Annotated in this window: 60 protein-coding genes (2 of these 60 only partly in view); 25 read left to right on the forward strand and 35 right to left on the reverse strand. The window is 72.6% G+C overall.

Going from position 1 to position 53,673, the window contains the following annotated elements; genetic code table 11:
- On the forward strand, nt 1-884 hold the 3' end of the coding sequence (locus ACIBM5_RS07745) for a SpoIIE family protein phosphatase (RefSeq protein WP_391584225.1). It extends 919 nt beyond the left edge of the window; only the last 884 of its 1,803 coding nucleotides appear in the window; the start codon falls outside the window, past its left edge; the stop codon is at nt 882-884.
- A gap of 316 nt (nt 885-1,200) precedes the next feature.
- Here ACIBM5_RS07745 and ACIBM5_RS07750 read toward each other — a convergent pair whose 3' ends face one another.
- Nucleotides 1,201-2,013: a hypothetical protein gene (locus ACIBM5_RS07750; protein ID WP_396005932.1), complete on the reverse strand. Its 813-nt coding sequence runs from the start codon at nt 2,011-2,013 to the stop codon at nt 1,201-1,203.
- 171 nt (nt 2,014-2,184) lie between these two features.
- Here ACIBM5_RS07750 and ACIBM5_RS07755 point away from each other — a divergent pair, with 171 nt between their 5' ends.
- Nucleotides 2,185-2,376, forward strand: coding sequence for a hypothetical protein (locus ACIBM5_RS07755; protein WP_396005933.1), 192 nt, complete (start codon nt 2,185-2,187; stop codon nt 2,374-2,376).
- A 307-nt stretch (nt 2,377-2,683) separates the two neighbouring features.
- Here ACIBM5_RS07755 and ACIBM5_RS07760 read toward each other — a convergent pair whose 3' ends face one another.
- From ACIBM5_RS07760 to ACIBM5_RS07775, 4 genes are all read right to left on the reverse strand, one after another.
- Nucleotides 2,684-2,881, reverse strand: coding sequence for a hypothetical protein (locus ACIBM5_RS07760; RefSeq protein ID WP_391584222.1), 198 nt, complete (start codon nt 2,879-2,881; stop codon nt 2,684-2,686).
- A 106-nt stretch (nt 2,882-2,987) separates the two neighbouring features.
- On the reverse strand, nt 2,988-3,857 hold the full coding sequence (locus tag ACIBM5_RS07765; protein WP_396005934.1) for an NAD(P)H-binding protein: 870 nt from the start codon (nt 3,855-3,857) through the stop codon (nt 2,988-2,990).
- 189 nt (nt 3,858-4,046) lie between these two features.
- Complete coding sequence (locus tag ACIBM5_RS07770) at nt 4,047-4,316, reverse strand: hypothetical protein (RefSeq protein WP_396005935.1); 270 nt, start codon at nt 4,314-4,316, stop codon at nt 4,047-4,049.
- Nucleotides 4,317-4,490: 174 nt separating this feature from the next.
- Nucleotides 4,491-4,751 (reverse strand): DUF3099 domain-containing protein, encoded by a 261-nt coding sequence (locus ACIBM5_RS07775; RefSeq protein ID WP_391584219.1) that lies wholly within the window; start codon nt 4,749-4,751, stop codon nt 4,491-4,493.
- A gap of 179 nt (nt 4,752-4,930) precedes the next feature.
- Between ACIBM5_RS07775 and ACIBM5_RS07780 the strand changes: the two genes are divergently transcribed.
- Nucleotides 4,931-5,305, forward strand: a complete 375-nt coding sequence (locus tag ACIBM5_RS07780; protein WP_391584218.1) for a hypothetical protein — start codon at nt 4,931-4,933, stop codon at nt 5,303-5,305.
- Between the two features lie 229 nt (nt 5,306-5,534).
- Here the strand turns inward: ACIBM5_RS07780 and ACIBM5_RS07785 are convergent, their stop codons facing one another.
- Nucleotides 5,535-6,380 carry a bifunctional 5,10-methylenetetrahydrofolate dehydrogenase/5,10-methenyltetrahydrofolate cyclohydrolase gene (locus tag ACIBM5_RS07785; protein ID WP_396005936.1) on the reverse strand — a complete coding sequence of 282 codons (846 nt, stop codon included), beginning with the start codon at nt 6,378-6,380 and terminating at the stop codon, nt 5,535-5,537.
- Complete coding sequence (locus ACIBM5_RS07790; protein WP_396005937.1) at nt 6,377-6,997, reverse strand: cyclodeaminase/cyclohydrolase family protein; 621 nt, start codon at nt 6,995-6,997, stop codon at nt 6,377-6,379. The genes ACIBM5_RS07785 and ACIBM5_RS07790 overlap by 4 nt, the downstream gene beginning before the upstream one ends.
- A gap of 149 nt (nt 6,998-7,146) precedes the next feature.
- Here ACIBM5_RS07790 and ACIBM5_RS07795 point away from each other — a divergent pair, with 149 nt between their 5' ends.
- Nucleotides 7,147-7,989, forward strand: a complete 843-nt coding sequence (locus ACIBM5_RS07795) for an alpha/beta fold hydrolase (protein WP_396005938.1) — start codon at nt 7,147-7,149, stop codon at nt 7,987-7,989.
- Here the strand turns inward: ACIBM5_RS07795 and ACIBM5_RS07800 are convergent.
- Entirely contained in the window at nt 7,962-8,804 is an 843-nt protein-coding gene (locus ACIBM5_RS07800) for a PP2C family protein-serine/threonine phosphatase (RefSeq protein WP_396005939.1), read from the reverse strand. The two genes, ACIBM5_RS07795 and ACIBM5_RS07800, sit on opposite strands and share 28 nt — an antisense overlap.
- 48 nt (nt 8,805-8,852) lie before the next feature.
- Entirely contained in the window at nt 8,853-9,608 is a 756-nt protein-coding gene (locus ACIBM5_RS07805) for a metallophosphoesterase (protein WP_396005940.1), read from the reverse strand.
- Nucleotides 9,609-9,710: 102 nt separating this feature from the next.
- On the opposite strand from ACIBM5_RS07805, the gene ACIBM5_RS07810 reads away from it, so the two are divergent.
- Nucleotides 9,711-11,123, forward strand: a complete 1,413-nt coding sequence (locus tag ACIBM5_RS07810) for a PLP-dependent aminotransferase family protein (RefSeq protein WP_396005941.1) — start codon at nt 9,711-9,713, stop codon at nt 11,121-11,123.
- Nucleotides 11,124-11,140: 17 nt separating this feature from the next.
- Here ACIBM5_RS07810 and ACIBM5_RS07815 read toward each other — a convergent pair whose 3' ends face one another.
- The gene (locus ACIBM5_RS07815) at nt 11,141-11,743 is read right to left on the reverse strand and encodes a dihydrofolate reductase family protein (RefSeq protein WP_396005942.1); all 603 of its coding nucleotides are present in this window, start codon (nt 11,741-11,743) and stop codon (nt 11,141-11,143) included.
- 213 nt (nt 11,744-11,956) lie between these two features.
- On the opposite strand from ACIBM5_RS07815, the gene ACIBM5_RS07820 reads away from it, so the two are divergent.
- The 3 genes from ACIBM5_RS07820 (at nt 11,957) to ACIBM5_RS07830 (ending at nt 14,902) form a co-directional block, all read left to right on the forward strand.
- The gene (locus ACIBM5_RS07820) at nt 11,957-13,369 is read left to right on the forward strand and encodes an oxygenase MpaB family protein (protein WP_396005943.1); all 1,413 of its coding nucleotides are present in this window, start codon (nt 11,957-11,959) and stop codon (nt 13,367-13,369) included.
- Between the two features lie 14 nt (nt 13,370-13,383).
- Complete coding sequence (locus ACIBM5_RS07825; RefSeq protein WP_396005944.1) at nt 13,384-13,650, forward strand: hypothetical protein; 267 nt, start codon at nt 13,384-13,386, stop codon at nt 13,648-13,650.
- Between the two features lie 436 nt (nt 13,651-14,086).
- Nucleotides 14,087-14,902: a hypothetical protein gene (locus ACIBM5_RS07830; RefSeq protein ID WP_396005945.1), complete on the forward strand. Its 816-nt coding sequence runs from the start codon at nt 14,087-14,089 to the stop codon at nt 14,900-14,902.
- A gap of 258 nt (nt 14,903-15,160) precedes the next feature.
- Here ACIBM5_RS07830 and ACIBM5_RS07835 read toward each other — a convergent pair whose 3' ends face one another.
- From ACIBM5_RS07835 to ACIBM5_RS07850, 4 genes are all read right to left on the reverse strand, one after another.
- Nucleotides 15,161-16,024: a pentapeptide repeat-containing protein gene (locus tag ACIBM5_RS07835; RefSeq protein WP_396005946.1), complete on the reverse strand. Its 864-nt coding sequence runs from the start codon at nt 16,022-16,024 to the stop codon at nt 15,161-15,163.
- 179 nt (nt 16,025-16,203) lie between these two features.
- On the reverse strand, nt 16,204-16,695 hold the full coding sequence (locus tag ACIBM5_RS07840) for a copper chaperone PCu(A)C (RefSeq protein WP_396005947.1): 492 nt from the start codon (nt 16,693-16,695) through the stop codon (nt 16,204-16,206).
- Nucleotides 16,692-19,019, reverse strand: a complete 2,328-nt coding sequence (locus ACIBM5_RS07845; protein WP_396006369.1) for a heavy metal translocating P-type ATPase — start codon at nt 19,017-19,019, stop codon at nt 16,692-16,694. Before ACIBM5_RS07845 ends, ACIBM5_RS07840 begins: the two co-directional genes overlap by 4 nt.
- A gap of 44 nt (nt 19,020-19,063) precedes the next feature.
- Nucleotides 19,064-19,444, reverse strand: coding sequence for a hypothetical protein (locus ACIBM5_RS07850; RefSeq protein WP_396005948.1), 381 nt, complete (start codon nt 19,442-19,444; stop codon nt 19,064-19,066).
- Between the two features lie 483 nt (nt 19,445-19,927).
- Between ACIBM5_RS07850 and ACIBM5_RS07855 the strand changes: the two genes are divergently transcribed.
- Nucleotides 19,928-20,692 (forward strand): hypothetical protein, encoded by a 765-nt coding sequence (locus ACIBM5_RS07855; protein ID WP_396005949.1) that lies wholly within the window; start codon nt 19,928-19,930, stop codon nt 20,690-20,692.
- Between the two features lie 931 nt (nt 20,693-21,623).
- Nucleotides 21,624-22,220: a sigma-70 family RNA polymerase sigma factor gene (locus tag ACIBM5_RS07860; RefSeq protein WP_396005950.1), complete on the forward strand. Its 597-nt coding sequence runs from the start codon at nt 21,624-21,626 to the stop codon at nt 22,218-22,220.
- Nucleotides 22,221-22,314: 94 nt separating this feature from the next.
- On the opposite strand, the gene ACIBM5_RS07865 is transcribed toward ACIBM5_RS07860, so the two are convergent.
- Nucleotides 22,315-22,617 carry a hypothetical protein gene (locus tag ACIBM5_RS07865; RefSeq protein WP_391584202.1) on the reverse strand — a complete coding sequence of 101 codons (303 nt, stop codon included), beginning with the start codon at nt 22,615-22,617 and terminating at the stop codon, nt 22,315-22,317.
- Between the two features lie 658 nt (nt 22,618-23,275).
- Between ACIBM5_RS07865 and ACIBM5_RS07870 the strand changes: the two genes are divergently transcribed.
- On the forward strand, nt 23,276-25,012 hold the full coding sequence (locus ACIBM5_RS07870; protein WP_396005951.1) for a bifunctional 3'-5' exonuclease/DNA polymerase: 1,737 nt from the start codon (nt 23,276-23,278) through the stop codon (nt 25,010-25,012).
- 234 nt (nt 25,013-25,246) lie between these two features.
- On the opposite strand, the gene ACIBM5_RS07875 is transcribed toward ACIBM5_RS07870, so the two are convergent.
- Nucleotides 25,247-26,245 carry a GlxA family transcriptional regulator gene (locus ACIBM5_RS07875; RefSeq protein ID WP_396005952.1) on the reverse strand — a complete coding sequence of 333 codons (999 nt, stop codon included), beginning with the start codon at nt 26,243-26,245 and terminating at the stop codon, nt 25,247-25,249.
- A gap of 522 nt (nt 26,246-26,767) precedes the next feature.
- Between ACIBM5_RS07875 and ACIBM5_RS07880 the strand changes: the two genes are divergently transcribed.
- Entirely contained in the window at nt 26,768-27,712 is a 945-nt protein-coding gene (locus tag ACIBM5_RS07880; protein WP_396005953.1) for a GlxA family transcriptional regulator, read from the forward strand.
- Nucleotides 27,713-27,793: 81 nt separating this feature from the next.
- Here the strand turns inward: ACIBM5_RS07880 and ACIBM5_RS07885 are convergent, their stop codons facing one another.
- Nucleotides 27,794-28,228, reverse strand: a complete 435-nt coding sequence (locus tag ACIBM5_RS07885) for a PPOX class F420-dependent oxidoreductase (RefSeq protein ID WP_391584356.1) — start codon at nt 28,226-28,228, stop codon at nt 27,794-27,796.
- A gap of 368 nt (nt 28,229-28,596) precedes the next feature.
- On the opposite strand from ACIBM5_RS07885, the gene ACIBM5_RS07890 reads away from it, so the two are divergent.
- From ACIBM5_RS07890 to ACIBM5_RS07910, 5 genes are all read left to right on the forward strand, one after another.
- Nucleotides 28,597-28,932, forward strand: coding sequence for a helix-turn-helix domain-containing protein (locus ACIBM5_RS07890; protein WP_360321919.1), 336 nt, complete (start codon nt 28,597-28,599; stop codon nt 28,930-28,932).
- Between the two features lie 82 nt (nt 28,933-29,014).
- The gene (locus ACIBM5_RS07895) at nt 29,015-29,524 is read left to right on the forward strand and encodes a DUF664 domain-containing protein (protein ID WP_396005954.1); all 510 of its coding nucleotides are present in this window, start codon (nt 29,015-29,017) and stop codon (nt 29,522-29,524) included.
- Between the two features lie 100 nt (nt 29,525-29,624).
- The gene (locus ACIBM5_RS07900; protein ID WP_396005955.1) at nt 29,625-30,296 is read left to right on the forward strand and encodes a class I SAM-dependent DNA methyltransferase; all 672 of its coding nucleotides are present in this window, start codon (nt 29,625-29,627) and stop codon (nt 30,294-30,296) included.
- Between the two features lie 344 nt (nt 30,297-30,640).
- Nucleotides 30,641-32,686, forward strand: a complete 2,046-nt coding sequence (locus ACIBM5_RS07905; protein WP_396005956.1) for an FUSC family protein — start codon at nt 30,641-30,643, stop codon at nt 32,684-32,686.
- Between the two features lie 162 nt (nt 32,687-32,848).
- On the forward strand, nt 32,849-33,592 hold the full coding sequence (locus ACIBM5_RS07910) for a Clp protease N-terminal domain-containing protein (RefSeq protein ID WP_396005957.1): 744 nt from the start codon (nt 32,849-32,851) through the stop codon (nt 33,590-33,592).
- A gap of 70 nt (nt 33,593-33,662) precedes the next feature.
- On the opposite strand, the gene ACIBM5_RS07915 is transcribed toward ACIBM5_RS07910, so the two are convergent.
- A complete protein-coding gene (locus ACIBM5_RS07915) occupies nt 33,663-34,193 on the reverse strand; it encodes an MOSC domain-containing protein (protein WP_396006370.1) in 531 nt (176 codons plus the stop codon).
- Between the two features lie 501 nt (nt 34,194-34,694).
- Here ACIBM5_RS07915 and ACIBM5_RS07920 point away from each other — a divergent pair.
- From ACIBM5_RS07920 to ACIBM5_RS07930, 3 genes are all read left to right on the forward strand, one after another.
- A complete protein-coding gene (locus ACIBM5_RS07920; RefSeq protein ID WP_396005958.1) occupies nt 34,695-35,354 on the forward strand; it encodes a pentapeptide repeat-containing protein in 660 nt (219 codons plus the stop codon).
- Between the two features lie 173 nt (nt 35,355-35,527).
- On the forward strand, nt 35,528-36,310 hold the full coding sequence (locus ACIBM5_RS07925; RefSeq protein WP_396005959.1) for an AAA family ATPase: 783 nt from the start codon (nt 35,528-35,530) through the stop codon (nt 36,308-36,310).
- Nucleotides 36,311-36,618: 308 nt separating this feature from the next.
- A complete protein-coding gene (locus tag ACIBM5_RS07930; protein WP_396005960.1) occupies nt 36,619-37,992 on the forward strand; it encodes a glutamate decarboxylase in 1,374 nt (457 codons plus the stop codon).
- 70 nt (nt 37,993-38,062) lie between these two features.
- On the opposite strand, the gene ACIBM5_RS07935 is transcribed toward ACIBM5_RS07930, so the two are convergent.
- The 3 genes from ACIBM5_RS07935 to ACIBM5_RS07945 form a co-directional block, all read right to left on the reverse strand.
- Nucleotides 38,063-38,656 carry a TIGR03086 family metal-binding protein gene (locus ACIBM5_RS07935; RefSeq protein WP_391584192.1) on the reverse strand — a complete coding sequence of 198 codons (594 nt, stop codon included), beginning with the start codon at nt 38,654-38,656 and terminating at the stop codon, nt 38,063-38,065.
- Between the two features lie 176 nt (nt 38,657-38,832).
- A complete protein-coding gene (locus ACIBM5_RS07940; protein ID WP_396005961.1) occupies nt 38,833-39,048 on the reverse strand; it encodes a hypothetical protein in 216 nt (71 codons plus the stop codon).
- Nucleotides 39,049-39,182: 134 nt separating this feature from the next.
- Entirely contained in the window at nt 39,183-39,746 is a 564-nt protein-coding gene (locus tag ACIBM5_RS07945; protein ID WP_396005962.1) for a carboxymuconolactone decarboxylase family protein, read from the reverse strand.
- Nucleotides 39,747-39,854: 108 nt separating this feature from the next.
- Here ACIBM5_RS07945 and ACIBM5_RS07950 point away from each other — a divergent pair, with 108 nt between their 5' ends.
- Nucleotides 39,855-40,412, forward strand: coding sequence for a TetR/AcrR family transcriptional regulator (locus ACIBM5_RS07950; RefSeq protein WP_396005963.1), 558 nt, complete (start codon nt 39,855-39,857; stop codon nt 40,410-40,412).
- A gap of 87 nt (nt 40,413-40,499) precedes the next feature.
- Here the strand turns inward: ACIBM5_RS07950 and ACIBM5_RS07955 are convergent, their stop codons facing one another.
- Together ACIBM5_RS07955 and ACIBM5_RS07960 are read right to left on the reverse strand one after the other, a co-directional pair.
- On the reverse strand, nt 40,500-41,123 hold the full coding sequence (locus tag ACIBM5_RS07955) for a CatB-related O-acetyltransferase (RefSeq protein ID WP_396006371.1): 624 nt from the start codon (nt 41,121-41,123) through the stop codon (nt 40,500-40,502).
- Between the two features lie 257 nt (nt 41,124-41,380).
- The gene (locus tag ACIBM5_RS07960) at nt 41,381-42,085 is read right to left on the reverse strand and encodes an MSMEG_1061 family FMN-dependent PPOX-type flavoprotein (protein WP_396005964.1); all 705 of its coding nucleotides are present in this window, start codon (nt 42,083-42,085) and stop codon (nt 41,381-41,383) included.
- Between the two features lie 181 nt (nt 42,086-42,266).
- On the opposite strand from ACIBM5_RS07960, the gene ACIBM5_RS07965 reads away from it, so the two are divergent.
- On the forward strand, nt 42,267-43,019 hold the full coding sequence (locus ACIBM5_RS07965; protein WP_396005965.1) for a helical backbone metal receptor: 753 nt from the start codon (nt 42,267-42,269) through the stop codon (nt 43,017-43,019).
- 130 nt (nt 43,020-43,149) lie between these two features.
- On the opposite strand, the gene ACIBM5_RS07970 is transcribed toward ACIBM5_RS07965, so the two are convergent.
- The 10 genes from ACIBM5_RS07970 to ACIBM5_RS08015 all read right to left on the reverse strand — a co-directional run bounded on the left by ACIBM5_RS07970 (nt 43,150) and on the right by ACIBM5_RS08015 (nt 49,450).
- Nucleotides 43,150-43,335: a GNAT family N-acetyltransferase gene (locus ACIBM5_RS07970; protein WP_396005966.1), complete on the reverse strand. Its 186-nt coding sequence runs from the start codon at nt 43,333-43,335 to the stop codon at nt 43,150-43,152.
- 425 nt (nt 43,336-43,760) lie between these two features.
- On the reverse strand, nt 43,761-44,096 hold the full coding sequence (locus ACIBM5_RS07975) for a MazG-like family protein (RefSeq protein ID WP_396005967.1): 336 nt from the start codon (nt 44,094-44,096) through the stop codon (nt 43,761-43,763).
- Nucleotides 44,097-44,122: 26 nt separating this feature from the next.
- Nucleotides 44,123-44,944: an endonuclease/exonuclease/phosphatase family protein gene (locus ACIBM5_RS07980; RefSeq protein WP_396005968.1), complete on the reverse strand. Its 822-nt coding sequence runs from the start codon at nt 44,942-44,944 to the stop codon at nt 44,123-44,125.
- Entirely contained in the window at nt 44,941-45,555 is a 615-nt protein-coding gene (gene tmk, locus ACIBM5_RS07985) for a dTMP kinase (RefSeq protein WP_396006372.1), read from the reverse strand. Before tmk ends, ACIBM5_RS07980 begins: the two co-directional genes overlap by 4 nt.
- Nucleotides 45,555-46,667 (reverse strand): radical SAM protein, encoded by a 1,113-nt coding sequence (locus ACIBM5_RS07990; RefSeq protein WP_396005969.1) that lies wholly within the window; start codon nt 46,665-46,667, stop codon nt 45,555-45,557. The genes tmk and ACIBM5_RS07990 overlap by 1 nt, the downstream gene beginning before the upstream one ends.
- A gap of 85 nt (nt 46,668-46,752) precedes the next feature.
- The gene (locus ACIBM5_RS07995; protein ID WP_396005970.1) at nt 46,753-47,166 is read right to left on the reverse strand and encodes a hypothetical protein; all 414 of its coding nucleotides are present in this window, start codon (nt 47,164-47,166) and stop codon (nt 46,753-46,755) included.
- 290 nt (nt 47,167-47,456) lie between these two features.
- Nucleotides 47,457-47,843 (reverse strand): hypothetical protein, encoded by a 387-nt coding sequence (locus tag ACIBM5_RS08000; RefSeq protein WP_396005971.1) that lies wholly within the window; start codon nt 47,841-47,843, stop codon nt 47,457-47,459.
- Between the two features lie 169 nt (nt 47,844-48,012).
- Nucleotides 48,013-48,195, reverse strand: a complete 183-nt coding sequence (locus ACIBM5_RS08005) for a hypothetical protein (RefSeq protein ID WP_396005972.1) — start codon at nt 48,193-48,195, stop codon at nt 48,013-48,015.
- Between the two features lie 10 nt (nt 48,196-48,205).
- Complete coding sequence (locus ACIBM5_RS08010) at nt 48,206-48,646, reverse strand: ATP-binding protein (protein ID WP_396005973.1); 441 nt, start codon at nt 48,644-48,646, stop codon at nt 48,206-48,208.
- A 597-nt stretch (nt 48,647-49,243) separates the two neighbouring features.
- On the reverse strand, nt 49,244-49,450 hold the full coding sequence (locus tag ACIBM5_RS08015) for a hypothetical protein (RefSeq protein WP_396005974.1): 207 nt from the start codon (nt 49,448-49,450) through the stop codon (nt 49,244-49,246).
- Between the two features lie 222 nt (nt 49,451-49,672).
- Here ACIBM5_RS08015 and ACIBM5_RS08020 point away from each other — a divergent pair, with 222 nt between their 5' ends.
- Nucleotides 49,673-50,977, forward strand: coding sequence for a hypothetical protein (locus ACIBM5_RS08020; RefSeq protein WP_396005975.1), 1,305 nt, complete (start codon nt 49,673-49,675; stop codon nt 50,975-50,977).
- Nucleotides 50,977-51,549 (forward strand): GNAT family N-acetyltransferase, encoded by a 573-nt coding sequence (locus tag ACIBM5_RS08025; RefSeq protein ID WP_396005976.1) that lies wholly within the window; start codon nt 50,977-50,979, stop codon nt 51,547-51,549. Before ACIBM5_RS08020 ends, ACIBM5_RS08025 begins: the two co-directional genes overlap by 1 nt.
- A gap of 80 nt (nt 51,550-51,629) precedes the next feature.
- Here the strand turns inward: ACIBM5_RS08025 and ACIBM5_RS08030 are convergent, their stop codons facing one another.
- On the reverse strand, nt 51,630-52,082 hold the full coding sequence (locus ACIBM5_RS08030; protein ID WP_396005977.1) for a GNAT family N-acetyltransferase: 453 nt from the start codon (nt 52,080-52,082) through the stop codon (nt 51,630-51,632).
- A gap of 90 nt (nt 52,083-52,172) precedes the next feature.
- Nucleotides 52,173-52,826: a M15 family metallopeptidase gene (locus ACIBM5_RS08035; RefSeq protein ID WP_391584185.1), complete on the reverse strand. Its 654-nt coding sequence runs from the start codon at nt 52,824-52,826 to the stop codon at nt 52,173-52,175.
- A gap of 113 nt (nt 52,827-52,939) precedes the next feature.
- Between ACIBM5_RS08035 and ACIBM5_RS08040 the strand changes: the two genes are divergently transcribed.
- A protein-coding gene (locus ACIBM5_RS08040; protein ID WP_396005978.1) for an RNA polymerase subunit sigma-70 crosses the window boundary here: on the forward strand, nt 52,940-53,673 show its 5' portion. The gene runs 325 nt beyond the window's last position; only the first 734 of its 1,059 coding nucleotides appear in the window; its start codon is at nt 52,940-52,942; the stop codon falls past the right edge of the window.

The raw sequence follows: 53,673 nt of genomic DNA on the forward strand, positions 1-53,673 counted from the left end.
CCCGGGGCAGCGCGATCGGCATGGTCACCCTGGCCCGGCACGGCGTGGCGCAGGCGTTCTCCACCGAGGACGTGGTGCTGGCCCGGGACCTGGCCCGGCGCGGGGCGATCAGCGTGGACAACGCCCGCCGCTACGCGCACGAGCACGACATCGCACTCGCCCTCCAGCACGCGCTGCTGGCCGCCCCGGACGCGCCGCACCCGGACATCGAACTGGCCTCGCGCTACCGGCCCGCGGGCAGCAGCGTCGAGGTCGGCGGCGACTGGTACGACGCGGTCGCGCTCAGCGGCGGCCGCACGCTGCTCGCGGTCGGCGACGTGATGGGACACGGCGTGCAGGCCGCGGTGGAGATGAGCCAGTTCCGGGCGCTGCTGCGGGTGCAGGCGCGCTCCGACCTGGAGCCGCACGAGATCCTGGCCGCGGTGGATCGCACCAGTACCAAGGCGGGGATCGAACGGGTGGCCAGCTGCCTGCTGGTCCTGGTCGACCCGGCGGCGGGCACGGTCACCTTCGCCAGCGCCGGCCACCTCCCGCCGCTGCTGGTCGGCCCGGGCGACGCGGCCGAACTCGTCGACGTCCCCGTGGGACCGCCGTTGGGCACCGGGTTCGGCGGCTACACCTCGGTGCGCCGGCGCAGCGAACCCGAGCGGGTCCTGGTGATGTACACCGACGGCCTGATCGAGCGCCGGGGCGAGGACATCGGCGAATCGCTCCAGCGGCTGACCCGGGTGGGACTGAGCGCCGAGACCCCGCTGGTGCGTCTGGTGGACACGCTGATCGCGCGCATGGTCACCGACAAGCCGGAGGACGACATCGCGGTGCTGGCCGCACGCCAACGACCGGCGGGCGGGCCCGGGGCCGCGGGGGCGACTCCGGGTCGGTGATCCGCGCGGTCGTCCGGGCGCGGGGCGTCGAGGGCGGCCGGATCCGCCCCCGGACGGTCGATCGTTCGTCGGCGTGCCGGCGGGAGAGCGGAGATCCCGGACGGCGGGCCAGGCCGTGTCCGGCGGATCCTGGTGGGGCCGCGTCGCCCGGCACCGCACCTCGCCGCACCGGCGAAACAGCCGAATGGAACCACCATGCGGCTGCTTCTGCGGCACGCCGAGCCACGGCACGGGACGACGCGACCTCATCCACCAGGATCCGCCGGACCCGGCCCAGGTGTGCGTCCGCGCGGTGCCCGGCGCGTGCCGTACCCACTCACCCGGAGCCCGCCCGCTCGCGGCGCCAGGTGTGTCGGGCGCCGTCGACCTCGCGTCGCGCCCGGGGCTCGGGGTTCGGCGCCACGGGCATGGGTGCGGGCGCGGCCACCAGCCGGCCGGCGATGGTGTCCTCGAAGCGGCGACGGATCGGCTTCCAACGGGCATCGCGACGGGCCGCCCGCGCGGTGGCGCGACGCAGCCTGCGGGGCTTGTCGCGGTAGTACCGCCGGGCCCACGGCGAGCCGGGTCGGGCCAGCCGGATCCCCGCGACGATGTTGACGATCGGGATGAACACGCCGATCACGCCGGTGCCGACCTTGCCCTTGGCGAAGGTGATCGCGGCCATCACCACATCGAGCAGCAGCACGATCGACCAGGCCACCAGATCGTCGAGGGTGTGGCCGTCCGGCGTCGCGTCGAAGGGCACGAAGCCGCTCGCGGCCAGGCCGACCGCGGCGGTGGCCAACACGGTGGCCTCGATCGAGATCCGGCCCTGCTCGGTCCAGTACACGTCGGACAGGTGCACGATCATCCCGAACTCGTCCAGCACCAGCCCCGCGCCGATCCCGAGCAGCACGCCCGCGATCGACCGGGCGACCAGGTATTCGCCGCTGCCGACCGCGAGGAAGCCGCCGATCAGGGCGAGCACGATGCCGGGCACCACGTGATGGATGTGCACACCGCCGCTGCCGATGTTGTGGAAGGGACCGCGGCCGGCCCGGATCAGTCGGGTGATCGTCCGCGTCACCAGGAAGGTGAGCAGCAGCGACGCGAACGCCAGGCTCATCGGCAGCCGACCGTCGTGGATCATCGGGCCGCGCTGCCGGGCGGCCGGTTCCGGTGCTCCGCCATCGGCACCCCTCCTCCGGGTCGGTGCTCCTGTTCCCGGTGCCGCGGCGGACTACGAACGCCGAACAGGTGAACCGGGACGTCTCGGCGGGCGCCGCGGTGACCAAGTGCACGCGGTCTCGTTGGGCGGGACATGATCAAGCGCCTCGCCACCGCCGCCCTGGTCGGCACCGCCCTCGCCGTGTCCTGCGGCGCCTCCGCCGCCCATGCGCAGGAACCGACGCCGAACACCGGCCGGGTCGCCGGCGTCCCGAGCGCCGTCTACCCGGACGGCCTGAACAACCTGAACGCCGTCAACCCGCTCGCGGGCACGCTGCCGCTGTAGGGGCTGTCCTGCGCTCACGGGCCGTCCTCCACCCTCGCCGAGCACCGCGACGCCGGACGCCCGGCACGCCCCCTTCGGGCTCCTCGCTGCGCTCACCTCGCCGCCTCGGTGAAACACCCGAAGAGAACCATGCGCGCGTTTTTCGGCACGCCGACGCACGGCCCCGGGCGCCGCGGAGCCCGACGCGGGATGGAGAACGGTCCCGGGGGCGCGGCCCGCGCCGCACACCGGCGTGGTGTCCCGGTCCGGCCCCGAGCGGGGACACCACGCCTTCGGCGTACCGCAGCAGGACTCTCCCGGGTCCCGGCTACTCGTCGTCGAGCGCGCGGCGCAGTTCCTCGGCCTCCCGGTTGGCGGCGGCGAGATCCTCGGTCATCCGGCGGGTGCCCTCGGCCACCCCCGCGTCCCAGATGCGTTGCACCAGGGCATTCGCACGATCCTGCGGCAGGTCCGTCTCGCGCATCAGCAGCTCGGTCAGCTCGATGATCGGGTGTTTGGGATGCATGGCCCCAGCAGACCCGGCCCGGGAGCCGGCCGCACCCGGGCACGGCCGGTCGGGGGAGTCGCCGAGCCGGGCCCGGGCCCGGGCACCGGTGACACCGGGGCGGGTCCTACGCCTTGAGGTGCTCCCAGGACTGCGGATGGGTGGTCAGGTAGCCGGCCAGGTTCTGCGCGGGCCGGCCGGTCAGCATCGGGACCGCGGTGGAGACCTTGGCCATCTCGCCGGTGGCGATCGCCTCGTACGAGGTCACCCAGCCCGCCATCTCCCACGCCGGCGCGTTGTACCGCGCGCGGGAGGCGTAGGCCTGGTCCCGGGATTCCGCGACGTACTCGATCAGCCGCCCGGTGAAGCGGGTCAGCTCGGCCGCCGCCTCCGCGAGGGTGATCGCCTCGGGACCGGTGAGGTCGTAGGTGAGGTGGTCGTGCGCGTCGCCGCCGAGCAGTACGGCCGCCGCCGCGTCCGCGATGTCGTCGTGCGCCACCGCCGCGACCCGCCCCTGCCCGCCCGGGCCGCGAATGGTCCCGTCGGCGCCGACCATGGCGGGCAGTACGGCCAGGTACAGACTGTCGCGCAGGAACGTGTGCCGCAGCCCGGTGTCCCGGATGTGCTGCTCGGTGTGCCAGTGGTCGCGCGCGAACGTGAACGTCGCATCCGGCGCCGCGCTCTGGAACGACACGTAGACGATCCGCCGGACGCCGACCGCGACCGCGGCGTCCACGGCGCAGATGTGCTCACGGACCCGATCGGCGCTCTCGCGGGCCGAGACCAGGAACAGCGTGTCCGCCCCGTCCAGGGCCCGCCGCATCGCCGCCGCGTCGCCGTACGACGCGGGCGGGGCGTGCACCGCACCGTCGAACTCGGGCAGCCGGGACGGATCCCGACCCACCAGACGCTGCGCCGTGCCGGCCTCGGCGAGCCGGCGGGCGACCCGGCCGCCGATCTGCCCGCTCGCTCCGGTGACCGCGATGACTGGTCCCATGACGACGTCCTCTCCCGGCCCGAAGGCCCGACGGTCCGGCTCCGCGTTCGACGGCCGCACGGCACCCGCGGCTCGGGCACCGACCCTACTGCCCGGTTGTCCGGCTTTCCTCGAACCGGGCCGGTACGGCGCGCCCTTGCCCGGTCGGCCGATCCGGGACCGCGGCTCCGCGTCGGTGTCGCGGTCGGGTCAGCCCAGGTCGTCGAGCGGGCCGAGGACCAGGTCCAACACCGGCCGGGCCCGGTCGACCAAGTCGTTTGCCTGGTCGGGGTATTTCGCGGCGAGGATCACCGCGCAGATCACCACCGGCAGCAGGAGCACGCCGCCGACGCCCGAACGCCCGCTGCGTCGGCGCCGCTGATCGGCGGCGGACATCTGCTCCCGGAAGACCCGCCGGTCGACGTCGTTCCGGAACGCCCGAGCCTGCCGCGCCGCCTGCATACCCGAATCGATGGGCATCTCGGCCACCCTCCCCCTCGCCCGCGCGATCGCGAGTCGATACCTGGGACGGGCCGGGCAGTTGCCGCGGTTCGTCGTCCGCGCGGTTGTCACCGCGTCGGGACGATTCCGTGACCCGTGACCCGTGACCCGCGACTCGCAATCGACGACCGGACGGCATCGTGACCGCAGGGACTATTCGTCCCACCAGCGGTCGCCGCGCTCGCGACGGTTGGCCACGATCACCGCGAAGGGCGGGATCGCCATCGCGACGATGGTCATGCCCGCGGCGGCCGGGAACGACCAGCGGTAGACCACCGTGCCGGCGAGCAGGAACAGCAGCAGGCAGATGCCCATCATCACGAAGTAGCGCTTGCGTCGACGGCGCTGGGACGGAACCGGCCCGGACGGGGTGGCACCCCCTCCACCGGGGCCGCCCGGATCGTTGGTGCTCATCTGTTCACGGTACGTCTTCGGGCCGGCGAACGGGCCCGCGCGGAGGGCGCGGCCGGCCGGTCCCCGGGAGTTACCCCGAGATGACAATATTGGTATAGACCTTTCGGGTCGAACGGTGTTGACTGGCGCCCAGGCGGGACCGCGGGTCCGTGCCGATCGCCGGAAAGGAATCAGTCGCCATGACGACCGTCTCCCCTCCGTACGTCGGCGCGCCCGTCGCCTACCTGCGGTGTTATCCCCGTGACCCCTGGGAGATGGCCGCCCATCGCAACGCGTTGACCGCGTACGCGCAGGGCCTGGGGCTGAGCCGGCCGGTGGTGTGTCTGGACAACGGCGTCTCCTCGCGCGAGAAGCAGCCGGAGTTGGAGAACCTGCTGGCCAACGTGATTGCCGGCGTGGTGCGGACGGTGCTGATACCGGGTCCGTGGGTGTTCGCCCTCGATCCGGAACGGGCCCGGGCCACGGCCGAACGCCTGCGCGCCGCCGGCGCCGAGATCATCGACCTCCCGGGCCGCTGGCACGAACGAGACGGCCGCCGCATCGCCCGCTGGTGACCTTTCGACGCCCCGGGCCGACCCCGACCCGGGCCGACCCCGACCCGAACCGCAACGCACCCGGTGTCGATCCTCGAACCGGCGGCCTCGTGCCGCCTCGTGATGCCTCGTGCTGCCTCGTGCACAACGGGCGAGCCGAGCGTCGATCAGCCCGTCCGGCGTTCGACGACACCGGCCGCAGGCCGGGGTCATGGCCTCATGGCCCAGGCCCACGGCCCACGCCCACGACTCAGGGCGATGCCGCCGCGCGCACCGTGTGGCTCAGCAGCAGCGCCGTCGTCACCGGTCCCACGCCGCCCGGCACGGGGGTGAGCGCGCCGGCCACCGCTGCCACGGACGTCGCGTCCACGTCACCGACCAGGCCGCCGTCGGCGGTGGGGTTGGTGCCCACGTCGACCACGACCGCGCCGGGCGCGACGTGCGCGGCGGTGATCAGCCCGGGTCGGCCGACCGCGGCGACCAGCACGTCCGCCGTCGAGGTCAGGCCGGCCAGGTCCTTGGTCCGCGAGTGGCAGATGGTGACCGTGGCGTTGCGGTCCAGGAGCAGGTGCGCGGCGGGCTTGCCGACCACCGTCGAACGGCCGACCACCGCGACGTGCCGGCCGGCGAGTTCGATGCCGTGGTGATCCAGGATCGCCACCACCGCCTCGGCCGTGGCCGGAGCGAACGCGGGCAGTCCGGCGGCCAGTCGGCCGAGCGAGAGCGGGTTGGCGCCGTCCACGTCCTTGCCGAAGGCGATCGCGCCGGCCAGGTCCTCCAGGGACGCGCCGGCCGGCAGCGGGGTCTGCAGGATGATCCCGTGCACACCGTCGTCCGCGCCGAGCGCCTCCAACGTGCCGCGGATCGCCTGCACGGTCGCGTCCGCGCCCAGGTCGACCACGTCGCACGTGATGCCGACCTTCGCGGCGGCTCCGGCGATCGAACGCACGTACCACGCACTGGACTCGTCGGCCGTGGCCACCACGACCGCGAGGGTGACCGGGGATCCCGCCTCGGCGAGCAGCGCGGCCCGGGTGGCCGTCTCGGCGCGGATCGCGGCGGCGAGGTCCTTGCCGGAGAGCACGGTCGCGGTCATCGGACGATCTCCTTGCGCACGGCCGCGGTGATCTGATCGGCGCGCGTGGCGAGGCCGTCCACCCGCGTGGCCTGCGTGGTGAGTTCGGTGCGGGCCTGCTCGTCCCGGATCCCGCCGAGGTTGATCTCGATGTTCACCCGTGCGGTGGTCGCCGCCGCCCGCGCCGCCTCGGCCGCCGCCGCCACGTCGGTGATCACGTTGGGATTGCCGATCGGCAGCAGCTTTTCGGCCAGTTCGATGCACGCGGCGGCCACCACGAGCACCTCGGCCGGCGGCTTGGCCGCGCCGACCAGTGCGGCGGCGATCGTGGCCGAGCGCACGGCCTTGGCCTCCTCGGTGTCCCGGGGCAGCTTGTACGCCTCGGTCACCGCGGTGAACGCGGCCGCGTCCTCTTCGGCCAACCGCAGTGCCACCGCCCGCAGTTCGTTGGTGAGCGCGATCACCTCGGTGATCGAGGAGGCGTGCTCGGCGTACTTGTCGCCGGTGGTGTACCGGGCGACCATCCCCAGCAGCGCGGCCGCCTGTGCCGCGTGCAGCGCGGCGGCGGCCCCGCCCCCCGGCGCCGGTACCCGGTCGGCGAGGCGGTCCAGGTATTCGCTGATCTTCTCGTCGCGCATCGCGCTCGTCCTTCGCTCGGTGGGGGCTACCGCACGTTCGGAAATCCTCGCACGGAGCACCGCGAAGCCTGGAATCCGCCACCGGGAGGGAGTCGCGCGCCGGCCGAGAACCGGTCGTCCGGGTCGGGCAGGCCACTACAGTCGGCGGCATGACGCTTGCGCATGACGGGGACGGTGCCGGGCCGGTCGTGGTGTTGTTGCACTCGTCGGTCTGCGACCGGCGGATGTGGGATCCCCAATGGTCCGTGCTGGTCGACGCCGGGTACCGGGTCGTGCGGCCGGACCTGGCCGGCTTCGGACGCACGCCGCCCACCACCGACCCGCGGCGCGACGCGGACGACGTGCTCGACCTGCTCGACACGCTCGGGATCGCCCGCGCGACCCTGGTCGGCGCGTCCGACGGCGGCACCGTGGCGCTGGAACTCGCCGCCCGCCGACCCGATCGGGTCGACTCGCTCGTGTTGCTGTGCGCCGGCCGCCCGGGTCACACCCCGTCCCCGGCGCTGCGCGCGATCGAGGCCCGCGAGCGGGCACTCCTGGCGGCCGGCGACGTGGCCGGGGCGGTGGAGTTCGTGTTGGACACCCGGTTGGGGCCCTCGGCGGACGCGCTGACCCGCTATCAGGTGGGCGTGATGCAGCGCGACGTCTTCGACGGACGGCTCGCCGCCGACTCCCTGTCCGCCCCGAGCGTGCCCGACGTCGACGTCGACCCGTCCGCGATCACCGCGCCGTGCCTGGTCGTCTCCGGCGCGCACGACCTGGCGGACTTCCGCCGGATCGCCGCCGAGTTGTCCGAGTCGCTGCCGAACGCGCGGCACGTCGAACTGCCCTGGGCCGGGCACCTGCCCTCGGTCGAGCAACCGCGCGAGACGACCGCACTCCTGGTCGCCCACCTCGCGGAGCACCGGGTGCGTGGCGATGAACGGGCCGAGCCCGGTGCGAACGTGCGGGCGACGACGAGCGTTCAGGCCGGGGAGTTCTCCGCGGGGTGATCCGCGCGACGATCGACGCACAACACGATCGCGGTCGCGTTGTCCCGTCCGCCCGCCTCCAGGGTTGCCGCGAGCAGCCGGGGGACGATCGTGGTGGGCGCCTCGGGAGCGGCCAACAGGGCTCCGAGCGGGCGGTAGTCGACCTGTTCGGCGACGCCGTCGGTGCACAGCAGGTACACATCACCCGGCCGCAGGCTCACGTTCAGCACATCGGGCTCGGGACGACCGGGATGGCCGACGTAGCGGCTGAGTCGATAGCGCGCGGCGGCGGCCTGCGCCGAGTCGGCCGGGTACCAGCCGTACAACGCGCCCAGCCACGCCTCGGTGTGATCGACCGTCAGCAGGTCCAACTGCCCGGCCCGCAGCCGATATGCGCGCGAGTCGCCGATCTGGACCAGCCACGCGGCGGCCTCGTCGGAACCGGGCGGGACGTCGGGTTCGGCGAGCAGCGCGGTCAGCGTGCATCCGGTGAAGCCGGTCAGGCCCGCGGCCTCGGCCAGCACCAGGTCCTGGATGCCGGCCACGCTCGCGCGCAGCGCCGCCGGACCGGCCCCGGGTCCCTCGGTCGAGGCCCGGCGGATCGCGGTGGTGAACGCGCTCATCGTGATCCGCCCGGCCGCCGTGCTGCCGGGACCGTCGCCCATGCCGTCGGCGACCGCGGCCAGCCGCAGGTCCGACTCCAGGGCGAGCACGTCGAAGTTGGCCCGATACCTGTTGCCCACCACGGTGCCCGCCGCCGCGCGGACCCGCACCGGCCCCACCGCGAAGTCCGCCGCGACCGTGCTCCCCGTGTCCTGCCGGTGTCGTCCGAACATCGGCGCCCCCTTCGCTCCGTTGGCGTACCGCGGCACGCTATCGGGCGATCAGAGCACGGTGCGGAAGTGTGTGGTCAGTCGACCCCGGTCGTCGAGCACGTGGAACGCCAGCGCGGGCGGCAACTTCGCGTCGACGAACGGGGAGTCGTCGTCGGCCCGCTCCCACGGCAGGTTGATCGTGGACACCACGCCGGGTGCCACGATCAGCGGCTTGCCGGCGAACGTGGTGGCCGCCGGGGTGTGCGCGTGCCCGCACAGCAGACCCGCCACGTTGGGACGCCCGGCGACCACGTCGGCCAGCCGCTCGGCGCCGAACTGGCGGATCCGGTCGATCTCCGGGCTGCCCAACTCCACCGGCGGGTGGTGGAAGGCCACGAACACCGGTGTGGTGGACGGGGTTTCGTCCAGCACACCGGTCAACCAGGACAGCGTCTCGTCGGCCAGCAGGCCGTCCGCGCGGCCCGGAACGGACGAGTCGCACAGCGCGAACACCGCGCCGCCGGCCGTGCGGTGCACCCGGTTGATCGGCTCGTCCGTCGCGGGCTCGTCGAACAGTCCCACCCGGAACGGCCCGCGGACGTCGTGATTGCCGGGCAGGATCAGCACCGGATGCCGGGACTCCAGCAGGGCCCGCGCCTCGTCGTATTCGGCGGGCAGGCCGTTGTCCACGATGTCGCCGGTGACCAACACCGCGTCCAGGTCGTGGGGGAGCGCGTTCAGGTGGGCCATGGCCGCCCGGGTGCGCTCGGCCGCGTGCGGGCCGCCGTCGAGGTGGGTGTCACTGAGGTGCGCGAACACGATCATGCGGGAGTCCTTGCGGGAGGCGGATGCGGTGGTTCCGGTGTAGCGGGCCGCGATGAAGGCGACGCTACGCGGGCCACCGGACCATCGTTAAGATCCAGTGAAATGTTCGAGGACTGGTCCAGTTTCCCGGTCGACGCGATCGACCTGCACGTCGAGGTGGACACCGCGGAGGGTCGCCGCGTCGGCCTGGAGCGCGCGCTGCGGGCGGCGGTACGGGCCGGGCGGCTGGCGCCGGGTACGCCGCTGCCGTCCACGCGCGGGCTGGCCGCCGAGTTGGGCTTCGCCCGCGGGACGGTGACCGCCGCGTACGACCAACTGGTCGCCGAGGGGTACCTGATCGCGCGTCAGGGCGCCGCGACCCGCGTCGCGGACCTGCCCGAGCCGACCGCGCGGGACGCGGGGAAGGGTGCGTCCGCGCCAGCCGCGCCCCGATTCGATCTGCGACCCGGCATGCCGGACGTGTCCGCCTTCCCGACCTCGGCCTGGCTGCGGTCCACCCGCCGGGTGCTGACCACCGCGGCGCCGGCGGACGTGCACGGGGTGGGCGATCCGCAGGGTCGGCTGGAATTGCGCACCGCGCTGGCCGAACACCTCGGGCGTACCCGCGGGGTGCTGACCACGCCCGACCGCATCGTGATCACGTCCGGCTTCTACCAGTCGGCCGGCCTGCTCGCGAGCGTGCTGGCCGAGGCCGGGGTGCGCGCGGTGGGCATGGAGGACCCCGGGCACGACGTCTACCGCGACGTGATCCGCCGCGCCGGGCCGAGGGTGTTGCCGCTGCCGGTGGACGCCCAGGGTGCGCGGCTGCCCCGGCCGGTCGACCCGGCGATGGGCGCGGTCGTGCTCACCCCGGCGCACCAGTACCCGACCGGCGTGCCGCTGCGGCCCGCACGGCGGCACGAGATGTGCGCGTGGGCGCGGGCGAGCGGCGGGTTGATCGTGGAGGACGACTACGACGGCGAGTTCCGCTACGACCGGCAGCCGATCGGCGCGCTCCAGGGCATGGCCCCGGAGCACGTCGCCTACTGCGGATCGGTGTCCAAGACGCTCGGCCCGGGCCTGCGGCTGGCCTGGATGGCGCTGCCCGGGCATCTGGTCGAACCGGTGGTGCGGGCCAAGTTCCGAGCCGACTGGCACACCCAGGGGCTGGGCCAACTCGTCCTGGCCGACCTGATCGCCCGGCACGACTACGACCGGCACGTGCGCGCCGCGCGGCTGAGCTACCGCCGGCGGCGGGCCTACCTGGTGCGCCGGTTCGAGGCGGAACGGCGGGCGGGCGTACTGCGGTTGTGCGGCGTGCCGGCCGGGCTGCACGTGCTGATCACCTTCCCGGCGGGCGGGCCGGCCGAGGATCGGGTGCTGGCGCGCAGCGCGGAGCGCGGGATGGCCCTGCGCGGACTGCGCGAGTTGTGGCACGGGCCGGCCGCGGAACAGGGCGTGCTGGTGGGCTTCGCGGCGCCGCCGCCGCACGCGTGGGCGGCCACCGTCGAGGAGTTGGCGGCGGTGCTGCGCTGAGTCGCGGGCACACGCCCTCAGGTCGGGCGGACCACCCGGAAGTACAGGTGCGTGACCCGCCGGCCCTCGATCACCCGGGTCGCCGCCAACTCGACCGGGGTGTCGGCGAGATGGTCGAAGAAGCGGATGCCCGCGCCCAACAACACCGGTACCAGGTTGACCACGATCTCGTCGACCAGGCCCGCGTTCAGGCACTGGCGCACGATGTCCGCGCCGCCCACCCCCACCGACAGGTCGCCCGCCGCGGCCCGGGCCCCTGCGACCGCGTCCCGCACGCCGGTGGTGACGAATGTGAAGGGCGCATCCGGATGCGCGTCGACCCAGCCGTGGGGTATGTGGTGGGTCACCACGAACACCGGCACGCCGATCGGATGGCTGCCGCCCCACCCGTCGGTGCGGTCGAACAGCCGGCGTCCGGTCACGACCGCCCCCGTGTTGACGAACAGCTCGCGCAGGTGCCGGGCGCTGGCCTCCGAGGTGCGGAACGTCATCCCACCGCCCGGCGCGGGCGTCTCCACGTTCCCGTTCGAGTACCACCCGAACAAGTGCGCCACGTCGTCCGACGGGTCGGCGATGAACCCGTCCAGCGACATCGTCTTCTCGGCCCTCACGGTTGCCATCCGGCTGCCCTCCTCGGCGGTGGCCCGGCCGGCGCCGGCGGTACCGGCCGGAGCCTGCTCTTCCAGTCTCGGTGAGGTGGACCGGGACCGCGCCCGAAACACGTCGATGCGGCCCGCCCGCAGCCGGTGTCCGGCGGTTTTCCGGAACGGCCGCGGCGAATGGTGACCGATTGTATCGTCACGACTACCATCCGATCGGTGAAAGAGGCCCACATGTCGGACACTCCCCGAATGCCGGACGACCTCGAACGTTTCCCCGGCGCCGGGTCGCTCTCCTGGCGCTATCTGGGCCAATGGCGCCTGCTGACCACCATCGGTCGGGCGATCGTGCTGGAGACCGCGCATCCGGTGGTCGGCGCCGGTGTGGTGGAGTTCTCCACCTACCGGCGGCATCCGTGGCGCCGGGTCGAGCAGACCCTGCTCAGCCTCCAGCGACTGCTCTACCAGGACCGGGCGGACCGCGAGCGCGAGGCGGCCCGGCTGCGCCGGCTGCACGGACACATCAACGGCGTGGATCCGGACGGCCGGACGTACTCGGCGCTCGACCCCGAGGCGCAGGCGTGGGTGCACCTGACCGTGTTCGACGCGCTGGTGCTGATGTGCGAGCTCGGCGGTGATCCGCTCGACGACGAGCGGCAGGCCGAGCTGTACGCGGAATGGCTGCTGGTGGGGCTCCAGTTGGGGGTGCCGGCGAGTGAGATGCCGGGCACGGTGCCGGAGTTCCGGGTCTGGTTCGACGAGATCGTGCGCGAGAAGCTGGTGGCCGGACACGGCGTCGAGCAGCTCCTGGACGCGCTCGGTCGGCTGCCCGCGCCGGCGCAGTTGTCCTTCGTCCCGGAGGCGGTGTGGTCGGCCGGGTGCGCGGTGCTGGGTACCGCGATCCGCACCGCCGTGGCGACCACCCTGCCGCCCGACTATCGGGAGCGGCTCGGCGAGCGCGGCCGGGTCCCGTTCGGCGCCCGCACCGTGGTCTCGCTCGCGTGTCGGACCGCCGCGGTGGCGAGCGACCTGCTGCCGACGAAGTGGGTGTACATGCCGCTCGCGGCGACCTATATCGCGGCGAAGCGGGAGGCCGGGCGCGGGCTGCGCCGATTCGGTCCGCGCGATCGCTCGGGCGATCCGGCCACGCAACTCGCCGACCTGTTCGTGCGGATCCTGGACCAGACCGGCGACGGGGTGTTGTCCTGGCCCGATCTGGCCGCACTCGCCCGGGTGTTCAGCGATCGACTGGACCTGGCCGCGGTGGACGAGGAGGTCATGTACGCGGCCTTTCACGCGTGGTGGGACGAGTTGCGCGCGACGGTGGATGCGAATGGCGACGGCGTGGTCGACGCCGACGAGTACCGGGTGCTCGCCGAGGCCGCGCCGGGCGCCGCGATGGCCGCGCTGATGGTCCGGGTGGCCGCTGCGGTGGACCGGGACGGGGACGGCCGCATCGATCAGGCCGACTACGCGCGGCTGCTCGGTCCGGACAGTGTGGACACGCATCGGATCGGGTGGCTGCACGCGATGGACGCGGACGGCGACGGGGTGGTCACCGTAGAGGAGTTCGCCGAGGCGCTGCGGGAGAGCGTGCTGGGCCGGGCCCGTTCGGACACGCTCGAATACGTGCTCGGCCGGGCCTGAGCGTCCCGACCGAGGTGTGCCGGCGACCGGCGCGGCCCCGTGGCCGCGCCGCCCGCCGCGCGATCCAGCGCCCGGGCGGCCTCGGCTTCTTCGATTGCGACGCGGCGGACGCGGTGCGCATCGCCAACGACGTGATGACGTCCCGGATGCGCCGGTTCGAACACCTCGTGGAGCACGAACTGCCGCTGCTCTGCCAGGAATCGGCGCTCGACGACGAGGCCCGACACGAACTCGTCCGGTACGTCGAGACGTTGCGGAACCGGATGTCGGGAATCCGGTAGTGGCACGAACTGCCGGCGCTACGAGGAGGCGGATCTGCGCTGTTCCGGTGTCCCGGTGTTCGGTGTCGGGTATTTCGCGTCGGACGTGCGCCGCGCGTACGCCCGGCGGGCAAAGGTCACGCGGATGATTCATGCGATAACCGTGGGTGTCCCGCGCATGGAGGAAATCACCCCGTGGCTGATATCGTGAGCTACGAGGATAAGCCTGCGGCTTTGTTCGGGAAGCGCCTTTCTCATCCCCGCATTCCCGCCGGTCAGGCCGGTCGTCCTGTGGATCCGGGTCGAACGCCGGTGTTTTCCGGCCGCTTTTCGTGCCCGGCCTTCCGGTTGTGTCCGGTTCGTGTTCGAATTATGCACGGTGCCTTTCTGTTCGGTTCTCCGGTTCGACGTGCGGTTCGACTTGCGATTCGAGACATGTGACAGCAGGAGGCGGCTCATGAGCATTTCCGACGAGGAGCGAAGCGCGTTCACCGACTGCGATGCGCGCATCCTGTCGGCCGTGGGCGGCATCACCGATTCGGCATCCGAGGGCCACGCCTGGACCCGTTTCGCGGACGCGATGGGCCGGACGCTGTACACGTTCGACCGTGAGGGCCCGCCGGCCCCGGATCCGGGGCCGCCGGCCGACCGGTCGCCGGTCGCGGCCGCGATCGAACTGCGGGTACGGACCCGGGAGATCCACACCGCGGTGCTCGGGCTCGGGGAGGCGGTGCGACGCGCGTTCCTGGTGCTCGACGCGCTGCTCACGGGCGGCGCGTGGCAGCGGCGACCGGAGGCGCTGATCGCGCTGTCGCTGGCCGCCGGTCACGCACGCGGGCTGGACGACCGGCTCGTCCACCTGTCGAGTTCCATGTCCCCGCGGCCGACCGCGCTCGCCGCGGCGCTCGGGACGGCACTGTCGGACACCGGGCGCGCGCTGGACACGACCCAGGGTCTCCTGCGCGAGTTGTCCGAGCCCGACGGGTCGGCGCCACCCGCCGCGATCTCCGGCACGGCCGTGTTCGCGGCGGTCGCAGCGGCGGTCCGGCTCGCGACGTGCCTGGAGGACGACGTCCGGGCCGAGGCGGTCGACGCTTCGGGCGTGGACCTGTCCCGACTGGACCCGGTCGACCCGGCCCTGCTCGCCGGGGTGATCTGGTCCCGAACGACGGTGTGGCCGGCCTGTCTCGCGCCGGTCCTGCGGGGCCGGTCCAATCGGGTCGCGGCCGGGGTGTACCAGGTGCGGCGGGTGTACGACACGCGGGACGGGTGAGCCGCCCGAACCGACCGCGAACATCAGCGGTTCGGTCGGTGCTCACGAACTCCTCGGCAACGCCCGGCAGGGTCGGCGTCATGACCGACGGCGACGGCGACCGGACCGTCGACCGGGCGCGCGCGTGCCCGGGCCCACGACCGGTCCGCTGCCCAGCGGCCCGCCCCCGGCTCGGTAGCCGCGGCTGCGCGGGACGAGCCCCCGGGCCGACCGGGAAGACGCGGGCCGGCGGTCATGTCTCCCGGCTCCGAATCCGGGTCACGTGGTCCAGTGGGCGGGGCGGGTGAGGGCCGGCGGGAGGATGGTGCGGGAGTCGCCCTTGGCTGCGTCGAGTTGGGACTGGATCAGGTAGAGGGCGTCGGTGAGGTCCGCACCGCGCAGGTCCGCGTCGCGGAAGTCGGCGCCGATCACGTCGGCGAGCCGCAGGTCCGCACCGCGCAGGTCGGCGCCGATCAGGTAGGCCCCGCGCAGGTTCGCGCCGCGCAGGTCGGCCCCCTTGAGCCGGGCGCCGATCAGGTCCGCACCTCGGTGGTCCTTCTTCTTGCCCCCGATACCCGCCCGGACCAGCTCGCCGGCCCGCACCAGCAGCGGGTTGAGTTGTCGCCGCAGCGCTCCGATGTCGATCCGGAGCAGCTCGGCGGGCTCGCCGAGGGTGAGCCGCTCGGTGTCCGCGTAGGCGGCCCGCAGCTCGGCCCGGATCGGGCACGCCGCTGCCGGTGCCTGTGCCTCGTGCAGATACCGGAGCAGTTCGTGCAGGTCCCGCATGATCGGGAACACCCGGAACATCTGCTTCGCGGTGTGCGGCGCCCGACGCCAGTCCTGCCCCGCGTAGGTGACCTGGGCGACCTTTTGCCCCGCCCCGAAGCAGTCGTAGACCGTGCAGCCGGAGAAGCCGATGTCCCGCAGGCGGGTGTGCACGCCGCAGCCGAAGTCGTCCGAGCGCAGATTGGGGCAGGCGCGGCCGGCGGGCTTGTCGATGGCGAAATCCGCCGAGGCTGCGAAGGCGGGCGCGACACAGCACAGCGCGAAGCAGTTCGCGCAGTCGGCGCGGAGGCTCTCGGCTCGTTCGTCGACGAGGCCCGGGTCCCGGCCGGGTGCGGAGGATTCGCGCTGGTCGGACACGGTATGGGGACTCCTGCCGGATCGGGGATGCCGCGAGCCGCCGCTCGGACGCGCACTCGGGTGATCTCCCATTGTCGCCGATCGCATACCGGCCCCGCGCCGGGGCGGGTCGCCGGTGCCGGCCGCCCTCCGTGGCGACGACCGGGCGGGCGATGCCGACCGGCGATGCCCACTTCGGGTCAGGTCGCCTTGGCCGGGGTCCAGGTGCCGGGGCGGACGACGACGGCCGTGGTGTGGATCGGCGGGCTGTGCCGGAAGCGGAGGGTGAACGGGACGATCTGACCAGGGGTGAGCCTGGGAGGGCTCCCCAGCATGATGTTGGCGCCGCTCGCGGTCATGCCCAGAAGGCCGTCGGCCGGGATCGGCAGGGACTCGGTCATCCACATCCGGCCTGCGTAGCCGGTGTAGGTGTGGAAGCTGAATCCCACGTCGGTGCTGATCGGGGTGCTGACCGAGACGAGTTCGTCGTCGGCGGCGCCGGAGTTGCGGATGGTGAAGTAGGCGGAGGTCGCGTCGGCGTTGGTCGCCATGTGCACGCGGCCGTCGCTGATCGCGAGCCTCGGGGCGCTGCCGGCTTGTCCGCCTGCGGTCCAGGCGGTGAGCAGGGTCAGTGCGAGGGCGGCTGCCACGAGGGGGCCCGCGACCGTCTCGAGCAGGGCGAGGGGCTTCACGTCTGATCCTGGTTCGTGTCGTCGGAGTGGCGGTCGGAGCGGGAATCGGCGCCGCGATCGGCGCGGGCGGCGGTGCTGCGACCCGGTCGGGGGGCGGCGCCGCGGTCGGTGTGCTGCTCGGGACGGCGGTCGGTGCGGAACCGGGTCAGTCGCAGGCTGTTGCCCACCACCGCCAACGAACTGACCGACATCGCCGCTGCGGCCGACATCGGGTTGAGCAGGCCGGTCATCGCGATCGGGATCAGCACCACGTTGTAGCCGAACGCCCAGCCGAGATTGGCCCGGATGGTGCCGGTCGTGCGCCGGGAGAGCCGGATCGCGTCGGCGAGCGCGGTCAGGTCGTCGCCGACCAGCGTGACGTCCGCGGCGCCGATCGCCGCGGCCGTTCCGCCGCCCATCCCGATGCCCAGGTCCGCCTCGCCCAGCGCGATGGTGTCGTTGATGCCGTCGCCGACCACCGCGATCGCCCGGCCGGGCTGGTCCTGGCGCAGGCCCCGGACCAGTTCGGCCTTGTCGTGCGGATCCAACTCGCTCAGTACCTCGTCGATGCCCACCGCGTCGGCGATCGCGCGGGCCGGCCCCGGACGGTCGCCGGTGGCCAGGACCACCGTGATGCCGAGGCGGCCCAGTGCCCGGATCGCGCCGGCCGCCTCCGGACGCACCGTGTCGCCCAGCACCAACACCCCCGCCGGGGTGCCGTTCACGGTGGCGAGTACGGCGGTGTCCCCGGTCGCATCCGCCTCGGACAGCGCCGCCCGCAGGTTGGCCGGCAACGACGTGACGTCCTCGGCGCCCGGTCGCAGCACCGCCACTCGTGCCCCCTCCACCAGGCCGCGTACACCGGTGCCCGGTTCGGCCGCGAAGTCGGCCACCGGCGGCAACGCGCCGAACCGCTCGGTCGCGGCCCGGGCCACGGCCCGACCGATGGGATGCGCGGAGGCGGCCTCGACCGCGCCGACCAGGGACAACAGTTCGCCCGCAGCCATGCCGGGGGCCGGCTCGTGGCGCAGCAGGCTCATGCCGCCCGTGGTCAGCGTGCCCGTCTTGTCCACCACGATGGTGCCCACGCGGCGCAGCCGTTCCAGGGCGGCGGGTTCGCGGATCAGTACGCCCATTCGGGCCCCGCGGCCGGTCGCGGCCAGGATCGCGGTGGGCGTGGCCAGACCCAGTGCGCACGGGCAGGCGACCACCAATACGGCCATCGTCGCGCCGGCCGCGGCCTGCGGATCGCCGCCCGCGCCGAGCCAGAACCCCAGCACGGTCACCGCCGTCGCCAGCACGGACGGCACGAACACGCCCGCGATGCGATCGGCCAGGCGCTGTGCGCCGGTCTTGCCGGCCTGGGCCTCCTCGACCGCGGCGGTGATCCGGGCGAGCCGGGTGTCCGCGCCGACCGCCGTGGCGCGTGCGGTGAACCGACCGCCCTCGTTGACGCTTCCGCCGGGAACCGGGTCCGCCGGGCCGACCTCCATCGGCCGGCTCTCCCCGGTCAGGTGGGACACGTCCAACGCGGAGCGACCCTCGACCACGACCCCGTCCGCCGGGACCCGGTCGCCCGGACGCACCACGAACACCTGACCGACCGTCAAGGACGCGGTCGGCACGGTCACCTCGACCTCCCGGCCGCCCCGGCCCGGGTGCAGTACCGCCGCCTCGTCCGGGACCAGCGCGGCCAACTCGCGCACCGCCGATCCGGTGCGTCGCCGCGCCCGCTCCTCCAGTCGACGGCCGAACAGGACGAACAGGGGTACGGCCACCGCGACTTCGAGATAGGAGTGGGCCTCGGCGTCGGTCCCGGAGGAGACCAGGCTGAACGCCATCCGCATTCCGGGTTCGCCCGCGCCGCCCACGAACAGCGCCCACAGGGACCATCCGAACGCGGCGAGCACACCCAGACTGACCAGGGTGTCCATGGTCGCGCCCGCATAGCGCAGCCCGTGCAGGGCCCGCCGGTGGAAGGGCCATGCACCCCAGGTCGCCACCGGCGCGGCCAGCATCAGGCACAACCACTGCCAGTTGGTGAACTGCCAGGCGGGCACCATGGACAACACCAGGACCGGGATCGCGAGCGCGGCGGTCGTCAGCAGGTCCCGTCGGCCGTGGTCCGCCTCCTCGGCGCCGGCCGGTCGGGCCGCGGCGGGCGTCGCCGTCGCCAGGGTCGCCGAGAAGCCGGCCTCGGTGACCGCCGCCAGCAGGGCCACCACGGGCACCGACGCGGGGTGCAGCACCCGGGCCCGGCCGGTGGCCAGGTTGACCGTCGCGCTGACCCCCTCCAGTCGGCCCAATCGCCGTTCGATGCGATTCACGCAGGCGCCGCAGGTCATCCCGGACACGGTGACGTCGGTGGTGAGCAGTGCCGCCGAGGTGGTCACAGCGCACCTCCGCCGCGCGGAAGGGCGGCCGCCACGCGGGCGGGTGCGCCGAGCGCGAGAGCGGGCGCCGCGCCCGCGGGTTCGCCGAGTCCCATCCGGCCGTGTCCGCCGCCTCCCTCCTCGCCCATCGGTACCGGTGCTCGGGGCGGACCCGGCTTGCGCAGATCGGGCGCCACGGGTCCGGCCTGGCGGCCGACCGCGAACGCGACGACGAACAAGAGCAGGAGCAGGCCGAGGAAGGCGAGCACGGTACGGGCAGCCGAGGTCGACCGGGTCGGTCCCGAGGCCCCGTCGGCGGCGGCACGCGCGGCGGCGGTACGCAACGACAGGGGCCAGGGGCGGTTCCGGGCGTCGGGTCCGCCGGCGAACACGGGCATGAATCGGGCTCCAGGGGTCGAACGGCGGGACGAGGGCTGCACGCGGGTCGGGCGCGGGCATCCCGGTAGTCGGGCGGCGGTGATCTCCGGTTCCCTGCCGGCCGGGATTCCTGCGGGGGGAGCGGGAATTGGCCGAATCATCCGGAATTGCGCGCTATGTCATGGACTATTGGGGAACGAACCCGGAACGGACCTGACCCGAAGACGCGTTCGGGCGTGGTTCGGGCTTGATCGGGTCCGGCGTGGCGTGGACTGTCTCGGCCTCGCGTGGGCTTTGTTCGGAGCCCTCCGGGTCCGTTCGCGCGGTCCGGGTGCGATCGGGCGCAGTGGCGGCGCAGTCGGGGCGGGGGTGACGATGTGCCTCGGGCGTGGTTGCGCGTGGTTCGGGACGGATTCCGGAGAAATTCGGGAAGCGGCCGGGCACCCGAGGGTTCCGGTGGGGTCGGCGGATGGGAACATGACGTCACCATGCCTGCCCGGTCCGTGCTTCGAGCCGTTCGCGCCGCGATGTTCGCGGTGATCTGCGTGCTGCTCGCGTTGTTCGGACACACGTTGATGTCCGATGCGCCGGTGCACTGGGCCGCGCCCGTCGGCGCCGGCGTCGGGATCGGCATCCTGGCCTGGGCCGTGGCCGATCGCGAACGCGGCCTCGGCGTGATCACCGGCGCGGTACTGGCCGCCCAGGCCGGTCTGCACACGTTGTTCACGCTGGCCCGCCAACCGGTTCCCGAACCGACCGGCGCGGCCCGCTTCCGCGACCAGTGGCTCCAGGTCCTGCTGTGCAACGACGACCGACCCGGCGATGCGCCGACCCGGTCGGTCGCCGAACTCCTGATCCGGATGCGCCTGGACCCGAACCTGGCCGGGCAATCGCCGGAGGCGGCCGGCTTCGGTCGCGCGCCGTCCGGTACGCACCACATGGCCGCTGCCGGTGGGATGAACCACGACGGCGCATGGATGGGGATCCTGGGCCACGGCGCCGGCGGCATGTTCGCCGCGCACGTGCTGGCCGCGATCGGCTGCGGTGTGTGGCTGCGGCACGGTGAGAAGGCCGTCTTCCGGTTGCTGCGCGTGCTCGCCACGATGGCGGGCACCGTGGTCCTCGCCCTGGTGGGCGCCTGGACGGCGCCGGTCGCCACCCGACTGCCGGGGATGCCCCGCGCGCGCGATCGCGGCGAACGGGCCATCCCCAAGTGGGTCTGCCGCCCGCTGCCGGGCCGCGGGCCGCCCGTCGCGCTCTTCGCCTGAGCCGTCCACCCGACCCGCGTGCGTCCGCACGACCCGGTCGCGTTCGCCCCGCCCTCGGCGCGGTGACCGTGTCCGGGGCCGTGTCGACGAGTGCGTGTTCGCGACTGCCTGCCCGTGCGTGCTCGTTCGTGGCCGTCGTACGACGCCGGGCCGCGCCCGCGAGGGGCGTCCGGTCCGTGTCGGCGCCGTGCCCACGAGTGCGAGTACCGCGCCCGTGATCGGGTGCCCGTACATCGGGCCACGTTCGCGCCGAGCAGCCGCGACCGAGCACAGCGCAGGTCGCGACGCCGACCCGGAACGCATCCGCGGTGCCGTCGGTGGACCTCGGCGTACCCGCCACCCGAGGAGCGCCCACCGCGCCGACTCGCCCGTCGCCGGGTCCCGACCCGACAGCGCGCCGAGCGGGCCGGTCGTGTGCCGATGCGCCGTCGGGTGATCCGCGCACCGCCGTCGAGACCGAGCCTGCGGCTTTCGTGCCGCACTCGGCTCCGGCGGGCGTCCCGCCCACCAGCTCGGCATCGATCCGCCTCGGGCCGATCGATCGCCGCCCGCATGACGAGGACGTGAGACGTGACTTCCCTGCACCCTTCCGACCACCCGGCACACCGGGCCGACCATCCGCCGGCGCGCGACCGACACCGCGCACATCGTGCACATCGTGCGCACCGCGCCCACCCGACCCGGGTCGGGCCGGCGACGCGGGACGACCGCACGTCGCCCATGGATCGGGCCGCGAGAGCCCTCACGCCGATCGACCACGGACCCGCGACGACGCATCCGGCCGGGCGACCTTCGACCACGGACCGGTTCGCGTTCTCGGACCGGTCCACGACCACGAGCCGGTCCGCGTTCTCGAACGGGTCGACGTCCTCGAACCGTTCCGTGTGCCCGAACCGCTCTACGCGCCGCGTCCAGGGTGTGGGGGTATCCGGTGCATGACCTCGATCTGACCGCACGGGCCCTGGCGGGCGCGGCTGGCGACCCGGACGCCGTGGACGACTTCGTCCGGGGTACGCATCGCGACGTGTGGCGCTTCGTCGCGTATCTGACCGACGTACAGAGCGCGGACGACCTCACCCAGGAGACGTATCTGCGCGCCTGGACGGCCCTTCCCCGTTTCACCGGGGCGTCCTCGGTCCGCACCTGGCTGCTGTCCATCGCCCGTCGCACCGTCGTCGACCGCTATCGCGCGGCGGCGGCCCGGCCGCGCACCGCCGCGGTCGAGGACTGGGTCGAAGTCGCCGAGCGTCGCCAGGACATCTCCCGTCCGGGCTTCGAGGAGGGGCTCGCCCTGGACGACCTGTTCGGCGCCCTGCACCCGGCCCGCCGGGAGGCGTTCGTGCTGACCCAGGTGCTGGACTTCGGCTACGCCGAGGCCGCCACCATCGCGGGCTGCCCGATCGGTACGGTCCGGTCCCGCGTGGCCAGGGCTCGAAGCGACCTGATCACCCTGCTGCGCGAAGCCGAGGCCGGGGCCCGGGAGGTGCCGGACCACCGACCGGTGGCCGCCACCCGTCGAGCCGGCTGAACCCACCCGCCTCGGGCGAGGGCCCCGTCTCGCGCCCTCGCCCTCGCCCGAGGCGGCCACGCGCTTGCGCCGCCGGCTCGGGCAGCCGTGTGGGTCACGCCTTGCGATCGGCGAGGGAGTACGACGCGGCGGCGACGGTGCCGGCCACCGCGAGTACCGAGGGCCAGGCGCCGATCTTCTTCGCGAGCGGGTGGGAGGCGCCGAACGCGATCGTGTACAGCCCGGTCAGTGCCGCAGCGGTGGGCGTCCCGGCCCGCTCGCGCCACTCCTTGGCGGCGAACACGCCGGCCGCGGCGAGTACCGCGCCGCCCAGCGGGCGCTTCTTCGTGAAGCGGGCAACGGCGTAGCCGCCGACCAGACCGCCCGCGGCGACGGCGGCGGTGGGGATGCGGGCCATGGGAGACACTCCTCGGATCGACGTGCAGACCTCGCCCGATCGACCCGCCACGAGGCGACCCCGCCACGCGGATCGACCGGCACCCCACGAACCTAACGCCCCCGAATCCACTGCCTCCGGGCAGGGAGCCGGGTGCCTTCACTTCCGGTCCGAGTCGACTCGAAGCAGTCCGACTCGGCTGCGAGCAAACCGCCCGCACCGAAACGGCTCCGAGGTCGAGCGCCCGGCGAGACACGCACACGGCCCAACGAAGCCGCGCGCGCACCTCTGGACCGGAAGCACGACGGCGTGCGCCCGATGGGCGGGCGCGGGCGCCTGGCCATGCCACGCCGCGTCTTGCCTCTCCGCGCCTCGCCCTGCCTTGCCCAGCCTGGCCTTGCCCTGCCCAGCCTTGCCTTGCCGAGAATCCGCGATACGTCACCGCGACACCCCTCGACGGTGGCGATGCAGCCAAGGCTCACCATGTGCGCCGCGACACGCCCGCCCGGCCGCCCCGGCCCCTACGCACTGGGCGTGTTGTCGGTGTGGGCCGGTAGGGTGCGGCGGTTGGCGGGTCTGTCGCTTGTGGGTGATTCGTCCGTATCGGATGCGTCGGGAGGAGGTCGGTCGTGGATCGGGTCGGGTGCGGTGTGTCGGCCGACGGCGTGCGGTTGCGGGCATGGTGAGGTCGGTTCCGCCTCGGGTGGCGGTGGCGCCCGACGCGTACGGGCACGGAGGTCGGCTCCGGCCGTTGCGCGATGACGGCGTGCCACTGGGGCCCGCCACGCAGGTCGGCGACCTGGTCGCGGCGATCGCCGATTTCGAGGCCGCGCCCGTGCCGCCGAGATGGGTCTGGGCTTCGGCGGAGAGCGCGTACGCACCATTGCTGCCCACCCGGGTCGCGCGCTGCCACGACCTCGCGCTGGTCGAGTCGTTGTTGCTCGCGCACGAGGGCCGGTTCGGCGAGCCGCGTTCGCTCGGCGCGGCCTGGGCCCGGCTCGAGGGCCTGCCCGTACCGAACGACCTGCCGATCGGCGCCGCCGACGCGCAGGACAGCCTGTTCGTCCCCGACCGGCAACGGCTGCCCGCCGGCGCCGACGCGCTCGATGCCGTGGTCGCGGTACACGCCGACCAGTTGCGCCGCATCGAGGCGATCGAGGATCCGGCTCGCCGCTCGCGCTTCCGGCTGCTGGTCGCCGCGGAGTCGGCGGGCGGCCTGGTCGCGGCCGAGATGGCCGCCGACGGTCTGCCCTGGCGGGTCGAGGTGCACAATGCGCTGCTCACCGAACTGCTCGGCGCGCGACCCCGGGTGTCCGGGACGCCGCCGCAGCGACTCGCCGACCTGGCCGAGCAGTTGCGTGCCGCGCTGGGCGGGCGGCCGTTCAACCCGGATTCGCACACCCAGGTGATCAAGGCGTTCGCCGACCAGGGCATCCGGCTCACCTCGACCCGCACGTGGTACCTGCGCGATCTCGGCCACCCGGCCGCCGACCTGCTGATCAAGTACAAGGAACTCGCCCGCCTGCACGCCGCGCACGGCTGGGCCTGGCAGGACACCTGGGTGCGTGGCGGTCGGTTCCGCCCCGAGTACGTGGTCGGCGGCGTGGTCACCGGCCGCTGGGCCGGACGCGGCGGTGGCGCGTTGCAGATCCCGCGGGTGCTGCGCGGCGCGGTCGTGGCCGACCCGGGCCGGCGGTTGGTGGTCGCCGACGCGGCCCAGCTCGAGCCACGCATCCTGGCCGCGATGTCCCGGGACGCCGGCCTGGCCCGTTCGGCCGCCGCCGGCGACCTGTACGAGGCGTTGGCCAAGGCCGCCTTCCAGGGCGACCGGGCCAAGGCCAAGCTCGGCCTGCTCGGCGCGATGTACGGGCAGACCAGCGGCGACATCGGGCCGCTGCTGGCCACGTTGCGGCGGCAGTACCCGGACGCGATGGGCTACGTCGAGGCCGCGGCGCGCACCGGCGAGGAGGGCGGCATCGTGCGCTCGCGGCTGGGCCGGACCTGCCCGCCACCGTCCTCCGAATGGCTGGACCTGGCCGAGAGTGGCACGGGCGAACCGTCCGGTGACCGGGGCGACCGCGGCGGCGACGATGCCGGCGTCCGGTCGGCTCGTGCCCGAGGCCGCTTCACCCGCAACTTCGTCATCCAGGCCAGCGCGGCGGACTGGGCCCTGGCCCTGCTCGCCGCCCTCCGGCGCCGACTCGCCGCGTACGACGCGGCGCCGTCGGGGCGTCCGCACCTGGTCTTCTTCCAACACGACGAGATCATCGTGCACAGCCCGGCCGACCTCACGGACGCGGTGTCCGCCGCGATCGTCGAGGCCGCGGCCGAGGCCCGCACGCTGGTGTTCGGCGATACACCGGTGCTGTTGCCACTGATCCCGACGGTGGTCAACACGTACGCGGAGGCCAAGTAGGAAGACGCCGGGGTCGCCCTCGGGCCGACGCGGTCCGAGCGCTCGCGGCATTGCCGGGCCGGCGCCGGCCCGCTGCGCGTGCCGATCCGTCCCGGGTACGCCGCTCGGTTCGCCGCCACCCGACCTGGTGGCCGCCCCGCGTCCCGTCGCCCCGCGCGGCCCGTCCCGTGTGCCCGCGTCGCTCCACCCGTGTCGTCGCGTTCCTGCCGGGCGGGTGCCGGGGCGTTCGGTTGTTCAGGTCGGTTCTGTGAGGTTGGAGACGAAGGTGCGGAAGGCGGTGCGGTAGGTGGTGGGGGTGGTGCCGGTCAGGCGTTGGAAGTGGTGGCGGAGGTTGGCGGGGGTGCCGAGGCCGGTGAGTGTGGCGATGCGTTCCACCGGGTCCTCGGTGCGTTCGAGGAGCCATTGGGCGCGTTGGATCCGGGTGCGCAGCAGGTACTGGAGCGGGGTGAGCCCGGTTTCGGCGCGGAAGCGACGGGTCAGGTTGCGTACGCCCAGGCCCGCGTGGGCGGCGATGTCGTCCAGCGTCAGCGGGTGCCGGAGGTTGGCCTCCATCCACCTGGTGGTGGGGGCGATGTTGCTGCCGGGCGGGGTGTAGGCGCTGCATGCCGCGTTTGCCGTGGAATGGCCCGCGAGGTCGGCGCTCGGGTCGTGGAGTTGCAGGAACAGTTGGCGTTCCGTCTCGATGGCCACTGCCATGCCGTGGTCCAGGGTGATCAGATCGAGGCAGAGATCCACGCCCCCGAGGACGCCCGCGGCGCTGTGAAAGGGTTCGTCCGCGACCACCGAGCCCTCGGGGTCGACGTGGATCAGCGGGTGACGACGGGCCAGTTCCGCGGTGTTCCGGCGGCTGGTCGCGGCGCGGCGGCCGTCGAGGAGGCCGGTGGCCGCGAGCGTGAACGTCCCGGTGCCGATCGCACCGATCCGGCAGCCGCGCGCGGCGGCGGCACGGAGGGCGGCGACGATCTCCGGCGACGGGTCGTCCCGGAAATGGTCGTGGCCCGGCAGCAGCACCGTGTCCGAGTCGTCCAGGCTCGCCAATCCGTCCAGGCCCCAGGGGGTCTCGATGCGGAAGGATGCGAGGCCGCCCGTCGCCTCGAAGCCCGGAGCGGTGCAGATTCGCACGTCGTAGGCGACCGGCGGGTGATGCCGGGCGGCGGTGCCGAATGCGAGTCCGGGTGCGGTGAGCTGGTGCCCCGGGACCCCGTCGAGGACGAGGACGGCGATCACTGGCATGTCCGGAATCTAGCCGAGGATGACATCGGAACGGCTGTTTCCGTGTGTGGCGCGGCGCGGAGGATGGCTGGGACGAGGGCGGAGGCGGGAGGACGTCCGGCCCGCGCCCGAAGAGCGGAGAACCCGCCGGTGGCCTCCGTTCCGGGGCACCGGCGCGGTCCGCGAGCCGGCCCGGGTCGACCCGCCCATAGCCGAGCCCGACTCGGGACCGACCCGACCCGGGACCGACCCAACCGGGCCGACCCGACCCGACCCGGCCGGACCGACTCGACCCGGCCCGGCCGTCCGGCCCCCGGCCCGGCGCGGTCGGCCCGTCCCAAGCGACCGCGGCACTGGGCCCCGCCCGAATCGACCACCGCACTCGGCCCGGCCGAAACCAACCAACCAACCCAAGGCGCGACCCCCGGCGTGATCCCCAACGTGCCCTCCCGGCACACCGCCGGCCCGGCCCGATCCCCCGACGCGCGCCCCGCCCACCGCCGCACCGGTGGATTCGAGGCACGGCGGCGCTAGATTCCAGGTATGTCAGTGATCGCCGTCCTCGCCCTCGACGGGGTCCCGGGGCATCAACTCACCACCCCCGGCCTGGTGTTCGGGACCGCCTGCCGTGACCACCCGGACGTGACGTACGAACTCAGGCTGTGCGCGGCGCCCGGCCTGCGGGCCACCGGTGCCCCGTCCCCGCTGCGGATCGCCACGCCGTTCGGCCTCGACAGCCTCGCGGACGCGGACGTCGTACTGGTTCCCGGGCACGACGGTCATCGCGACGAGCCGCCGGCCGGCGTCCCGGCCGCGTTGCGTGCGGCGGCGGCGCGCGGGAGCCGAATCGCCGCCGTCGGCACCGGGACGTTCACCCTCGCCGCGTCCGGACTCCTCGACGGACGCCGCGCCACGACCGGATGGCGGTACCTGGAGGAACTGGCGGGCCGGTATCCCCGAATCGACGTGGACCCGCTCGGCACGGTGGTCGAGGACGGGCCGTTCCTGACGACGGCGGGCGTCTTCGGCGGCATGGACCTCTGCCTGCACGTGCTGCGCAGCGACCACGGCCGGCGCGTGGCCGACGAGACCGGCCGCGAACTGATCACCCCGCTGCACACCTACGCCGACGACGTCCGGGACACCATCGACCGGGAAGTCACCGAAAGCGTGGGCCTCGAACCCACCCTGCGCTGGCTGGAAGCCAACCTGCACCACCCGCTGACCCCGGCCGACATCGCCGACCACGCGCGGACCAGCGTCAGCAGCATCACCCGCCGCTTCCAGACCCACACCGGTCTGAGCCCGCTCCAATACCTGCTCCGCGCCCGCCTCCACGAGGTCCGACGCCTGCTGACCGAAACGGACGTCCCGATCGAGCGCATCGCGGCCCGCACCGGATTCACCTCACCGGCCGCCCTGCGCCGGCACTTCCGCACCCTCACCGACACCACCCCGCGTGCCTACCGCCGAGCGCATCGCGGCTGATACCGCACGGTCACCCACCACCGCCAAGTCACCCACCACCGCCAAGTCACCAATCCGGCAGGGCACGGGCCAGGCGTCGGCTCATGCGCCCGGGATGTCCAGCGCCGTGCCGTACAGGCGACTGACGGCCAGTCGGATCACCACCCGGCGCTCCGCGACGGCGCCGGCGAAGAAGGTCGCCTCGTCGGCCGGGCGGAACTCGGCCGGAACCATGGCGAGCAGTTCGCGGCCCGTGGCGTCGCCGGGGACCGTGGTCGGCTCGGTGACCTCGGCGTCCCCCTCGGCGACCGCGAACGACCATACGTTGCCGCCCGACACGTGCAGCGCGGCGTTGGCGTTGCGTCGGACGTGGTGCGGCTTGGCGCGGTCGGCAGTGGTGGAGAAGCGGATCACCCGGGCGGCCGGATCCCAGGCGAAGAGCATGTTGGACAGGTGCGGCCGACCGTCCCGCTTGATCGTCGCGAGCGTGCCGATGCCTTCGCGGGCCAGGATCTCCAGCACCTCGTCCTCGGTCAGCGGTCGGGGCGGGGGACCGGCCGGGGCTTCCTCGGCGGGGCCCGAGGCATCCGCGGGACCCGCGACGCCCGCCTGATCTGCGGGACCCACCGGATCTGCGGGATCCGTCACGCCGGTTTGCTTCTGCGGGGTTTCGATGGCGTTCATGGTCTCTCGTCCTCACGCTCGGCGGTTGCTTCGTTGTTCGCTGAGCCGATTCTTTGTGACCATGGCGGTTCGCGTAAGGAGGCACCTTGACGTTCCGCAGTAACAACGATGTACCCGTCCAGGTCACAGAGGTTCCGGCCGCCGAAAATACCGTGGAGGGCGACCGGGATCGGGAGCCCGAAGCCGACCCCAACCGGGTCACCTGGGCGAATGCGTGTCAGGTGGTCGGCACGCTCGATCACGTCGCGGGCAAGTGGAGCATCGGCATCCTGGTGTCGGTCGCGGAGGGCCCGATCCGGTTCACCGAGTTGGAACGCGCCGTACCGGGGATCAGCCGACGCGTGCTCACCCTGAACCTGCGCCGGCTGGAGCGTGACGGGCTCCTGACGCGCACCGTGTACCCGACCGTGCCGCCGAAGGTCGAGTACACGCTCACCGACGTGGCGCGCGAGCTGACCGCGTCGCTCACCGGCCTGGTCCGCTGGGCCGAGCGACACGGCCCGACCATCGAGGCGGCCCGGCAGGTGTACGACCGGGAGCAGGCTGGGCAGGAGTAGCAGGGTCGAGGCGGTCGGGCGTGGCAGTCGGGTGGGCCGGCGCGCCGGGTGTCGAGCGGACGAGCGGAAAACGAGGAGTTCGATGAACAGCGCGGAGCTACTGGTCGACGGGTTCGGTCGGGTGCGCGAGGTGGTGCACGAGGCGGTCGAGGGCCTGACCCCCGAGCAGTCGGCCGAGCGGCTCGACGACGACGCGAATTCGATCGCCTGGCTGATCTGGCATCTGGCCCGGGTCCAGGACGACCACGTCTCGGACGTCGCGGGCCTGGAACAGGTGTGGACGGCGCAGGACTGGCACGGCCGATTCGAACTGCCCTTCCCGGTCCGGGCGATCGGATACGGGCACGACACCAAGGCGGTGGCCGCCGTACGGGTGGACTCGACGGCGCTGCTGACCGGTTACTACGACGCGGTCCACGAGCAGACCGTCGGCTTCGTGCGCGGATTGTCGGCCGCCGACCTGGATCGGGTGGTGGACGAGGCCTGGACGCCGGCGGTGACCCTGGGCGTGCGGCTGGTCAGCGTTATTGCCGACGACCTCCAGCACGCGGGACAGGCGGCGTTCATCCGGGGCATCCTGCTGCGCCGTTAGTGGGCGAAGCCGGGAGGCCTCCATCCCCGCTCTCGCTCCCGCTCCCGCGCACCCCCGCATCACCGTTCCGTGTTCCGCCGGCGAAAGGACGCCCCTCTCCATGAGCCCCGAACCCGCCTCGCACTCTCCGCTGGCACACGGTCCGGAGTCCCCGGCCGCCGCCCTGTTCGATGCCGTCGGCGCCGGTTACGAGACCGCCTTTGCCGATTTGCCCGAGCAACAGGCCGCGTTGGACTGGCTGATCGCCGAACTCGGGCCCGGTTCGAAGGTGCTCGACATCGGGTCCGGGACCGGCCGCCCGACCGCCGAACGGCTGGTTGCGGCCGGTCATCGGGTCACCGGCATCGACGTCTCGGCGACCATGGTCGAGCTGGCCCGGGAACGGGTGGCGGGTGCCACGTTCGAGCAGTTGGACGCACGCGATCTGGTCGACGACGACGGCGCGTGGGACGCGGTGTGTGCGTTCTTTCCGTTCCTTCAGCTGCCCAGGGCCGATCTGGACGCCCAACTCGACCGGCTCGGCGCGCGCCTTGCGCCCGGCGGTCTGCTCGCGTTCGCGACCGTACCGGCCGAGGCGGACGGCGTGGAGATCGAGTGGCTGGGCCACCGGGCGCGGGTGACCAGCCACGGCACCGAGGAACTGCTCGTACGGTTGCGCGCGGCGGGCCTGGAGATCGTCCACCACGGGATCAGCGTGTTCCAGCCGAACCACCCCACGGCCGGCCCCGAGGAGCAACTCTTCGTACACGCCCGCAAATCCACGATCGGCTGAATACGCCGCCACCCGCGCAGGTCCGCGGCGGACCGGGTACGCGACCACCCCCGCACTCCGCAGTGAGGCCGGCCACGCGACCACCCCCGCCTCCGCAGTGGGACCGGCCACGCGACCACCCGCGCAAGCCCGCCGTCGGCCGGCCCCCGGTCCGCCGAGCGCTCCTCGACGGCCTGGAGTCGGCCACCGGTCCGCACGGGCCGGCGCGGCGGTTCGCCCGGGCCGACCGGGCCGGTCGTCGTTGCGTGGCAGGGGCTCGATAACGTGGTCCGCGAAGCGGAATGCCGTACTCGTCCGGCCCCGCGTGCCTTGTCCGTTCACCTCGCCTCGTTCGGAATCCTGTGATGACCATGACCGAACCCGAGGATCCGAAGGGCAGCGGCCGCGCCGACGGTGCGCGGGATACCGAGGACGGCGGCGCCCGGTCGGGCCGACTCGCGCCGCCCGAGTGGCTCACCCTGACACTGCGAGCCAACCCCGGCCCGATGCCGAAGGCGGCCGCGGTGCGCGCCGCGATCGGTATCGCGGCGCCGCTCGCGGTCGGTGTGGCGGTCGGGGACAGCGCGTCCGGCGCGTTGGTGGCCATCGGCGCGCTCGGCGCGGTTTTCGGGGACACCGCCGATGCCTACCGGCTGCGCGTGCTCAACATCGCCGTACCGCAGATCGTCGGTGCGATCGGACTCGCACTCGGCAGTTGGCAGTTCGGACACGGCTGGTCCGCCGTCGCGATGTTGACGGCGGTCGCCCTGGTCGCCGGGATGATCAGCACGATCGGTGCGGTGGCCTCCGCGTCGGGCCTGAACCTGCTGTTGATGGCGGTGATCGGCGCGGGCCTGCCGATGCCGTCGCCGTGGTGGCGGGCGCCGATGTTGACCCTGCTGGGGACCGGGTTGGTGCTGGTGATGGCGCTGCTCGCATGGCCTGCGCGCTCGCGCATCCCCGAACGGGTCGCGGTGGCCGATGCCTACGACGCCACCGCGGACATGTTGGCCGCGGCCGGCACCGCGGACTGGGAGGCGGCTCGGGCCGAGGTGACGCTGACCCTCAACCACGCGTACGACCTGCTGCTCGGCCGACGAGCGGTGGCCCCCGGGCGCAGTCGTGGCATGTCTCGCCTGGTGGCGCTGTTGAATTCGGTCGGTCTGCTGGTCGAGGCGGCCACCGCGGTACACGCCGAGGACCGCACGGTGGGCGAGACCGAGGTGGCCACGGTGCGCGAGATCGCGGCGGGGGTCCGCGCGGGTACGGTGCCCGCCGGCGTGTTGCCGCCGGCGGCGGTGACCGACCCCGCCGACCGCGCGGTCGCCGCCGCGATCGCGCACGCACGGGAGACGCTCGCCGGTGCCTACCGCGCCGCCGATCGGGTCGGCCGGCCCGGCGCGCTGCCCGAGCGGCTGGCCGCCGGCGCGCGCGACCTGCTGGTGTCGGCGGAGTCCTGGCGGTACGGGCTGCGGCTGACGTTGTGCATCGGGGTGGCCCAGGCGCTGGTGTCCACGGTGGATGTACCGCGCTCGTACTGGGTGCCGCTGACCGTCACCTTCGTGCTCAAGCCCGACTTCGGCTCGGTCTTCTCCCGGGCGCTGCTGCGTGCGTTGGGCACCGCGGCGGGGCTGGTGGTCGCGGGGGTGATCCTGGAGTTCGTGCCGCGCGGCGGGTGGGAGGTGCCGGTCGTGCTCGTGCTCGCGGCGGCGCTGCCGATACTCTCCCGGCGCGGCTACGGCTATCAGACCGCGGTGATCACCCCGCTGATCCTGATCCTGTCGGACCTGCTCGGGCACCAGGGTGTCGGGCTGCTGGTGCCGCGTCTGGTGGACAGCCTGATCGGCTGCGCGATCGTGTTGGTCGCGGGCTATGTGTTGTGGCCGGAGAGCTGGCACACCCGGGTGGGGGCCCGGTTGGCCACCGCGGTCGAGGACACCGCGCGCTACATCGAGTGCGCCTTCGACGAGCGGAGCGATCAGGCCGCGCGGGCCCGGACCCGGCGGCGGATCTATCGGGATCTGTCCGATGTGCGTACCGAGTTCCAGCGTGCGCTGGGCGAGCCGCCGCCGGCCGGTGCCCGGGCCGCGGCGTGGTGGCCGCTGATCGTCGCGGTCGAGCGGGTGATCGACACCGGCACCGCGGCGGCGGTACGCACCGCGCACGGCGCGCCGCCGCCCTCGCCGGAGGCGGCCGCGCACATGGCCGCCGAACTGCGTGCGCTGGCGGCCTCGATGCGCACCGGCGAGTCGGCCGCCCGCCCGGCGCGGCCGGCCGCCGCCGAGGATCCGCACGACGCACTCACCGACGTGCGCCGGGAGGTGCGCTCGGCCCGGACGATGCTGGACGGGCCGGCGGGGCCGGGGGAGGGGCAGGGCCCGACGGGGGCGACGGACGGAGCCCGGTCCTGACCGGCGCCGTGCTCGCTCGCCGCGAACCGCGTGCGGAGCCGGTGCCGCCGGCGCCGGTCCGACCTGCGCGGATCCGTCGGGCACGAGGAAGGGGCATCGGGACATCGACCCAATCGTCAACTTGTGGTTGACGAACCTAGATCGTCAACCTACGGTTGACGCATGGAGAATCCCGTGCGCATGACGAATCCGGTTCGGCTCGACGACCTGATCGAGACCATCAAGAAGACCCATTCCGACGCCCTCCACCAACTGTCCGACGCGGTGATCGTCTCGGACCACCTCGGCGAACTGGCCGATCACCTGATCGGGCACTTCGTGGACCAGGCACGCCGATCGGGGGCGTCCTGGAAGGACATCGGTACGAGCATGGGCGTGACCAAGCAGGCGGCACAGAAGCGCTTCGTCGCGAAGGGGTCCGGAGAGGCCGACCTCGATCCCAGCCAGGGCTTCGGCCGCTTCACCGACCGGGCCCGCAACGTGGTGATGGCGGCGCAGAACGAGGCCCGCGCGGCCGGCCGAGCCGAGATCGGGCCGGCGCACCTGGTGCTGGGGCTGTTGGCGGAGCCCCAGGGGCTCGCCGTACGGGCCGTCGTCGCCCAGGGAGTGACCCCGGAGGCCGTGCGGGAGGCGGTGCTCGCCGGATTGCCCGCACCGAGCGGCGAGGTGCTGCCCGACCTGATCCCGTACGACGCGTCGGCGCGCAAGGTCCTGGAACTCACCTTCCGCGAGGCCCTGCGGCTGGGCCACAACTACGTGGGCACCGAGCACCTCCTGCTCGCCCTGCTGGAGTTGGAGGACGGCACGGGGGTGCTCACCGGCCTGGGCATCGACAAGGCCGCCACCGACGAGTACCTCGTGGCCGAACTGGCCGCGATCATGGCGCAGCGCAAGCAACAGCCCTGACGCCGCCCGCCCCGGCGCCTCGGCCGGCGACTGCCGCCCGGCGTCGCCCCGATGCGATCGGGCCGGCCGATCAGACGCGTTCGAGTGCGCGGTGCGGCGGCGGGGGGAGTTCGACGCGGATCGGGTCGCCGGGGCGGAGGTCGCCGCCGGTTCGTACGACGGCCATGATGCCCGCCTTGCGGACGACGTTGCCGGCTTCGTCGCGGCCGACGACGGCCTTGAGCAGGCCGTTCCGGAAGGCGTTGATCTGGGGACACGGGTTGCGCAGGCCGGTCACCTCGACCACCGCTTCGGCGCCCAGGTGCAGCAGGGTTCCGGTGGGGAGGCCGAGCAGGTCGATGCCGCGGGTGGTGATGTTCTCGCCCAGTTCGCCCGCCGCGACGGTGAAGCCGGCGACGGCCAGTTCCTCGTGTAGTTCGGCGTGGATCAGGTGAACCTGGCGCAGGTTGGGTTGCGTGGGGTCGACGGCGACGCGGGAGCGGTGCCGCACGGTGACGCCGAGGTGCGCGTCACCCTCGACGCCGAGCCCGGCGAGCAGGCGGATGCTGCCCTGGTTCGGCTTCGTGAACAGATGCTCCGAGCTTCGACTCACCGCCGTCACCGTACCGTTCACGACCACCCACACCCCTCGGTATCGATTCGATACTCACTACCCTATGGCATCGTCACCGTCCGGCCGGGGCCCGGTGTGCGGGAAACGACGAGCGCCAAGCGGGGTCCGACCGCAGAATGCTTTTCAGGGAATCCGGCGCGAGGGTCGGGCGCGGGGCCGCCCGCCGGCTTGCCGGCGGGCAACGGGCCTGGTGGGAGGCCCGATCGGCGAATGGCAGGGGCCCGGCACGCGGCGAATTCCGCTCCCGATGACGTCGCGTGACAAAGATTACAGGTGTCGTTTCGCCGGTGAATACGGCGATTTGTCGCGCCGATCGTGCCGTGCATGCGGCCATCGCGTCGACCCCCTTCCGCGCTTCCATCGATTCGGCGAAACGTCGCGCCGCGCGATAGGCATGGGGCACTTCCCCCGCTGCGCCGACCGGTCCCCGGTCTCGGGCGGGGTGCCCGACCGGAACCGGTCCCGTCGATGCGTCCGTGGAGGATCCCGATGCCTGCCCGCAGCCCCCGTGAACTGGCCCAACTGCCGTACGCCCACCGGCTCGTGGCCTTCGACGGCGATCTCGACCGGGACGGCGACCACGAGTTCGCGCACTTCGACGGCGATGCGTTCGCGGAGGTGGAGGCCGGCGGGTCCGCCTTCACCTCGTCGGCCTTCTCGACGGTGACGTTCACCGGAGGCCGGTATCGGCGTTCCCGCTTCGACGACGTATGGCTGCACGGCGTGCGCGTCGTGGGGGCCGACCTCGTGGAGACGTCGTGGATGGACGCCGAGTTCGCCGCCTGCGTGCTGGCCGGGATCGAGGCATTCGGCGCCACGATGCGACGAGTGGTCTTCCACCACTGCAAGTTCGACTCGGTCAACCTGCGCAAGACCAAGCTTCGGGAGGTCGCCTTCGTGGACTGCCTGCTGCGCGACGTGGACCTGGCCGGCGCGACGCTGACCGACGTGTCCTTCCCGGGTTCGACCCTGGAGCGGATCCGGCTCGACAACGCGCAACTGAGCCGGGTCGACCTGCGCGAGGCGGGCGCCCCGGACATCGCCTCCGGGCTCGACGCCCTGCGCGGCGCGACCATCGACAGCGCCCAACTCCTGGACCTGGCCCCGGCCCTCGCCCACCTCCTCGGCCTGATCGTCGAGGACCGCTGACCCAGGCACGACCGGCACCCGCCGTACGGACCACCCCGCGCGCGGCCGAGCCGATCGGCGACCGGATCGTGGTGTCGGGGACAGCGGGCGTCGACGATGATTATCGTTGGCGGCCCCGGCCGCCCCGCAGGCGGTGCGACCTGTGAGGATGTGCGCTTGTGGGGGAGCCGACAGTGGGCGGGACGCAGGGGCCGGACCGGACGGATGCCGAGCAGGACCCGGCGGCCGACTCCGGACTGCCGCTGCATCCGCGCGGGCTCGTCGACCTGCGCGGGCGAGCGCGCGGGCCCGCCGTGTTGGGCTATCCGACCGGCGCCGTCGTGGTGGTTTCCGGGTTGCCCGGCAGCGGCAAGAGCACGCTGCTCGACCGTTGGTCCCGATCGGCGACGGTGATCGACCCGCGCACGGCGCACGTCGAGTATCAGGCCAGGATGCCCCGATGGTTGCCGTACGCGGTCTACCGCCCATGGGTGCGCCTGCAACACGTGCGACGGCTGCGCGCGCACGTGCGCGACGGGGGACCGGTACTGGTGCACGACTGCGGCAGCCGGCCGTGGATGCGCCGCTGGTTGGCCCGCTCCGCCGCCAGGCAGCGCCGCGAACTGCACCTGGTGCTGCTCGCGGTGGACGCGGCCGACGCGTTGGCCGGCCAGCGGAAGCGCGGGCGCTGGGTTCCCGGACGGGTCTTCGACCGACACCGGCGCGGCCTCGCCCAATTGTTGCTGGCGCTGTCCGTACAGGGCGGTGCGGTGGTGCCGGAGGCGGCCTCCGTCGTACTGCTCGACCGCACCCTGCGCGAACACGTGGTCGCCCTGGAGTTCGGCCCGGATCGCACCCCGCGTCCGCTGCCGAAGCCGCTGCCGGAGCCCACCGAACCGCCGCCCGTCCTGCCCACCGGCCCCACCGCGCGCCTGATCGCCCGACGGGACCCGCGCACGCCCGAACCGACGCCTTGACGCTCCCGCGTCCACCGACCGGGCGGGCGCGCTCACCTGCGTGCCGGCCAGGCGCACCCGGTGGATCCGGCTCGTCGCGTACGGCATGACCACGCCGCTCACCGCGCCGACAGGTGCCGGTGCATGTCGCCGACCTCGATCACCGCGAGGGTAGCCACCGCCGCCGCGCCCACCCGCGAGGTCGTGCGCAGTCGCCCGCGCACCGGCGGAGCGGGTCGGCCCACCCTTTCGGTCCGCCCCGGTTGTGCCGCCTCGTCCGCCCGTCGAGCGTGGAGGGGCACGGCACATCGCACCGAAGGGTCGGTTTCATGTCGCAGGAGCACGTCGTCGCGGTGAATCCGATCTTCGCCCGTCCCGGCGAGGCCGTTGCCGTCGAGCGTTACCGGATGCCGATCGGCGAGATGTTGCCGGAGACCGCCTACCGGATCGTGCACGACGAGATGATGCTCGACGGGAACGCCCGGCAGAATCTGGCCACGTTCGTCGGCACCTGGATGGACGACCACGCGGCCCGGCTGTACGCCGAGTCGGTCGACAAGAACATGATCGACAAGGACGAGTACCCGCACACCGCGACCGTCGAGGACCGCTGCTGGAAGATGCTGGCCGAACTGTGGAACGCGCCCGACCCGCAACACACGATCGGCACCTCCACGATCGGCTCGTCCGAGGCCTGCATGCTCGCCGGGCTCGCCTTCAAGCGCCGCTGGCAGCACGCCCGCCGCGCGGCGGGCAAGCCCACCGACCGGCCGAACCTGGTGATGAGTTCCGCCGTCCAGGTGGTGTGGGAGAAGTTCTGCAACTACTGGGACGTCGAGGCCCGCCTGGTGCCGATCAGCGAGGAGCACCGCACGCTGGACGGCCACGACCTGGCCGCCTACGTGGACGAGAACACGATCGGCGTGGTCGCGATCATGGGCGTCACCTACACCGGCGACTACGAGCCGGTGGGCGAGATCGCCCGGGCCCTGGACAAGATCCAGCGCGACACCGGATCGGATGTGCCGATCCACGTCGACGGCGCCTCCGGCGCGATGATCGCACCCTTCCTGCACTCCGACCTGGAGTGGGACTTCCGGCTGGAGCGGGTGCACTCGATCAACACGTCGGGGCACAAGTACGGGTTGGTCTACCCGGGCCTGGGCTGGGTGGTGTGGCGCAGCGCGGACCTGCTTCCGGAGGACCTGATCTTCCGGGTCAGCTACCTCGGCGGGGTCACCCCCAGCCTGGCGCTGAACTTCTCCCGTCCCGGCGCACAGGTCCTGCTCCAGTACTACCAATTCCTGCGCCTGGGCCGCAGCGGCTACCACGCCGTGCAGAAGTCCTCCCAGGACGTGGCCCACCGGCTCGCCGCCGGGATCGACGCGATGGACGCGTTCGAACTGTGGAGCGACGGCTCGGACATCCCGGTGTTCGCGTGGCGGCTCAAGGCCGGCCACACCGAGAACTGGAACCTGTACGACCTGTCCGACCGGCTGCGGATGAAGGGCTGGCAGGTGCCGGCCTATCCGATGCCCGACAACCTCGCCGACGTGACCGTGCAGCGGATCGTGGTCCGCAACGGCCTCGGCATGGACCTGGCCCGGGACCTCCTCGACGACATCGACGAGGAGGTCACCTTCCTGGACCGCCTCACCGGGCCGATGCCGACCGAGGGCCGGGCACCGGGCTTCCACCACTGAGCCCACCGGGCCGCCGCCGGGGCCGCCCGGGTCGGGTACGGCGGCACCGACGCCGCCGGCTCCGGGCGGGTCAATCCGTCGACGGCTGCCAGGTCGGCGGCCGGCCGGCCAGGGCCACCACCCGGTCGAGCAGCGGGGCGTCGCCCGGTACCGGCACCGGGGGGTCGAACAGGCCCTGCGCGTCGGGAGAGTCCTCGGCATCCGGCAACGGGGTCAGGAACGCCAGCGACGTTTCCAGGTTCGCCGGGTCCACCGTGTAGTCCCGGCCCAGGGCGCGGGCCAGATCCCAACCGTGCAGCACGAGTTCGTTGTGGGCGACCAGCCCCATCACCTCGGCCGGCAGGGTCACCCCACCGGCTCGGGTGATGCCCTGCCACGCGCTCGGCTCGTGCCAGCCGGCCACCAACTCGTCCAGCTGCCGGGGCAGGATCATCCGCCAGTCCGGATCCAGCGGGGGCATCGGCCCGCCGGGGGCGGTGTCGGTCAGCGGGCCGAACTCCTTGCGGCCCGCGGCGCGGAACGCGGCGGTCAGGCCGACCAGGTGGGAGAGCAGATCGCGGACCGTGTAGTCCGTGCACGGGGTGGGATCGTCGAGCCGGGAGTCGTCGAGCCCGGCCACGAGTCCGGCGATGGCCGCGGCGGGCGGTTGCAGGTCCGGCGTCATGGGGTGACTCCTTGTGCGTCGTCGTTCGAGTCCATGAAGGGTGGACCGGAGCGGCCGGGAAAACTCATCGCGACTACCCGACCCCGACGGCGCGTATGCCGGATGCGGTGGCGGGATGCGGTGTCGACCGGGCGCGTCGGCCGTACCCCCGTACCGGCCGGCGCGCCCAGGGCCACTCACCGCGCGACGTGCTCCGCGCGATAGGTGATCAGCCGTACGGCCGGCGCCGAGACGACCTGGACGACACCGGTACCGGGGATGTCGAGGTGTGCGAAACCGCCCTCGATGGCGACCCGGGCGGCCGGCACCGAGCCGGTGGGTGTGCCGTCCGCGCCGATCACCGCATAGTGGTCGACGAGTTCGACGGACGCGTCGTGCCAGGTGCGAGTCATGCCTGTTGCTCCGATCGTGGTTGTGCTTCCGGCCGGGGCGGCGCCTCGGCCGTGGGTCGTACCTCCGGTCGTGCGCGCGACGGCGTTCGCGGCCGCGCCCGTGCCCGTGCCCGTGCCCGTTTCCGTGGCTCCGGTCATGCGCGTACCTCCGGGAAGTCCAGCTCCGGGCGGGCGAGGTGGTTGTAGTAGTTGGACAGCGTGTTCAGGGCGATGTGCGCGACGATCTCGGCCTGCTCGGCGTCGGTGACGCCGGCCGCGCGGGCCGCCGCCCGGTCCGCGTCGGAGACCCGGCCGCGGGTGCGCACGACGGCGCGGGCCAGGCCCAGGATCGCGTCGGTGTGCGGGTCCGCGTCGTGCCCGTCGCGGGTGGCCAGGAGTTGTTCCTCGGTCAGTCCGATCAGGCCGCCGCGGAGGGAGTGGGCGCTGACGCAGTAGGTGCACTCGTTCTCCTGCGCGATGAGCAACGCGAGCTGCTCGCGCAGGCGCGGGCGCAGGACACCCCGGGTGAGGTGATCGCGCATCGCGAGGTAGCCCTCCAGGGCGGCCGGGCCGCTCGCGAGCGCCGCGTACAGGTTCGGCACCCGGCCGAGCTGCTTGGCGACCCGGGCGAGGAGTTCCTCGGTGTCGGGCTGTTCGGGCCCCTCGGGCGTGGTGTGGGCGGCTGCCGGAGCGGTGGCCGGGGCGGGTGTGGACGACATGCGGACCCCCGTGGGTCTGGAGCGGATCAGAAACGGTACCGATTGGTGCCGTTTTGCAGACGGTACTGATCGGTACCGTTTTTGGTCAAGGGGAGTTAGGATCCGAACGTGCCTGTCAAAGCCCGAGACCGTCTGCTCGCCACCGCCGAGGAACTCTTCTATGCGGAGGGAATCCGCGCCGTCGGCATCGAACGCATCCTGGCCGAGTCGGGCGTCGGCCGCGCGTCGTTGTATCGGCACTTCCCGAGCAAGGACGACCTCGTGGTCGCCGTCCTGGAGGCTCGCGACCGGCGCTGGCGGAGTTGGCTCGCGGAGCGGGTCGATGCGCTCGGCGGCCACCCGCTCGCCGTCTTCGACGCACTCGCCGAGCGGTTCGCGCACAACGACTACCGGGGCTGCGCGTTCATCAACACGATGGTCGAGTCCGCCGACCCGGACAGTCCCGCGCACCGGGTCGCGGCGGCCCACAAGGAAAGCGTGGTCGCCTACCTCGAACAACTCCTGAGCACCGCCGAGGTGGCCGAACCCGCCCTACAGGCAAGGCAGTTCGCCCTCCTGATGGACGGCGCCATCGTCACCGCCCTGCGCGAACGCACCCCCGCCCCGGCCGCCCGGGCCCGCCGGCTGGCGGAAACCCTCCTCGCGGCCGGCGACCCCGGGCACTGACCTCCCTGCGCCGCGCCCGTGCCCGCGCGTGTGTTTTGTGGCCCTGCTTCGCGCGGCGCCCTCCGTCGGCGGCGCCGCGCGCTCTTGCTACCGCTCGCCCGCGGCGCCCGCGTCGGGGGCGACCGCGGCCAGGTCGGCGACCGTGCCGGACATGATGGTGCGCAGGTGGCGGGTGATGTGCTCGATGGGCCAGTCCCACCAGGCCAGTTCGAGCAGGCGGGCGATGTCCGCCGAGTCGTACCGGGCGCGGATCGGGCGGGCCGGGTTGCCGCCGACGATGGTGTAGTCCGGGACGTCGTCCACCACCACCGCGCCGGAGGCGACGATCGCGCCGTTGCCGATCCGGACACCGGGCATCACGGTGGACCGATACCCGAACCACACGTCGTTGCCGACCACCGTGTCCCCTCGACCCGGAAGCCCGGTGATCAGGTCGAAATGCTCGGCCCAGGATCCGCCCATGATCGGGAACGGAAAGGTCGAGGGCCCGTCCATGCGATGGTTGGCCCCGTTCATGATGAACCGGACGCCTTCGCCCAACGCGCAGAAGCGGCCGATCACCAGCCGCTCCGGGCCGTAGTGGTAGAGCACGTTGCGGGTCTCGAACGCGGTGGGATCGTCCGGGTCGTCGTAGTACGAGAATTCGCCGACGTCGATCAGCGGCGAGGTCACCAGCGGCTTGAGCAGGACCACGCGCGACTGCCCCGGCATCGGATGCAGCAGGGTGGGGTCGGCGGGCGGCAAGGCATCCACGGGGGCGTACTCCAGGGATCTCGCGGGGTTTTGCGGGACGTCGCTCGATGGGTCGGATCGGGTGGGTCGGATCGGGCAGGTCGGCAGGTCGGCAGGTCGGCGGATCGACGGGGCGTCGAGTGTGGGGGCGTCGGCCGGAACGGAGGTGGGATTCCCCGGTTCCGGCCGTTGCCAACCCCGATGCCGGCCGGTCGTCCTGCCCCCGGCCCTGCGGGCTATTCGTAGCGGTACTTGAGCGAGTCGGCCTCCGCCTGGCGGATGTCCTCGATGGTCAACCCGGGCATCCGCAGCTGGGCCAGGGTCACCTCGGCCGAACTCGGCTGCGCGTCGGCGGGCAGCCAACCCTCCGGCTTCCAGGCCGAACTGCGCAGCAGGGCCTTGGGGCAGTGCGGGTAGACCTCGTCCAGTTCGACCACGAGGGCGCTCACCGGCGGCTTGCCCACGGCGGTCAACCGCGTCAGCAACTCGGGTCGCGCGGACACGCATGCGCGGCCGTTGGCGCGCAGGGTCGTGGTCCGGCCCGGGATCACGAACAGCAGCCCGACCCGGCCGGTCTCCAGCACGTTGCGCAGCGTGTCCAGGCGCTTGTTGCCGGTGGCGTCGGGGATGGCCAGGGTGCGGTCGTCCAGCACGGTGACGAAGCCGGCCGGCCCGCCGCGCGGGGTCACGTCGCAACGGCCCTGCGCGTCCGCGCTGGCCACGAAGACCAGCGACGCGCAGCCGACCAGCGCCCGGGTCTTCTCGGTGAGTCGGTCCATCTCCTTGGCGGCCGCCGCCGCGCCGGGTTGTTCGTAGAGTTCGCGCAGGCCCGTGAGGTCGGTTATCGCGTCCGTCCGCAATGCGTCGAACAGACCGGTGTCGACGTGGCCGTCGGTGTCGCCGGTACTGCCCGAGGCGCCATTTTCCGTGCTCGTGGTCATGCAGCCACCCTAGGGTCCACCTCGATCGCCGACGAAGGGCAGGCCCGCCGGCACGCGACATCGGCGGCGGTACGGATCGCGGCCGACGGCGACGGGATGCGGTTGCGCCGCCCGGCGGGCCCGGACGCGGTGCGCGCCGCCCGCGGGACCGCGGGCCGCATTCGCGCCGTAGGGTCGGGCCATGCGTGACGATCTCGACCTCACCGTGCCCGTGCCGGCCGACGTGCGCCGGGTGGTCTCGCTCGTCCCCTCGCTCACCGAGGCGGTCGCGGCGAGTGCGCCCGGTCTGCTGGTCGGTGCCACCGACTGGTGCTCGCATCCCGCCGAACTGGACGTGGTCCGGGTCCGCGGCACCAAGAATCCCGACCTGGACACGATCCGTGCGCTCGCCCCGGACCTGGTCCTGGCCAACGAGGAGGAGAACCGCGCCGTCGATCTGGCCGCCCTGCGTGCGGCCGGAATCGCCGTCTGGGTGACCCGGGTTCGCGGTCTGGACGAGGCGTTCACGGCGCTGGAGCGCATGCTCGTGCACGGTTGCCGGCTGCCCGCCCCGCCCTGGCTGGACCGGTGTCGGGCCGCATGGGCCGCGGTACCGCCGGCTCGGCCGCGGCGGGCGATCATCCCGGTGTGGCGCCGCCCGTGGATGGCGGCCGGCCGGGACACCTTCGCCGCCGATGTGCTCTCCCGGTTCGCCGTCGAGAACGTGCTCGCGACCCACGCGGAGCGCTGGCCCAAGGTCTCCCTGGAGGAACTCCTGGCCACCGGACCGGACTTGGTGGTGCTGCCGGACGAGCCCTACGCGTTCGACGCCGAGGACGGCCCCGAGGCGTTCCCGGGCATCCCGACCGCGCTCGTCAGCGGACGCCACCTCACCTGGTACGGCCCGTCCCTCGCCGAGGCCCCCGCGGTGCTGGGCGCGCAACTGGGCCTCTGACCAAGGGAGCCGCGTCGGATCGCGCGAATCGGAGCCTCTCCGCAGCCGGGGCACCTCCGCACTCGGAGCGCTTCCGCAGTCGGAGGGTCGCCGCGGGCGGAGGTTCGTCGTGGCCGGAGGGTCTCCGCGGTCAGAGGTTGATCTGGTACAGCACGAAGCCCCGGTTCAGTGCCCCGGCCACGCCCCGCCCCCGGGCCTCCGGCGCGGTGAACAGGTCCTGGAGGTAACAGACGTCCGGCGTCGTGGTACTGGCATGCACGAGAAAGTGGGCGATGCCGACCAGTCGGCCGTCCACCTTCGCGCCCAGCGCGTGCATCCGGGTGTCGTCCCCTCGTGCGGGACCGCATCTGACCTGCGCAAATGCCGCGACCTCGACTAACGCAAACCCGCCTCGGCACGTCTCGGCCCGCTCCAGCCCGACATTACCCGGATCGGCACGGGCCCGTGCGCCCACGGGTGCACGGGCGGGCGAACCTTCGAACAAAGCAAAGGGCCCGGCGCCAGACACGGCACCGAGCCCCTGCTCAGCGGGCCAATCACAGCTTTGCGGAGCACGGCCACCCGCCGGCCACCACGCCCCCGAAGGGGCGGGCGACCCGACGCGCAACGGCAATGGCCGAAACACGTCTGTCTACGGTTAACGGATGAGCCCGAGCGTTCGTCACGCTCATTCGAGCGAGGCCCAGCAAGGCCGACTCTGCTCCATTACCTGGGCCGCCCGTTTCCTCTCGCGTCCAGGCTTTACGAGGGCTCGGTAGACGGCGACAGCACGCGATCCACGAGCCCGTCGAGCCGCTCGTCGAAGATCTTCTGCGCGTCGGGCGTGAGCGTCGCGAGTGCCACCAGCGTCGTCACCGCGACGTCCACCAGCTCTTTCCGCACGTCATCCCACGAGTGCGACGCGCCCTTGCGGGGGTTCGCGGCGAGAGCGCCATGCAGGGCCTCGGAGACCTCCCCGTACTCCTCGCCGATCTTGAGTACGCGCAGCAGCGTGCGTTCCCGCTCGGTCTGCTCGCCGGCGTTCTCGTCCAGCCAGTCACGAAGCCGGTCGATCTGCTTCCAGGTATTCGTGTCCATCCACTTCTCCCACGGTCGTACAGGTGTCAGAACAGGGCGGGCACGGGCTCCTCTGCCCGCGTCGGGTCGGTCACCGACAGCGGCACCGATGCGGTGACGGCGAGCCGCACAGTCAGCGCCGAGTGGTCGGTCAGCCGGTCCGGGCCGGTGCGTGGCTCGTGGACGTACGAGCAACCGAGCAGCGCACCGCTCAGGCCGGCCGAGACGTGCGCGTGGTCGTAGCGGTATCCGTCACCAGTCTTCCCGACCCACGAATACTCGAGTGCGTCCGCGTGCAGGGCTCGGAACGCGTCCGTATACCCGGCCCGGCCGAACGCCCCGTAGAAGTCGTACTCGAACGGGGCGAAGAAGCGGTAGCGCGGCGTGTGATCGGGTTCCAGGACGTTGAAGTCCCCGAGCACGACCCGGGCGCCGGTCCGGCCATCGGGAAGCACCGCAGCGCACTCCCTCAGCCACCGCTCCTTGCGTTCCCGCTTCTCCGGCGACGCGTCCCGCGACGGCACGTACAGGCCGATCACGTCGAGCGGCCCCCGGTCGGTGTCGACCGCGACCGCGACCGCGCGATGCGGCAGGTACCCGACCGCGAACGGCGCCGGGCGGGTGGCAAGACGACTGACGACCATCACGCCGCGCTCGCCGCGCTGCTCGGGCCGGGGGAACGCCACCGAATACCCGGCCGCGGTGAACCGCTCCTCCAGGAACGCGCACCCGGCACTGTCGGCCGTCTCGGTGAGCACATACACCTGCTCGGGCCGCGCCGCGAGACAGGCGAGCTGGCGCTCGGCCCGCTGCCGACTCGGGTTGTTCAGGTTGAACGTCAGCACGTCGAGCGTGCTCGGGCTGGTCATGAATTGCCTTTCATCCACGGGCCCCTGACGGCCGCGACCACGGCACTGGCGACGGCGGCCGGGCCGTCGTTGCTCGCGTCGAGCTGGAGGACGCGCACACCGGCGGCCATGAGGAAAGTAGCGGCCTCGCGGAACGCAGCGCATTCCCGCGCAGTGCCGGCGGGGTCGCGCTCGTACCGGCTGTGCGCGCCACGGCCGGTCAGCCGCCTTTCGATCACGTCGGTGCGGGCATTGAGGATCACGGCGACGTCGGGCATGTCGGCGTGCCGATTCAATTCCCACACCACATCGAGGTCCACGCCGTCCAGGACCTGGAGCACCAGCGACGAGGCGACGTACCGGTCACACACGACCGTCTCGCCGCGCGCAAGCGCCGGCCGGATCTCCTCGTCCAGGTGCGCGTACCGGTCCGCCGCGATCAGGCACGCCATCGCCATACCCTGGTACGTGTCGGTGCCGTTGCGCGCGAGCAGCCCCAGCGGGGTGTCGCTCGGTTCCCGGGTCTGGTACACCGCCACGCCGATCGTCCGCAACTCCAGCGCCACGGCGGCGGTCACCGTCGACTTCCCCACGCCGCCCGGCCCGTCGATCGTGAAGAACTCCCCGGCCATCACGCACCGACCACGGGCAGTATCCGTGCCTGCCTCGGGACGATCGGGCACTGCTCGGTGTCGACCGCGCCGATCCGTTCCCCGGCGGCCACGACCGCCGCGGGGCATCCCTTCCCGCACGACGCCGACATCGAGCAGGCCCCGCACGTCGAGTTGCCACCCAGATCCCAGCGGTCGCCGAACTTGCCGTACACGTCCAGCCGCGCCGCGACATCGTCGTGCTCCCACACGTTCCCGACAAGGAAGTCGGTGTCCGGGTGCCGGGAAACCTTTGCCCGGGCGGCGAACACCAGGTACGGGCAGATCGCCACACCGCCATCGGTGAAGACATAGATGATGTTTCCGGCCTCGCACGGCGCCAGCGGCTTAGCCGCGTTGGGGAACCGGATGTTCACCATCTCCAGGCCGTCGGCCTCGAACGGTGCGGTCATCCGCCGGATCTCCCGCATCTGCTCGTCGGGCGTGCGCAGCTTCTCTTGCGCCGACTTGGACGCGCCCCGCCCCATCGAGCCCAGCGGGTTCATCAGCACATACTTCGCGCCCTGATCCCGGGCGAACTCGACCAGCTTCCGGCACTCCTCGTCCTCCGCGAGGTTGTTCGGGGTGCACAGCAAACCCTGGAGGATGCCGGCCGCAGCGAACCGCCGGATCGTCCCGACCGTTTCCTCGAAGCACCCGGGGAGGCCGCGGAACACGGAGTGCGACTCCTCCGCGAACCCGTCCAGGCTCACGTTCATGTGGGCGTCCAGCGAGGCCAGCGCGGTCACGTCCGCGTCGCTCACGCCCGTGCCGTTGGTGCAGACGCCGACGGAGAGCCCGGCCTCGCGGAACTCCGCGACGATCTCGATCAGGTCCTCGTGGACGAAGGGCTCCCCGCCGGTCACCGTGACGCGCGTGACCCGGGCCGCCAGGAGGGCCGGGATCAACCGCTCCCGGATCTGGACGACGGACATGAACGTGCCGCGCTTCGTGGCGCTGACGAAGCAGTGGCGGCACAGCATGTTGCACGGCTCGCAGATCTGAACGAGTGCCTTGCGGTATGGGTGATCGACCGTCGTTCGGAAGTAGCAGGACGCGGCTTGATCTCCGGTGCTGATCGGACGTGCGGTCACGTGGACCTCCACGATGAGATGGGATGGGCCCCCTCGCCGGCCGGGGCGCAAGACAGCACGGCCGGGCGGGAGTTCGATGGGCTGATCAGGAGACGAGCCGAGCCGGCTCGATGACTTCGACGTTGATGCTCGTCGAATCGGCGATTCGCCAACCGGTGTCGATCAGGAACTGCCGGTACTCCGTGTACCAGTCGTGCACCTGAGCCGCGGTACCGACCAGCCAGCGGGGCCCGATGTCGTCCACGCCGGTCCCCGCCGGCAGCACCTTGAACCAGACCGGCCCGGTGCCGTCGATCGGGAACTCGCGGAGCAGGGTGACGTGGGATCCCGTCGGGCAGTCCAAGGCGTCGTACATTCCGCCCCGGTCGGGGTGCTCGAACACCTCGGTCAGGTAGGAGTCGTGGGGCTCGCGAGGCAGGTACCACCCGGCGCCGGCCTCCGCGATTGCCTCGTCCAGACGGCGCAGTCTCTCGGGATCGACTCTGTTCCTGTTGTGCACTCGAACCAACCTCCTGCACGTTCTGTGGTCGGTGCCCCACGCCCGGCCTCGCGGTGGGCGCGGCTTCTCCGGCCGGGTGTGGGGCGATGGGAGACCGGCCCCGCAGCCGCGCAAGACGGTCTGCGGGACCGGGTGCCGCCCGTCTCATACGACCGGGAGCGGGCGGCGGCAGGGGACAGATCTGGGTCAGCCGTACACCGCAGTGGGCGGACGGACGTCGAGCCGGCCGGCGAACGCGTCCCTGACCGCGTCGTCCAGGCGCCGAAAGGTCTGCTCCCGTGCCTTCCGGGTCACTCGCCCAGCCACCTTCCGCGACCGGCGTTGACGAGCCGGGTCAATGCCTGTGTCGAACAGAAGCGTTTCGATTCCTCCACCGAGACCACCCACCACGGGCCGGTGCGCTCCGGCGCGTACCGATCGGGCGCGGGGATGAGCAGGGGCCGGTCAGCGGGCTCCAGGGTCGTCAACGGCACGACCCAGCGGCGACCCACGGAGTAGGGCACGAGACCCGTGTACGTGTCGTCGTCACTGCCGCGCGTCCTCGGCCGGTAGAACATCGGCCCGTCGACCACCGACGTGAGGTGTTCGGCGAACTGGTTCAACGTCCGCCAGTTGCCGATCGCGGCGTGAACCGCCCCGGCCGGGAGCGACACGGCGGAGAACACCGTCCCCGGCATGAACCAACCGGCCCGAGCGTGCGCCCACTCGGCGCGCGCCTGCGGCGCCAACGGGGCCGCTTCCAGCAGCCATTCCCACGGCTCACCCCCTCCGCTGACGTGTCCGAAGGAGCAGAAGAATCAAGGGACATCGTGGATTCCTTCACGACAAGGGCGGCGGATCGCTTCGCTATTCACTGGCCCGCTGGTCTTGGTAGGTGCGGACGAGGGCTTCGAGGCGGCGGATACACGGCTCGCAGGTGTAGAACGGTCCGGGGCCCTCGTAGTCGGTGTGCACGGGGCCGAGCCACAACACCGGCACGTCGACCTGCTCGCATCGCCAACACAGGCCGACCACCCATCGGCGATCCATGACTCGCCCCTCACGTGGGACCGTCCGCTGCGGTCACCGATACTTGGGCCCACACCCGCTTGCCGACAGGCAACGGATCCACCCCCCACCGGCCCTCGGACAGCGCGTCCACCAGCGTCAGGCCCCGTCCGCCGACGGAACCGGTATCCGGGGGCCGGACCAGCGGCATGACGTCCGACCGGTCGACCACGAAGACCCGCACCAGTCGCGGCCCCACCCGCCGCACACCGACGCGGATCGTCGGGGTAGCGGCGTGGAGGTGGGCGTTCGACACCAACTCGCTGATGACGACGAGCGCCTGGCCGTCGTCGTCGGCGAGCCCCCACGCGGCCAGCGCCGAGGTCACAAACCGGCGGGCCTCCCAGGCGGATTCCCGCCGGGACGGCAGGCACCTCGTGTAGACCTGGCTGCCGGCGGCGCTCGGGTGGCTCGTCGAGGCGGTACTCCTCACCGCAGCGCTCTCCCGTGCAGGTCCTACGACCCGGTGGACCGTGGCCCGTCTCGACGGCAACCATCGGCGCCTCATCACCCCGACCACCGCAAGGGTTCCGTGCGAGAGCGCAGAACGAGCGCGGTCAAGTCGACCGCCGCGCACAACGAGTCGCCGCCACCGGCGACAACCCACCAAGGACCCCCATCGGTCGCCGGCAGGTACCGGCCGGGCGCCGGCACCCACAGCAGCGCCTGACCCGAGCACGGTCGTGTCTGCGGCTCGCGCCACGTCCGTCCCTCGGCCACCGGCAGCAGCGCCGTGTACGACTCGTGCTCGGCCCCGGGGGGCTGTAGAACACCGGACCGGCCAGGAACCGCGCCAATGGCTCGACGCACTCTTCCGGTTTCCGCACCCGGAGCGCGACGTGAACCAGCCGGGCCGGGACAACGACGGCCGAGAACACCATCCCCGGGCGCAGCCATGCCGCGCCCGACTCGTACCACTGCACATGTGCCTGCGCCTTCGAAGGCGCGGCCGACGACAGCCATGTCCCGAACGCCACCAGACGTGCGGGACGTCCGGCGTTGAGATGGCGAACACCCGGCGAACGACTCGTCATCGCGAATCACCAGCCGTCAGCGAGGGCGCGGGGTATCGGGCGAGCCGGGCGCCGATGTGCGCGTGCAACTCCCAGAGCTGAGTCAGGGTGACGTCGAAGTCTCGGCCGTCGGGCTCGTCCCAATTCACCTGGAGCTGGAGCTGTACGGGCTGTCCCGGGTCGTTGGTCTCCAGGACACGAACCGCGGTGAGTCGATCACTCACGAGGGGCATCCTCCGCGTGTGTGCTCGGCATTGCTCTGCAACTTCCGAGCGGGTCGATGGCCAATGCGTGCTTGTCGAGCTTTCGAACCAGCCAACGCCCGTAGAACCGGTGCCACCGGACATTCCGGCGGACTTTCGGCCGGACCTTTCGTGGACAACGGACCTTGCGGCGCCCGGAGAGTCGCTACCGTTCGTAGTGATTCAGATCACGGAGGTGACGTAGTGCCGGAGCAGACGCCCTTCGAACACGCCTGTAGTGCGCGCGGCTGGGACAAGCCGGCGGACTTTCTGCGGGCCTTCCACACTGCGGCACACCTGCTCGGCGAAGCGGTCACCCTGACGGACCGCCAGTACCGCCGGTGGCGTCAACCCGACCCACCTGCACCCCGGGCGCGCGCCTGGAGGACTCTCCACGCCATGTTCGCCGTCTGCCCAAGCGAGATCGGGTTTCCTGGACCACCGCCAAGTGTCACCGTGGGGAGTGCACCACTCCTCGCACAGAAGGGCACCGGCGTGGACCGACGGGCGTTCCTGGCCGACTCCATCGGCGCAGCCTCCGCATTGAGCTTGCCCGCCCACGTGGTCCCCCTGAGCCCGGCCGGAGGCACCGGCGCCATCGGCACCACACATCTGCTCGAACTCCGGGCCGGCCTCCACGTCCTCTTCCAACTCGACGCGGCGTACGGCGGCAGCGACGTCCGATCCCTGGCCGTCCGCCACCTGAGTCGCGTCCGCCGGATCATCAACACCAGCAAGTACCCGGACACGATCGGTCGTCAACTCCGGCTTCTCTCGGGAGAGGTCGCCGAGCACTGCGGCTGGCTGTACTACGACGCCGACAAGCAAGACGACGCGCGACGCTATTGGGGCGAGGCCCTGACGACGGCCACGATGCTCCGCGACACCAACCTCGAAATCCTGGTCTTCTCCTCCATGAGCCTCCAGGCGTGCCACGAGGGACGGCCCCGCGACGGCCTCGACTCGGCCTGCGCCGCCCAGGACCGTGCGACCCGCCTCGGGTCGCCGATCCTGCAATCCCTCATCGCCGCCCGGGAAGCGCGCGCTTTGTCGCTGCTGGCCGACGACACCTCCGCTCGACGTCGCATGAGCGACGCCCTGCGGCTCGTCGACCGCAACGGGCGCGGCCGCCCATCGCCCGAGTGGGCCGCGTTCCACGGGCATGCCGAGCTGGACTACGCGCAAGGACTCCTCTACACCGAACTCGGCCACCACCAAGCGGCAACCGCGTTTTTGCGAGCCGCGCTTGCCCATCAGGAGGCCAACTACGGACGCAACCGGGCCCTGTACCGCCTCACTCTGGCCCGGGGCCTGATCGGCGCCGGGGAAGTCGACGAAGGCGCCGCCCAAGCCGTAGCAAGCTTGACCGACCTGGAAGAGGTGGAATCGGGACGCGTCATGCGACGTCTCACCGAGGTGGTCGGCTCGCTGCGCGCCGTCGACGCCGTCTCCGCCCGGGAGGCCACCGCCGAATTGGCCGAATACGTGAAAACGAAGGGGGCAGCGTGATGACCGAGACCGAGGTGACGTACGAGCGATACCAGGGCCAGGAGGCCGCAGGACAGCTCGACGCCTTCCTGCCGGCCTACGAGGAGGTCTATGCCGAACCGCCGTACAGCGAAGGCCCCTCGGACGTAGCCCAGTTCATCGACCACTACCTTTTCCACACGCAACGGCCGGGGATGCGTCTGATCATCGCCCGCGACGGCGAAGACGTCATCGGGTTCACGTACGGATACCTTCTCCCCCGCGATACCGGGTGGTGGAACAACGTGGATGAAGTCCTCGCGGACGACTTCAAGCGCGAGGACGGCAACCGCACGTGGGTGATCCTCGAACTCGCGGTCCGTGAAAAGTGGCGCCGCCACGGTATCGCCGCTGCTCTCCACGCCGCGCTACTCGAGGGCCTGCACGTCGAACGGGTGACACTCACCGTCCGCCCGGAACCGGAGGCAGCCCCGGCGCAGTCCGCGTACGCGTCGTGGGGATACCGCACCGTCGGCGTATCGCACCCATGGGAGGGCGCGCCGTTCTACAACGCCATGGTTCTCGACCTCGCTGACCGGCCCGCCCAAGCCTGAACGAGGATCCCGGACCGTGCTGCGCCACTGCACAATGAGATCTTGGCCGACCGACCGATGTTCAGCGGCGCATACATTCCCTAGGGGATCATCCGCGGTCGGAGGTTGATCTGGTACAGCACGAAGCCCCGGTTCAGCCCTACCCGGTCGTAGAGCCGCCGGGCGGTGGTGTTGTCCTGGTGGGTCGACCAGTACACCCGCGAGCACTCCCGCTCGCGGGCCCATTCGGTCACCGCGGCGATCAGTGCCCCGGCCACGCCCCGCCCCCGGGCCTCCGGCGCGGTGAACAGGTCCTGGAGGTAACAGACGTCCGGCGTCGTGGTACTGGCATGCACGAGAAAGTGGGCGATGCCGACCAGTCGGCCGTCCACCTTCGCGCCCAGCGCGTGCATCCGGGTGTCGTCCTGGAACGCGGCCCAGGCCCGGTCGAACAGCTCGGGGGCCAGGGTGCGCTCGTAGAAGGAGTTGTAGCCCTCGAACAGGAGCTCCCAGTCCGCCCGGTCCGCCGGCGTGAGTCTGCCGATGTCGACCACGTGCCGCCTCCTTGGATGGTCCGAAAGACGAACCCTATCCACCGACGTCCGCGGGCACCCGCCGTCGTCTTCGGGTGCCCGATGCCGGCGTCAGTCGAGTTCGCGAGGCCCGTACAGGGCTGCCTCGGCCCCGGTGGCCAGGGCCCAGTAGCGGTCGCCGTAGGACCAGTGCCACCACTCGGTCGCGTAGTTGACCAGGCCGGCGGCGGTCAGCGCGGTGCCGAGCACGTCGCGGTTGGCCCGGGCGGTCGCGGTGATGTTCTCGGCGCCGGTGTAGCACGCGCCGTCGCTCTCCTCGGGACTGGCGTTCATCGGAGTGCCGAGGTCGAGTTCGTGCCCGTCCGGGCCCACCAGGGTCAGATCGACCGCCGCCCCGGCGCTGTGCGGGGCGATGTCCGGCGGCGAGACGTAGCGGCTGGCCGCGACGTGGATCCGGTCGGCGGACCAGTCCGGGTTGGCGGCCCGCAGCTCGGCCGCGTACTCCTCGAAGTAGAGCCGTTGCAGGGACGGCGGCCGATATCCCTCGACGAACAGCAGTCGCAGCCCGTGCGGCAGCGCCTCCTGGGCCTTGATCAATCGGTCGAGCACGCCCACGCGCAGGAACGCGAAAGCGGCGGCGTGCTCCTCCTGCCGCGGGTCCACCGGCAGCGAGCCGTCCACGCGGACGTCCACGAGCGGCTCGTCGCAGTCCCGCACCGGGATGGCGGCCACGCGTGGATCGGACATCAAGATGATCTGGTGCATGCGGTGATCATCTCGCGTCGGCCGGGGGCACTCGAGTGCGGCCCGGTCGTCGCGTGTGCCCGGCGACCGTTCGGTTCACGGGCGCCGAGGCGGAGAGCCGGCATGATCGGTCGATGGACCACGTGGACGCGGTGCCCGAGGCGGAGTTGCTGCGCGCTGCCGGTCGGGGTGACCAAGCGGCGTTCGAGCGGTTGGTGGCGGGATACCGGCGCGAGTTGTCCGCGTACTGCTATCGCATGCTCGGTTCGATACAGGACGCCGAGGAGGCGTCGCAGGCATCGCTGCTCGCCGCGCTGCGCGGCCCGACCGGCTTCGAGGGCCGCGCCGCGCTGCGCACGTGGCTGTACCGGATCGCGACCGATGTGTGCCTGCAATCGAGTACCCGCCGACCCCGCCGATTGCTGTCCCCGGACCACGGCCCGGCCCGTAGGGACACCGCCCGGCTCGGCGAACCGGTGCCCGGGCCGATCTGGCTGGAGCCGTGGCCGGACGAGGAACCGGCCGGGGTCGACCTCGACGCGGACCCCGCCGCCCGGTATCTGCGGCGCGAGAGCGTGGAGTTGGCCTTCGTCGCGGCGCTCCAGTCGCTGCCCGCGGCGCAGCGCGCGGTGCTGATCCTGCGTGAGGTGCCGGAGTTCTCGGTGTGGGAGGTGGCCGACATCCTGGACAGCACACCGGCCGTGGTCGACGCCGCGCTCCAGCGGGCCCGGAGCACGGTCGGTCGGCGGTTGCCGGCCGCATCGCAGCAGGACGAGGCGGCGCTGCTCGGCGAGGCCGGCCGGAGTGCGGCGGTGGCCGCGTTCGGCTCGGCGTGGGAGCGTGCCGACGTGCCGGCGCTGCTCGAACT

Origin of the sequence: Embleya sp. NPDC050493, from assembly GCF_044458105.1 — a bacterium.
In the GTDB taxonomy this organism is placed as follows: Bacteria; Actinomycetota; Actinomycetes; order Streptomycetales; family Streptomycetaceae; genus Embleya.

What these genes read in the sequence shown, in the direction of transcription:
- ACIBM5_RS07750 (WP_396005932.1), bottom strand. Translation starts at nt 2,013, where the DNA reads ATGATCCACGACGGTCGGCTGCCGATGAGCCTGGCGTTCGCGTCGCTG.
- ACIBM5_RS07755 (WP_396005933.1), top strand. Translation starts at nt 2,185, where the DNA reads ATGATCAAGCGCCTCGCCACCGCCGCCCTGGTCGGCACCGCCCTCGCC.
- ACIBM5_RS07760 (WP_391584222.1), bottom strand. Translation starts at nt 2,881, where the DNA reads ATGCATCCCAAACACCCGATCATCGAGCTGACCGAGCTGCTGATGCGC.
- ACIBM5_RS07765 (WP_396005934.1), bottom strand. Translation starts at nt 3,857, where the DNA reads ATGGGACCAGTCATCGCGGTCACCGGAGCGAGCGGGCAGATCGGCGGC.
- ACIBM5_RS07770 (WP_396005935.1), bottom strand. Translation starts at nt 4,316, where the DNA reads ATGCCCATCGATTCGGGTATGCAGGCGGCGCGGCAGGCTCGGGCGTTC.
- ACIBM5_RS07775 (WP_391584219.1), bottom strand. Translation starts at nt 4,751, where the DNA reads ATGAGCACCAACGATCCGGGCGGCCCCGGTGGAGGGGGTGCCACCCCG.
- ACIBM5_RS07780 (WP_391584218.1), top strand. Translation starts at nt 4,931, where the DNA reads ATGACGACCGTCTCCCCTCCGTACGTCGGCGCGCCCGTCGCCTACCTG.
- ACIBM5_RS07785 (WP_396005936.1), bottom strand. Translation starts at nt 6,380, where the DNA reads ATGACCGCGACCGTGCTCTCCGGCAAGGACCTCGCCGCCGCGATCCGC.
- ACIBM5_RS07790 (WP_396005937.1), bottom strand. Translation starts at nt 6,997, where the DNA reads ATGCGCGACGAGAAGATCAGCGAATACCTGGACCGCCTCGCCGACCGG.
- ACIBM5_RS07795 (WP_396005938.1), top strand. Translation starts at nt 7,147, where the DNA reads ATGACGCTTGCGCATGACGGGGACGGTGCCGGGCCGGTCGTGGTGTTG.
- ACIBM5_RS07800 (WP_396005939.1), bottom strand. Translation starts at nt 8,804, where the DNA reads ATGTTCGGACGACACCGGCAGGACACGGGGAGCACGGTCGCGGCGGAC.
- ACIBM5_RS07805 (WP_396005940.1), bottom strand. Translation starts at nt 9,608, where the DNA reads ATGATCGTGTTCGCGCACCTCAGTGACACCCACCTCGACGGCGGCCCG.
- ACIBM5_RS07810 (WP_396005941.1), top strand. Translation starts at nt 9,711, where the DNA reads ATGTTCGAGGACTGGTCCAGTTTCCCGGTCGACGCGATCGACCTGCAC.
- ACIBM5_RS07815 (WP_396005942.1), bottom strand. Translation starts at nt 11,743, where the DNA reads ATGGCAACCGTGAGGGCCGAGAAGACGATGTCGCTGGACGGGTTCATC.
- ACIBM5_RS07820 (WP_396005943.1), top strand. Translation starts at nt 11,957, where the DNA reads ATGTCGGACACTCCCCGAATGCCGGACGACCTCGAACGTTTCCCCGGC.
- ACIBM5_RS07830 (WP_396005945.1), top strand. Translation starts at nt 14,087, where the DNA reads ATGAGCATTTCCGACGAGGAGCGAAGCGCGTTCACCGACTGCGATGCG.
- ACIBM5_RS07845 (WP_396006369.1), bottom strand. Translation starts at nt 19,019, where the DNA reads ATGACCTGCGGCGCCTGCGTGAATCGCATCGAACGGCGATTGGGCCGA.
- ACIBM5_RS07850 (WP_396005948.1), bottom strand. Translation starts at nt 19,444, where the DNA reads ATGCCCGTGTTCGCCGGCGGACCCGACGCCCGGAACCGCCCCTGGCCC.
- ACIBM5_RS07865 (WP_391584202.1), bottom strand. Translation starts at nt 22,617, where the DNA reads ATGGCCCGCATCCCCACCGCCGCCGTCGCCGCGGGCGGTCTGGTCGGC.
- ACIBM5_RS07870 (WP_396005951.1), top strand. Translation starts at nt 23,276, where the DNA reads ATGGTGAGGTCGGTTCCGCCTCGGGTGGCGGTGGCGCCCGACGCGTAC.
- ACIBM5_RS07875 (WP_396005952.1), bottom strand. Translation starts at nt 26,245, where the DNA reads ATGCCAGTGATCGCCGTCCTCGTCCTCGACGGGGTCCCGGGGCACCAG.
- ACIBM5_RS07880 (WP_396005953.1), top strand. Translation starts at nt 26,768, where the DNA reads ATGTCAGTGATCGCCGTCCTCGCCCTCGACGGGGTCCCGGGGCATCAA.
- ACIBM5_RS07895 (WP_396005954.1), top strand. Translation starts at nt 29,015, where the DNA reads ATGAACAGCGCGGAGCTACTGGTCGACGGGTTCGGTCGGGTGCGCGAG.
- ACIBM5_RS07900 (WP_396005955.1), top strand. Translation starts at nt 29,625, where the DNA reads ATGAGCCCCGAACCCGCCTCGCACTCTCCGCTGGCACACGGTCCGGAG.
- ACIBM5_RS07905 (WP_396005956.1), top strand. Translation starts at nt 30,641, where the DNA reads ATGACCATGACCGAACCCGAGGATCCGAAGGGCAGCGGCCGCGCCGAC.
- ACIBM5_RS07910 (WP_396005957.1), top strand. Translation starts at nt 32,849, where the DNA reads ATGGAGAATCCCGTGCGCATGACGAATCCGGTTCGGCTCGACGACCTG.
- ACIBM5_RS07920 (WP_396005958.1), top strand. Translation starts at nt 34,695, where the DNA reads ATGCCTGCCCGCAGCCCCCGTGAACTGGCCCAACTGCCGTACGCCCAC.
- ACIBM5_RS07930 (WP_396005960.1), top strand. Translation starts at nt 36,619, where the DNA reads ATGTCGCAGGAGCACGTCGTCGCGGTGAATCCGATCTTCGCCCGTCCC.
- ACIBM5_RS07935 (WP_391584192.1), bottom strand. Translation starts at nt 38,656, where the DNA reads ATGACGCCGGACCTGCAACCGCCCGCCGCGGCCATCGCCGGACTCGTG.
- ACIBM5_RS07940 (WP_396005961.1), bottom strand. Translation starts at nt 39,048, where the DNA reads ATGACTCGCACCTGGCACGACGCGTCCGTCGAACTCGTCGACCACTAT.
- ACIBM5_RS07945 (WP_396005962.1), bottom strand. Translation starts at nt 39,746, where the DNA reads ATGTCGTCCACACCCGCCCCGGCCACCGCTCCGGCAGCCGCCCACACC.
- ACIBM5_RS07955 (WP_396006371.1), bottom strand. Translation starts at nt 41,123, where the DNA reads ATGCCGGGGCAGTCGCGCGTGGTCCTGCTCAAGCCGCTGGTGACCTCG.
- ACIBM5_RS07960 (WP_396005964.1), bottom strand. Translation starts at nt 42,085, where the DNA reads ATGACCACGAGCACGGAAAATGGCGCCTCGGGCAGTACCGGCGACACC.
- ACIBM5_RS07965 (WP_396005965.1), top strand. Translation starts at nt 42,267, where the DNA reads ATGCGTGACGATCTCGACCTCACCGTGCCCGTGCCGGCCGACGTGCGC.
- ACIBM5_RS07970 (WP_396005966.1), bottom strand. Translation starts at nt 43,335, where the DNA reads ATGCACGCGCTGGGCGCGAAGGTGGACGGCCGACTGGTCGGCATCGCC.
- ACIBM5_RS07975 (WP_396005967.1), bottom strand. Translation starts at nt 44,096, where the DNA reads ATGGACACGAATACCTGGAAGCAGATCGACCGGCTTCGTGACTGGCTG.
- ACIBM5_RS07980 (WP_396005968.1), bottom strand. Translation starts at nt 44,944, where the DNA reads ATGACCAGCCCGAGCACGCTCGACGTGCTGACGTTCAACCTGAACAAC.
- tmk (WP_396006372.1), bottom strand. Translation starts at nt 45,555, where the DNA reads ATGGCCGGGGAGTTCTTCACGATCGACGGGCCGGGCGGCGTGGGGAAG.
- ACIBM5_RS08000 (WP_396005971.1), bottom strand. Translation starts at nt 47,843, where the DNA reads ATGCCGGGGACGGTGTTCTCCGCCGTGTCGCTCCCGGCCGGGGCGGTT.
- ACIBM5_RS08005 (WP_396005972.1), bottom strand. Translation starts at nt 48,195, where the DNA reads ATGGATCGCCGATGGGTGGTCGGCCTGTGTTGGCGATGCGAGCAGGTC.
- ACIBM5_RS08025 (WP_396005976.1), top strand. Translation starts at nt 50,977, where the DNA reads ATGACCGAGACCGAGGTGACGTACGAGCGATACCAGGGCCAGGAGGCC.
- ACIBM5_RS08035 (WP_391584185.1), bottom strand. Translation starts at nt 52,826, where the DNA reads ATGCACCAGATCATCTTGATGTCCGATCCACGCGTGGCCGCCATCCCG.